The sequence below is a fragment of the Micromonospora avicenniae genome, from assembly GCF_900156065.1.
Lineage (GTDB): Bacteria > Actinomycetota > Actinomycetes > Mycobacteriales > Micromonosporaceae > Micromonospora > Micromonospora avicenniae.
Window position 1 is genome coordinate 172,002 of the sequence record NZ_FTNF01000004.1, and the last position, 57,671, is coordinate 229,672.

Below are 57,671 nucleotides of genomic sequence, written 5' to 3' on the forward strand. Positions count from 1 at the left end.
GCGCGCACGCTCTCGACGACGCCCGCGTCCGGGTCGTCAACGACGACATCGTGCGCTGGCTGGGCACGACCGACGAGGTCTTCGACGCCATCTGCCTGGACGTCGACAACGGTCCGGACTGGACGGTCTTCCAGCACAACGCCGCGCTCTACGACGATCATGGGCTCACGCTGCTGCGCGAACGGCTCACCGGCGATGGGGTGCTGGCCGCCTGGAGTGCCTCCGCGTCACCGGCGTACGCCACTCGCCTGGCGGCGGTGATCGGGCCGGTCACCACGCATCGTGTCGAGGTGCCGCGCGGCGAGCCGGACGTGGTCTACCTGGCCCGACGCGACGACCGGTGACCTTGGTGGGTCGGCTGCGACACTTCACCGGTCGACGGGGGCGTCGCGGGCGTTCTCGCCGCTGACCGCCGCCGCGGCGCGGGCACCACGCGGTCCGAACCGGTGGGCCGGGAACGAAGACCGGCCGGACAGGACTTTGATCCCGATGTTGGGAAATGCGGCAGTTTCGCGTCCTCCGCAAATATTTACATGATCCAAACTGACCGGTAGACGGTACGGTCCTTACTTACCGTGGTGTATACGCGTGTCGATGCGCGTCACGACCAGGAGGGGACACCGCGGCTGGAGGAGACGTATGACCCAGACCCATCGCAACACAGGCAGGAGACGCCGCGTCATCGGCGCCGCAGCCACCGCCGCTCTCCTCGTGGCTCTGCTGCCCGGCACCGCGTCGGGCCAGGAGTCCGAACCGGACCCGCGCATCGGGCTCGGCGCGGGCTGGCTGGACGCGCAGAGCGCGATCAGCGACCTCGATCTGCTGGCCCACCGCGACAAGCCGGCGGGCTTCGTGAACCCGGCCAACCCGGGCGACTTCGGCTACGTCGCATCGGATCTCGCCTTCGGCGGCAGCCACGCCTTCCAGGGCAACTACAACGGCTTCAACGTCTACGACATCTCGCAGCCGGCCAACCCGACGCTGGTCAGCAGCGTGGTGTGTCCGGGCGGGCAGGGCGACCTGTCGGTGTACGGCAACCTGCTCTTCATGTCGGTCGAGGAGACCCGCGGCCGGCTGGACTGCGGCACGGACGCCTCTGCCGGCACCCGCTTCCAGGGGGTACGCGTCTTCGACGTCAGCGACGTGGCCAACCCGGTACAGGTCGCCGCCGTGCAGACCTGCCGTGGCTCGCACACCCACACGGTCGTGACCGACCCGGACGACAGCGCGAACGTCTACGTGTACGTCTCCGGCACGGCGGGTGTCCGGCCGGCCAGCACGATGGCCGGCTGCAACAACACGCCCGCCTCCGGCGAGGATCCGGCACGCTGGCGCATCGACGTCATCAAGGTGCCGGTCGCGGCTCCGGAGCAGGCTGCCGTCGTCAACAACCCGCGCCTGTTCGCCGACCCGCAGACCGGCGCGGTCGACGGCCTGCAGAACACCCCGCCCACCACGAGCCACCCGTCGGGCAGCCCGTGGGGCCCGTCCCCGGTGACGGACGCGTGCCACGACATCACGGCGTACCCGGCGCTCGGGCTGGCCGCCGGTGCGTGCGAGGGCAACGGCATCCTGATCGACATCTCCGACCCGGCGAACCCGGTGCGGATCGACGAGGTGTCCGACCCGAACTTCGCGTACTGGCACTCGGCGACGATCAGCAACGACGGCAAGAAGGTCGTGTTCACCGACGAGTGGGGCGGTGGCACCGGCCCCCGCTGCCGGGACACCGACCAGCCGCAGTGGGGCGCGAACGCCATCTTCGACATCGTGGACCGGAAGCTGAAGTTCGCCAGCTACTACAAGCTGCCCGTCCCGCAGACGCTGCAGGAGAACTGCGTCGCGCACAACGGCTCGCTGATCCCCGTACCGGGTCGGGACATCCTCGTTCAGGCGTGGTACCAGGGTGGTATCTCCCTGATGGACTTCACCGACTCGGCCCACCCGCGGGAGATCGCCTACTTCGACCGCGGTCCGATCAGCCCCACCACCAGCGTGCTGGGTGGCTTCTGGTCGGCGTACTGGTACAACGGTGAGATCTACGGCAGCGAGATCGCCCGTGGCTTCGACGTACTCGGGCTGCGTCCCAGCGAGCACCTGACCGCGGCGGAGGTCGCCGCGGCCCGCGAGGTGCAGATGCCGCAGTTCAACGCCCAGAGCCAGACGAAGGTCGACTGGGCACCGAGCTTCGCCGTGGCCCGGGCCCGCTTCGACCAGCTGGCCAGGACGTGCACCACGACCATCGACGAGCGGCACAACGGGCCGCTGACCGTCTCGGGTGTCACCTGCCTGTCCGGCGCGACGGTCAACGGGCCGGTCACCGTGCGTCCGGGCGCCTCGCTGCTCGCGTTCGACTCGTCGATCTCGGGCCCGGTGTCGGCGTCGAACGCGGCCGCCGTGCACCTCTACGAGAGCACGGTCCGCGGCCCGGTCAGCATCACCGGTACCCGCGGCAGCACCGCGATCGTGAAGAGCGAGATCCACGGTCCGGCGGTGCTGACGGGCAACCGTACCGGTTCCGTCGAGCCGATCATCGCCGACAGCACGGTGCGCGGCCCGCTCGCGTGCACCGGCAACGCGCCGGCGCCGATCAACCTCGACGCCGCCAACCGGGTGTCGGGGCCGACCAGCGGTCAGTGCGCCAGCCTCGACTGACGTACCCCGGAGCGGTTCGATGAGGAGGCCGCGTCCTGCCAAGGCAGAACGCGGCCTTCCCCGTGTCGGGCTCCACCGCACGAGGCCGGCGGGGCGGCGCCGATCGTCGCGGTTCGGCGTACGGCCCGACCACCGAGCGCTCAGCGCACGCCGCACGTGACGTGGAAGATGCTGCGGGCCGGTGTCAGCCGGCGAGCCGGGCCTGCAGTTCGCGCATGCTGCGGATCTCGATGCCCTGATCGGCGTTGACCTCGCGGGCAAACCGGTCACTCGCCGGTTCGAGCCCGCCGCCTTCCGCGTAGAGCTGCTGCACCATGGTGAGCGCGCCCTCGTGGTGCCGGATCATGAAGTCGAGGAAGAGCCGGTCGAACTGCTCTCCCCGAGCCTCGACCAGCTGCGCCAACTGCTCCGGTGTGAGCATGCCGGGCATTACCGCGTCGTGCTCGGCATGGTGCTCGTGCGGCCCCGGGAGCTGCTCGCCCCGCTCGGTCAGCCACTGCTGCATCTGCGCGATCTCGTCGCGCTGCGACGTCTCGATCCGCTTGGCGATCAGCGACACATCCTTGCTGACGGAGCGGTCCGCGACGAGCGCGGTCATGTCCAGCGCCTGCACGTGGTGCGCGATCATCCGCTGCATGAACTGCGTGTCGGCCGCGGTGTGCTTCGGCGGCGCGGGCAGCTGGGACTGCTCGGCCGGTGAAAGGACGCGACCGCTCTGACCGGGCGCGCCGGGCTGGACGATCCGGGGCGCGGCGACCGGCCCCTCCCGCGCGTCGTCGGTGAGCTGGACGACGGCGAAGACCGACGCGCCGAGGACGACGGCGGCGGCCACGGCGGCGATGACGATGCGTCGACGAGACGAGAACACGATTCGATCACCGTAGCTGAATTCGGCCCGCCAGACGAGGGGCCGGACGGATGGCCCGCTCAGCGTCACTTGACGCTCCTGTCCGGAACGCTCCAAGATCAACGCAGCGGACCACGCCACCGGTGGGGCCGCCCGAGCTGGGTGTGGTGGACAGTGCTGAGCGCATTCGGTCTGACCGAACTGGAAGAGAAGATCTACCTGGCGCTGGTCGGCGGCCGCCCGAGCACCGTGACGGAGCTGGTGGAGCGCCTGGCCGCCGGCGCCGACGAGGTGGACGCGGCGCTCGGTTCGCTCACCCGCCACGGCCTCGTCCGCGTGGTCGGCGACCGGGCCGGCGCGGCGCCACCCGACCTGGCGATCGATTCCCTGCTGACCCAGCGCATCCGTGAGCTCCAGGAGGCGCGGATCGACCTACGGGAGTGGCTGCGGCAGCAGCACGCGCCGGAACCTGCGGATCCGGGCGTCCAGATGGTCGTGGGTGTGGCGGCGATCCTGCAGACGTTCGAGCAGTTCCTGCGCGGCGCCGAGGAGGAGGTGCTCGGTTTCGAACGCCCCCCGTACGCGGCCGACATCTCGGAGAATCCGGCGGAGCTGGAACTGCTGGGTCGGGGCGTACGCTTCCGCGTGGTCTACGACCGGCGCGGCCTGGAACGACCGGGCGCCTCGACCCACATCGGCCGGTTCATCGCCGCCGGCGAGCAGGCCCGCGTCGCGGCGGACGTACCCGCGAAGCTCGCCGTGGCCGACCGCCGGATGGGGCTGCTCTCCTTCCCCTCCCAGGGCGACATGGTCGAGCCCTGGGCGCTGGTGGTGCGCGGCGTCACCTGGGTCGAGGTACTCGTGGCGCTCTTCACCGAGGTCTGGGAGCGGGCCACGCCGCTGCGCCTCGCGCCAGCCACGACCGTGCTCGACGACGCCGACCGCTGGACCGTGCCGACGCCGACCGACCGACAGATCCTGTCGCTGCTGATGACCGGGCTACCGGACAAGGCGGTCGCCTCGCAGCTGGGCATCTCGCTGCGAACCGTGCAGCGGCGGCTACGGCAGCTCATGGACGTGACCGGCAGCGCCACCCGGATGCAGCTCGGCTGGTTCGTCGCGCGTAACCGGTGGCTCTGACACCCCGCCCCCGGTCCGTTCCGCCGGCACGCGGGCGGAACGGACCGCGACGGGTCCCGCCGGCCGGCTGACCGACCAGCGGGACCCGTTGATCACTCGGTGACCGTCACCGAGACGGTGACCGGGGTGGACGCCCCCTTGGCGCCGTTGTTGGTCACCAGCACCGTGGCGACGTACGTCCCCGGGGTCAGGCCGGTGGTGTCGACCGTTACGGTCAGCTCGGACCGCTCCCCCGGCGCCACCTCGCCGGAGGTTCCGGCCGACAGCCACGGCACGTCGCTGTACGCCGGCAGCGACCCGTCCACGTGGTAGACCTTGCTGCTGTACGGCTGGTTCCGGTAGGCCACCGTCCAGAGGTTGCCCTGCTCGTCGATGTCGAGCCCGGCGCCGCTGATCGGGTTCGGGTCCGGGTCGGGCACCGAGGCCAGCGCCCGGCAGGTGTCCGGTTCCATGGCCCAGATCGCCTCCTTGGCGTCCTGGTTGATGCCCCACAGCACGTTGTGCTCCTCGTTGAGGGCGAGTCCCGTAATCCACGGCACGGGCGGGGTGCACTCCCCCAGTACCGAGCCCGGCTGCGGGTGGGACAGCCCGGCGATGTGCCGGATGACCCCGTCGCCGCTGAGGTAGAACGTGTCGTCCGCGGCACGGTAGGCCAGCCCGTAGTAGAGCTTGCCGGCCCACGGCCCCGTGATCGTCTCCTTGACCTCCAGGGTGTCCGGGTCGAAGCAGACGATCGGCAGGTCCCCGACGATCCACATCTTCGGCGCGCACATGAGGTCACGCCCCGGCACGTACGCCATGTCCGAAGGCCAGCCGCCGATGTCGAGCACGCCCTTGGCGAGCGACGTGCCGTCGGGGGCGAAGCGCTGCACCTGTCCGAACAGGTACGAGTTGGAGACGATCAGCTCGCCGTTGCGGTAGCCGACACCGAACGCGTAGTAGAAGTCCTTCACCGCGAAGGAGCTCAGCACCTTGCCGGGCACACCGGCCGGCGGGGTGGCCGAGTCGATCTCGCGGGCCAGCCAGGTGGCCGGCAGGTCCCCCTTGTTGGTCAGGGTCACCGTCGCGGTCCGGGTCTGCCCGGCCCGCGCGCTCACCGACACCTTGTTCTTGTCGGCCACCAGCAACGGCGTACGCAACGCGACGTCGTGCTTGACCACCTTGGTCTCGGCCACGGTGACGCTGGCCGGCGGCAGGTCGTACCCGGGCTGCAACGCGGTCACGGTGACCGGCCCGGCCGGCGCCTCCAGCTGGTAGAAGCCGTCCGCGTCGGTGGTCGCCGTGATCGGTTGCCGCGCGTTCGGCGACTCGACCCGCACGGTCGCGCCCGCCACGGGCTGCCGGTCGTTCGCGTCGCTAACCGTGCCGCGCAGCAGGCCCCGGCCGGGCACCTTGAAGGTGATCGCGGTCGCCTCGTCGAGCACCGCCTCGTCCCCCGAGTACGTCAACGCCACGGTGCCGCTGGCGTCCTCGATGCCGACCGTCGCCGAGCCGCCGGCCGCCGCTGCGGCCTTACCGAGCTTGCGGTACCGGATGGTGACGGTGCCGTTCTCGCCGAGCCGCACCTGCACGTCGACGCGGGTCTTCGGGTCGCTCTTCAGCGCGGCCCGCGTCCAGCTCACCACCAGCTGCCGGTTCATCCCCGACCCGGTCGCCTTCGTCCGCACGGTCGAGGCGTGGTCGAGCACCAGGTCGTCCCAGAACGCGTAGACCGCCGGGGCCGACACCGCCGGGGCGGGCAGCGGGCCGTTGGCGCCGACTGAGGCGACGGCGTCCGCGCCGAAGGTCAGGTAACCGTCGGTGTGCACGGTGATGCGGTCGTACGTGGTGCCGTAGAAGGTCATCGGGAACGGCAGGTCGAGGCCCTTGCTCGCGGTGTCACCGGTGACTGCGAGCACCTTGCCGCCGTCCTCCCACTTGCCCGCGGCGACCCCGGCGGCGTAGCCGTACCGGTCGGTCTTGGCGGCGAGCGCCACGTCCACCGTCTCCGGCCCGTCCACCGTCAGCGCGACTGTCTTCGGGGCCAGCCACCGTCCGTAGTCGACCAGCAGGTCGTATTCGGCCTCGGGCAGCGTCCCGGAGTAGCGGCCCTCGGCGTCGGTGACGAAGCCGGGGAACGACTCGTCGGCGAGCGTCAACCGGGCGCCGGCGACCGGCTTGCCGTCCGGATCGGTGACCCGGCCGCTGACCGGCTGCCACGGGGCGGCCTCGGAGAGGTCCAGGGTCAGGTTAACGGTGCCGCTCTGCGACACGGTGATCGTCCGCCGCTGGGTCCGCTGCCCGAAGTAGGTCGCGGTGAGCGTGTACTCGCCGGCCGGGACGCGGCCCAGCTGGACCGTGCCGTGGGCGTCGGTGCGGGCGGTCCGGGTGACCAGGTTGGACGTCAGGGTGATCCGCGATCCGGCCAGCGGGTTGCCGTCCCGTTCCGCGTGCACCACGACGCCACCGAGCTGGGCGCTCGAGGCCTGGGTCACCAGGTCGTACGCGTCCAGCCGGCCTTCGCCGTAGACGTTGTTGTCGGCCGGCGTGCCACCGCACTGCTGGTCGTCGACGTCGTGCGCGGTGCGGTCCAGCAGCTCACGGGTGGTCACCACGTCCCGGCGCAGGTTCGGCACCGCGGACCAGGCCAGCGCGACCGCGCCCGCGACGTGCGGGGCGGCCATCGAGGTGCCGTCCATGTAGCCGTAGTCGCTGCCCGGCAGGGTGGAGAGGATCTGCTCACCGGGGGCGGTGATGTCCGGCCGCACCGCGCCGTCACGGCCGGGGCCGCGGCTGGAGAACTCGGTGATCACACCGTCCGGGCCGGTCGCGCCTACCGCGTACGTCTGCGGGTTGGTGGCGGGGTGTCCCGCCGAGCCGCACGGCTCCGGCGCCTGCTCCGCCTCGTTGCCGACCGCGAAGACCGGGAAGATGCCGGCCGCCACCCAGGAGTCGACGATGGCGTCGTACATCTGCGGGTCACCACCGGTGCCGCCCCACGAATTGTTCACGATGTCCGGCGACAGCTCCGGGCGCGGGTTCTCGCCGTTACGGTCGGTCGGCGCGAGCATCCACTGGCCGGCGGCCAGCAGCGACGCGTCGGTGCAGTAGGTGGATTCGCAGCCCTTCGCCGCGATCCAGGTCGCACCCGGGGCGACCCCGGTGATGTGGCCGGCGCCGTCGTCACCGACCATCGAGCCGACGGTGTGCGTGCCGTGCCCGGCGTTGTCGCAGGGCTCCTCGGACATGCAGAACCCGGTCGGGTCGTACCAGTTGTAGTCGTGGGTGAAGGTGCCGTCGTCGTTGTTGCCGCGGTACTGGCGCACCAGGGACGGGTGGTCGTACTGCACGCCGGTGTCGACGCTGCCGACGACGACGCCCTCGCCACGGGTGCCGTACTCGCGCCACACCTTGTCGGCGCCGATCGCGGTCAGGTTCCACAGCAGCGGAGTGTCGGCGTCCGCGCCGGCGGTGCGGACCGGCTCCTCCAGCGTCGTCACGCCGACGGTGGTGATCCGGGCGACGTCCGAACGGCCGGCCAGCTCGGTGAGCAGGTCCAGGTCGCCGGTCACCTCGATGACGTTCGCGATCCAGAACGGGGTGAAGTCGGCGTGCCGCTCCCGGAGCAGCTCACGCAGGCCGCGCTGGGTCTGCTCCGCGTGCGCGACCTTGGTCTGGTAGACCCGCGTGGTGCGGGCCACCCGTCCGGCCCGGCCCCCGGCGGCACGCTCGACACGGTCGAGTTCCGCACCGTCGAGCTGGGCCTCGTCCGCCAGGTCGACCATGAAGGTGGTGCTGGTGCCGCTGCGGGCCGCGGCGAGCACAGTGGGCTCCACCTTACGCAGCGGCTCCACCGCGCCGCTCGTTGCCGTCGGGGTCGGCGTCGCCGCGACGGCACCGGTCGGCAACGCGAGCAACGCCGCCAACGTCGCCGCGACCGCGGCTGTCGCGTGCCGCGCCCCGTATCTGGATCTGCGCATGAATTCCCTCCTCCGGGCGGCCGCCGGGAAACGCCGGCGGCGCCGTCGCAGATTCTGGGGCGACGGACGGCCCGGTGGAGGGCGTGATCACTGGCGGAGCCCGGACATGGCGGAACTCCGCCATCCCCGGTTGGCCACGGCGACACCAGCGCGTCACCTCGATACGCCCGGAGAGCCGGAGCGGCGACAGTTGGTGACGCGTCGGGTCAGGAGCAGCTCCGCTACGCCCGGCCGGTGTGCCCCGCTCCGGACACTGTCGAGCTGCCCCGGATCCGAGCCGCTCGACAGGCTGCCCGACCGGTGGCAGGTGCTGGCACCTCGCGGCGGCGCGGCCTTCAGCCGGCGTCCGGCAGCCATGGCGCCAGGACGGCCGGATCGGCAACCGCCTCGCGCACCTGGTCCCGCTCGGACGCGGTCAGCCGGATCGCCTGGAGTCGCGCGCCCCAGTCCGGCACCCGCTCGTGCTCCTCGAGAGCGGTCGCGAGCTCGATCAACGCGGCGAGCGCCAGCGCCTGCTCGACGGCCGCCGCCGCGTCGCCGTGCCGGCGCAGCCCGGAGTTGAGTGCCCGGAACGCCGCACGGTCGTCCGACTTGAACTCGCGCAGGATCCGCGCGTTGTCGAGGACCCGGGCCAACCCCACCAGGCGCTTGGACCCGCCGTACTCCAACTCCTGCGGCTCGTCGCGCCGAATGAAGATGATGGTGTTGCCGGAGGGATCGACGACACTGAACCTGGACGCGCCCGGCCGGTACCGGGTGATCCGCGGCCGGCCCTTGGCGAGCACCTTGCCGTACGCGCCACGCATCGCCTCGGTGAACGCAGCGTGGTACGGGGCGACGGCGTCGACCATCACCAGGCACCCTCCGGTCTGCTCGGCGGCCGGATCGACGCCGGCCGCCGCACCGCCGTAGTGCAGCTCGAATCCGCTCCACCGGAAGGCCAGATACAGGTATGGCCGGGTCTGCTGCCAGGTCACCGCGAAGCCGAGCGACCGCCAGAACGCCAGGGTCTCCTCGGCCGACACGCAGGGCAGCAACGGGACGACGGTCTCGGTCGGGCGGACGAGTTCCTCGGTCAACCTGGATCTCCCGGCTGGTGGCTCGGCGGTCCGGCAATTGTCCCACTGACCGGCCGTGTGCTGTGGGATCGACCACGATCGGCTGCCGACGGCCGCCTACCGACCGCAGGTCACCGCGGGTGGCCAGGCAGGTCTCGTCCATCCGGCGGCTCCCGCGCGGACACCTGCTACCCATATCCTCCGACGGTCTACTCCCTACGGAGGCCCGAGTTTGATGTACAGGCACGTGACCAGACGACCGCTGGCTGCGGTGGGCGTGCTGCTCGCCACCAGCGCACTGACCCTGGCGAGCAGCACGGCCGCCCTCGCCGCACCGGCGGAGGCGGCACCGTTCGTCAGTGAGATCCACTACGACAACGCCGGCACCGACACCGGCGAGGCGATCGAGATCCAGGCGCCGGTCGGCTACGACCTGACCGGCTGGCAGATCGTCCTCTACAACGGCGCCAACAACGCGGCGTACCAGACCCGCACCCTCAGCGGCACGGTGCCGGCCGCCGGCGTGGTCGTCGCGTCGTACCCGACCGACGGGATCCAGAACGGCTCGCCGGACGGCGTCGCGCTCGTCGCCCCGGACGGCGCGGTCGCCGAGTTCCTCACGTACGAGGGCACCATGACGGCGGCCGGTGGTCCGGCGAACGGGCTGACCGGCGTCGACATCGGCGTCGCGGAGACCTCGATCACCCCGGCCGGCCATTCCCTGCAGAAGATCGACGGGACGTGGCGGGACGCCGCGCCGAACAGCTTCGGAAGCCTGAACAGCGCCGGCGGCGGCGACGGGGACCCCGAGCCGCCGCTGGGGTGCACCGTCACCGTCGACCACACCATCGCCGAGGTCCAGGGCACCGGCAGCGCCACGCCGCTGGCGGGCACCCGGGTCACCGTCGAGGGCGTGGTCACCGCCGACCACCGCACCGGCGGCTACAACGGCGTCTACGTGCAGAGCGCCGGCACCGGCGGGGACCGCCCGGTCTCGGCCGGCACCGCCTCGGACGGCATCTTCGTCTACCTGACCACGAACACCGCCAACCACCCGGCGGTGGCGATCGGCGACCGGGTACGCGTGAGCGGCACCCCGAGCGAGTACAACGGCCTCACCCAGGTCACCATCGGCGTCAAGGCCGACGTGCAGGTGTGCGCGCACGACGCCCCGCTGCCCGCGCCCGTACCGGTGGGCCTGCCGCTGGCCGACGACGCCCGCGAGTCGGTCGAGTCGATGCTGGTGGCGCCGGTCGGCCAGTACACCGTCTCGGAGGTCTACAACACCAACCGGTACGGCGAGGTCGTGCTCGCCGCCGGTGACCGCCCCGCCGCGAACGTGACAGACGTGGCCCGCCCCGGCTCGGACGAGGCGCGCCAGGTGGCGACCGCGAACGAGCGTGGCCGGATCCTTCTCGACGACGGCCGGACCACCAACCTGTCCACCGGTGGTCTGCTGCCGCCGTATCTGTCGAAGGAGAACCCGCTGCGGGTCGGCGACTCGGTGGAGGCGTTCGGGCCGTCGGTGTTGTCGTACGGGTTCGACGAGTGGCGGCTGCAGCCGACGCTGCCGGTCGACGCGGGCACCGTCGCGCCCGCCCGGACCACCTTCAAGGCCACCAACCCCCGGACCGCCGCACCGGTGGACGTCGGCGGTGACGTCCGGGTGGCCAGCTTCAACGTGCTGAACTACTTCGTCCACTTCGGCGGGGACGCCCGGGGCGCGGCCGACGAGGCGGCGCTGGGCCGCCAAGAGGCGAAGATCGTCTCCGCGATCAGCGCGCTGGGCGCCGACGTGGTCGCCCTCGAGGAGATCGAGAACTCGGTCCGCTTCAACCCGGACGACCCGCAGCAGGCCCTGAAGCGCCTGGTCGCCGCGCTGAACGCCAAGGACGGCGCGGGCACCTGGGACTACGTCCGCAGCCCCGCCGAGCTGCCCGCACCGGCGCAGCAGGACTTCATCACCACGGCGATCATCTTCAAGCCGGCGAAGGTGCAGCCGAAGGGTCCGGCGCGCTCGGTCAACGACGAGACCGTCTGGTCCAACGCCCGCGAGCCGATCGCGCAGGCCTTCACCGCGGGCAAGGTCTCGTTCGTCGTGGTGGCCAACCACCTCAAGTCCAAGAGCGGCACCGGCACGGGCGACAACGCCGACACCGGCGACGGTCAGGGCTCCTGGAACGGCGACCGGGTCCGGCAGGCGCGCGCGCTGGCGACCTTCGTCGACCTGGTGAAGGCCGACAGCGGCACCGACGACGTCCTGCTGCTGGGCGACTTCAACGCGTACACCCAGGAGGACCCCATGCAGGTCCTCTACGAGAAGCAGTACCGCGACCTGAACGACACCGGCAAGGCCACGTACGTCTTCGGCGGCGAGTCCGGTTCCCTGGACCACGCCCTCGCCTCGCCGTCGCTGGCGGCCCGGGTCACCGGGGTCGACGTGTGGCAGATCAACGCGGTCGAGTCGTTCGCGTTCCAGTACGACGGGCTGCCCGCCTTCTACGAGCCGACCCCGTACCGGGCCAGTGACCACAACCCGCTCGTGGTGGGCATCAGCACCGGTGCGAAGCCGGTGGACCTGCAACTGCTGACCGTCAACGACTTCCACGGCCGGCTGGAGTCCCCGGCCACCGTGGACGGCCAGCCGGTCGGCGGCGCCGCCCAGCTCGCCGGCCTGGTGGGCCAGCTGCGTGCGCAGAACCCGAACACCGCGTTCGTGTCCGCGGGTGACAACATCGGCGCCTCCACGTTCATCTCGGCGATCGACGGGGACAACCCGACTATCGACGCGCTGAACCAGATGGACCTCGCCGCGTCCGCGGTGGGTAACCACGAGTTCGACATGGGCGTCGCCGACCTCACCGGCCGGGTGTCCGACCGCGCCGACTTCCCCTACCTGGGCGCCAACGTGTACCGCGGCGACGTCCGGGAGTTGCCGGCGTACTCGGTCAGCACGGTGGGCGGGGTCCGGGTCGGCTTCGTCGGTGTGGTGACCGAGCAGACCGCGTCGCTGGTCAGCCCGGACGGGATCGCCGGGCTCACCTTCCGTGACCCGGTCGCCGAGGCCAACCTGGTCGCCGGCCAGCTCAAGGACGGCAACCCGGACAACGGCGAGGCCGACGTGGTGGTGCTGCTCGCGCACGAGGGCGCCGCGACGGAGCACATCGACTCCGCCGAGGCGCTCGCCGCCGACCCGGTCTTCGGCCCGTTCACCCGGGTCGACGCCACCGTCGACGCGATCATCAGCGGTCACACCCACCAGCCGTACGCCTTCGAACTCCCGGTTCCCGGCACCGACCGGCTGCGCCCGGTGCTGCAGGCCGAGGACTACGGCAAGCGGCTGGGCAAGGTGACGCTGACGTACGACCCGGAGGCGGGTCAGGTCACCACCGCCGACGCTGCGCTGGTGGACGTGGTCGGGGCGCCGCAGGACCCGACGGTGGCCGGCATCGTGGCGGCCGCCAAGGAGAAGGCTGCCGAACTGGGCAAGGAGCAACTGGGGTCGATCACCGCGGACATCAAGCGGGCCTACACCGACGGGAACGAGGACCGGGGCAAGGAGTCCGCGCTCGGCAACTTCATCGCCGACGTCCAGCTCGCCGGCACGAAGGACGCCGGTCGGGGCGGTGCGCAGATCGCGTTCATGAACCCGGGCGGGCTCCGGGCCGACCTGCTCTACGGCACCGACGGCACGGTGACGTACGCCGACGCCTTCGCCGTCCAGCCGTTCGCGAACGACGTGGTCACCAAGAGCTACACCGGCGCCCAGATCAAGCAGGTGCTGGAGGAGCAGTGGCAGCCTGACGGCGCGTCGCGTCCGGTCCTGTGGCTGGGCGTCTCGAAGGGGTTCAGCTACACCTACAACCCCGAGGCGCCCAAGGGTTCCCGGATCACGTCGGTGAAGCTGAACGGAACGCCCCTCGACCCGTCGGGCACCTACCGCGTCACGGTGAACTCGTTCCTCGCCGCCGGCGGGGACAACTTCACCACTCTCGGCGACGGCACCGACCCGGCGACCACCGGTGACAACGACCTCACCATGCTGGTGGACTACTTCGCGGCGAACTCGCCGGTCACCGCGGACACCGAGCCGCGTTCGACGATCGGTCAGGCCGGCCCGCAGTGCACCACGACGATCACCGGCCGGTACACCAAGCCGCTGGTCGTCACCGCGGGCCTGACCTGCCTGGAGGACGCCACCATCACGGGGCCGATCACGGTCAACCCCGGTGCCTCGCTGGTGGTCACCGGCGGCACCGTCAACGGTCCGATCGCCGCCACCCGTCCGGTGCTGTTCGAGCTCTCCGGCGCGACCGTGGCCGGCCCGGTGACGGTGTCCGGCGCGACCGGTGGGCTGAAGATCGGCGAGGGCAAGGTGAACGGTCCGCTGTCGCTCACCGGTAACACCGGTGGCGTGCGGGTCGACTCGGTCGTGGTCGGTGGGCCGGTGACGGTGACCGGCAACACGGGCAGCCAGCCGGTGGTGGTCGCGGCGAACACCGTCGGCGGGCCGCTGAGCTGCTCCGGAAACAACCCGGTGCCGGTCAACGAGAGCCGGCCCAACACGGTGAAGGGCCCGGCGACGGGCCAGTGCGCCCGGCTCTGACCGGACGCTGATCCCCCGTCCGCGGCCGACTCCGGCCGCGGACGGGGGACCCACCGCGGAGGATGTCAGCCGAGGTGTGGCGGTGGGGAGCTACGCGAGACGGTCACTACCCGCGCTTCCTCCTCGGCGGCGTCCGGCAACTCCACCGCCTCGTCCGGACCGAGGCCGGCGACGGCGCTGACGGTTGGACCGAGGCTCTCGCACTCGCGTTGGCAACGGCCGCATTCCAGCAGGTGCGCCTCGAAGGCCACCACCGCGTCCGGGCGGAGCGCACCCAGGAGGTACGGCCCGCAGCCGTCACACGTGCAGCGGGTGCCGTCACCGTCGTCGGTCATCAGCGCGCCAGCTCTTCTCGGTGACCTGGCTACCGTCTTCGTGCGGGCCAGGGCGATTCTCGAACTCGCGACCACTGTATGACGTGTGCGCCCGTCCGGGTCAGCACTCGCGCACCTGACCTCGCCACGAATCGTCAATCACCATCGGTACGGCCGATCGCGGCCCGTAATGCCCGCAATGCGTAGTGCGCGCGCGACTTCACCGTCCCCTCGGGGATGCCGAGGCGGGCCGCCGCCTCGTCCGTCGATCGGCCGCGGTAGTACAGCTCGATCAGCACGGCCCGGTGCGCGGGCGTCAGCTTCGGCAGCGCGCGGCGCACCGTCTGCACGACCACCACGTCCTCGGTCACGTCGCCGCTCGCGGGGAGCCGGGTGAGGTCGTTCAGACCCACCTCGGTGGGCCGGGCCTGACGGGCCCGCGCCGCGTCGATGGCGATCCGCCGCGCGACGATGAACAGCCACCGGCGTACCGACTCGCTGCTGTCGGGGAGGCGGTCGAGGTGCCGCCACGCCTGCAACATCGTCTCCTGGAGCAGGTCCTCCGCGAGCTGCCGCTCGCCCCAGCTCAACCGCAGCAGGAAGCGGTAGAGCGGCTCGGCGTGTTCGGCGTGCACCTCGCGCATCCGGGCCTGCGCCCGTGCCTCGTCGTCCGGCCCTCCGTCACCGCCGCCGGTGCCGGAAGGGGCCGCGCCGACGAGCTTGGCCGGCACCAACAACAAGCTGCCTCCCCGGTAACCGTCGCGCCGCGCTCCCCCACGGGATCCGTCGGTCACAAGCGGATCCACGGTGGAGCTTCGGTGAAGCATACGGCCCGGGCTGCGCCGTTCAAGCGAAACATTCACGAAATCATTACAAACGCCGGCAGGCATGACACAAGGCTGAAAAGTGTTCATGTTGCTGCGACGTCCTCGGCCAGAAGCATCCTCAGCTGTTCCACGCTCGGGTCACGCAGCGTCCGGATACGGCCGGCCTGGCGCGTGATCGCCTCGTCGAGCACCTGCCGCGCGTACCGGCCGTTACCGAACGACCGGGTCCGCGGTACCCGCTCGAAGTGTCCACGCAGGGCCGCCAACGTCTCGCCCGGGCACTCGTAACCGCTCGCCGCGGCCAGGTTCTGGAAGATGGCGACCAGGTCGTTGGCGTCGTAGTTGGTGAAGTGGATCCGGCGCGAGAACCGGGACGCCAGACCCGCGTTGGCGGCGAGGAACTCCTCGATCTCCTCCTCGTACCCGGCGGCGATGACGACCACCTCGTCGCGGTGGTCCTCCATCAGCTTGACGAGCGTGTCGATGGCCTCCCGACCGAAGTCCTGGCGGGCGTCCGGCGGCGCCAACGTGTACGCCTCGTCGATGAAGAGCACCCCGCCCCGGGCCCGGTCGAACGCCTCCCGGGTGCGCTGAGCGGTGTGTCCGATGTACTCCCCCACCAGGTCGGCCCGGGCGACCTCGACCAGCTGGCCTCCGGCGAGCACGCCCAACGCGGTCAGCAGCTCGCCGTACAGCCGGGCCACCGTGGTCTTACCCGTTCCGGGCGGCCCGGAGAAGACCAGGTGCCGGGAGACCGACGGCGCCGGCAGCCCCGCCCTGACCCGGGTCCGGATGGTCGCGAGCAGGTCGATCATGTCGGCCACCTCACGCTTCACCCCGGCCAGCCCGATCATGGCGTTCAGCCGGCCGAGCAGCCGGTCGACCTCGTCGTCGCGAGCCACCCCGGCCTGCACCCCGGTCCCCGCCGGCGCACCCAGGTCCTGCGGCAGCAGCTGCGCCAGCTCGACGCCGGACGGATCACCGGCCTGGGAGAGCCGGAACGCCTGGCGTCCGATCATCTCCTCGAACACCTTCCGGGCCACCCGGGCGTTGCCGAAGTTCGCGTCCCGGCTCATCCCGTCGAAGAGGTTGGCCAGTGCCATCCGGGTGTCGTACTCCAGGGAGTAGTGGTGCGTGCTGCAGAGCCGCTCCACGATGGTGACCAGTTCCTCCGTCGAATAGCTCTCGAACTCGACGGTCTTGGAGAACCGGGAGGCCAGGCCCGGGTTGGCGTCCAGGAACTGGCGCATCTGCGCCGAGTAGCCGGCGACGATGACCACCACCTCGTCCCGGTGGTCCTCCATCAGTTTGACCAGGGTGTCGATCGCCTCCCGGCCGAAATCGTGACCGTTGCCGCCCTCGACTGGGGCGAGCGCGTACGCCTCGTCGACGAAGAGCACACCGCCGCGCGCCTCGTTGAACTTCTCGGTGGTCTTCACCGCCGTGCCACCGATGTGCTCGGCCACCAGGTCGGCCCGGGCGACCTCGACCAGTTGACCGGACTTCAGCACGCCGAGCGCGGCGAGGATGCGCCCGTACAACCGGGCCACAGTGGTCTTGCCGGTGCCGGGAGCACCGGCGAACACCATGTGCCGGGACATCGGCGGCGCCGGCAGGCCGGCGGCAGCCCGGCGCTGGCTGATCCGGTGCAGCCCGACCAGGGTCGCGACCTCGTGCTTCACCCCGGCGAGCCCGACGAGCGCGTCCAGCTCCGCCAGCAGCGGCGTGGCCGGGTCGGCCGGGGCGGCCGGGGCGGCCGGCTGCCCGGTGTTCGCGGCCACCGCGGGGGCGGCCGGGGTCGGGTCGCCGGTGGTGGCGGGTGACGCCGGCACGGGAGCGGACGGCCTGCCGGAGGTCTCCTCCGGGCGCGACGGTTCGCCGCCCGACGACGGCCGGGACGTGCGCGAATCGTCCACGTCGACCGTGCCCGGCACAGTCAGCCGGATCGGCTCACCGCCGTTGCCGACGATGGTGGTGGTACGCACCCGCACCGGCTCCAACGTCTCGACGAGCAGCCCGTCGCCGGCGTTCTCCAGCACCTCGCAGCCGTCGAGCTGACCGGAGGAACCGGCGCCGAACTGGATTCCCGGTCCGCCGCTGCCGCGCACGCGGGTACGAGCCAACGTCAGGGTGGCCTCCTGCTGCACCAGCACGCCCGCCTGCCGGGCCGCGCCGAACTCGCAGGCGGTGACCGTGGCGGCGGCACCGGCGGCGAGCAGCAGCGCGTTGGCGCCGGCGTTGACGGTGGTCTCCAGCATCCTGAGAATCGCACCGCGACCGACCTGGACGCCGCCGCCCTGGCATTCGTCGATACGTGCTCCGCGCACCGTCGGGCCGGCGCTGTCGGCCACCCGTACGCCGTACTGGCCGCAGCCGGTGATCGTGACGTTCTCGATCGCCGGGCGTGCCCGACCCTGCACCAGCAGACCGTCCTGTCCGCCCCGGACGGTCAGCCCGCGTACGGTGCCCGCCGACTCCGCGTCGAACAGCAGCGCGACGCCACCGTCACCGGACACCCGACCGCCCTCGATCCGCGGCGCCGCCGAACCGGCCACGGCCACGGCGGCGGATCCGGTGCCACTGATCTCCCCGTCGCTGAACACTCCGGTCGCCGTCTCCAACGCGTAGAGCCCGTGGCCGGCGCTGCCGCTGACCCGGCACCGGGTGAGCACCGGGTCGGCGGTGCCGGAGAGGACCACCCCGTGGCCGCCGACGTCGCGGAACTCGCACTCCTCGAACGTGGGGATGCCACCCGCGACGAAGACGCCCGCGCCGGAGGTGTCGTGCACGGTGGTACGCACCACCCGGACGGCACCGTTCTCCTCGACAGCCACCCCCGGCCCCTCGACGGCGCTGATGTCACACGCCTCGACACTGCCCCGACCGCCCCTGGTGACGAGCACGCCCGCGCCACGCACGTCGGCCAGGGTGCAGTCGCGGAACACCGGGTCGGCGCCGCCGCTGATCACGATCGCGGCGCTCTCCACGTCGCGCAGCGTGGTCCGCACGGCCTCGCCGGCGCCGCTGCCCTCGACCAGGAAACCCGCGCCGGCCGGGTTGCTGACCCGGCAGTCACGCAACTCGAACCGCCCGCCCGGAACGTGCACCGCCACGATGCCCTGCCCGACGACGTCGCAGTCGGTGAGGTGCAGGCGGCCCTGCCCCACCTGGACCGCGGGCAGGTCGGTGCCACCACCGCGCACGGTCAACCCGCGCAGCGTCGCAGTGCCCCGGGCGGCGAAGACCGCGACACCGTCGCCGCCGTCGATGGTGACCGTGCCCGGCCCATCCTCCGCGGTCACCACGACGTCCCGCGTCAGCCGCAACTGCTCGCGGTACGTGCCCGGCTGGACGACGACTGTCGCCCCCGGCGCGGCCGCCCGGACGGCCTCCTCGATGGTCGACAGGTATCCCGGATCCGTCTGGGACACCAGCAGCATGCCGTTGCTCACGCGCTCCCACCCTTGTTCACCACGGCAGCGCCGGCGAGTTCCGCCGGCCGCTGGAAGGGGCGGCCCTCGTCGTCCAGCCCTGGGGCGAAGCCCATCGTCCGGCTCGCACCGGTACGCGGCGCCGCCCGCAGCTGGGCCAGGATCCGCTCCGAGTCGTTGCGCCCCCCGCGGCGCGGCTCGGTGCCGTACGCGGCGCCGAGATCCTGCAGCATCACCCGCACCGGCGCGCCCTCGCCGGGCTGCTCCTCGACCGCGAGCACCAGGAACCGGCTGCCCGGCTGGAAGACGGCGCCGCCCGGGCCGGTGTCGGCGGCCAGCCCGCCGAGCCGATGGGCGCTGACCGACCAGATCGCGAACTCCACCCCAGACGGCGGGACCGGGCCGGCAGCCAGGTCCACGTCGACGAAAGCCGGCTCGGCGAGCACGTCACCGGGGCGGTACGCGCGCACGTGCGCGAAGTCGGCGGGACCGGGCCGGAAGACCGGGCCGAACACCGACGGGAGCCGGCGCAGCCCGTACGTGGCCCAGCGGGCCAGCAGTTCGACCCGCTCGGCCGCCTCATCGTCGCCGCCACCGCGCAGCATCTCGTTGACGTACTCACGTCCACCGTCGCAGTAAGCGCGCACCGCGACGAGCCCGGCCGCGAGGTCGGCGACCGCGCCCGCCGCGGCCCGCAGCCCCGGCGACTCGGCCAGGGTCCGGGTGACCACCCGGGCGTGGGCGTCGTAGCGGCCGCCGACCGCCTGGCGCAGCGCCGCACGGTTCGCGACCGTCAGCTCCGGATCGGCGCTCGGAAGCCAGCGTGCTCGCGGCACGGTCGTGGCGGGACCGGCGAGCCCTCCGGACGCGTTGGCCGGAGCGTCCGCGCCGCCGTCGGCCGCGTCGCTGCCGCGGAGGCGCGCCGCGGCGGTGGAGGACCCGGACACCCCGACGGAGGTCGCGTCGGCCCTCGACGCCACCACGCCCTCGGGCAGGCCGGGGACGCTCGCAGCTGCGCCGGGAAGGCTGATCCGCACCGGAGCGACCGGCTCGGGGCGGTCCACCGCGGCGGCCGCCGGAGCGCCGGGGACCGGCCCGGCCGTGACACCCGGAGGCGCCAGCGTGACAGGTCCGGCTCCGTCGCCGGGTGCCGTCGCCGCCCGCGACGTCGGCAGTTCGGCGGGAACCGCCGGTGCGGCGCCGGGCGACATCGCGGGCGGCGCGGCGGACGACGCCGCAGCCGGATCGGCGGAGGCCGGCGCGGGTTCCGCCGGTTCCGGCGGCACGGGAACCACCGTGATCGGGGGAACCGCCGACCGGGTGTGCCAGCGCCCCGGATCGAGCAGTGCGGCGAACGATGCGTCCACCGGCTCCGGCTCGGGATCGGGTTCGATGCCCGGGTCGCCGGCGGCGTCGACACCGGCCTGGGCGTCCGGCTGCCGTCCCGGCCCGCCGGGTGCCGGCACCGGCTCGACCGCCGGGCTCGGATCGGTGTGCGAAGCGCCGGCCGCCGGAACCGGCTCGACCGCGGGCTTCAGCTCGATGCGCGACTCGCCGGCCGCCGGGTCCAGGGCGGACGGCGGAACGGTCCGCGTCGTCTCGGCGCCCGGCAGACGGTCGGCGGGCACGACGCGACGGCCGGCCGTGCCCGGCAGCGGCGGTAGCACCTGGCCGACCACCCTGATCTGGCGCGCCGGTCGCCCCTCGCCCGGTCGGCCGCGCCGGGGGCTCCAGCGGCGGAAGACGCCAGTGGTCCGCAGCAGTCCGCTGCTGGTCTGCTGCACCTCCCCGTCGGCGGCGTAGACATGGACGGCCAGCGCGTCGGCCAGGCCGCCGTAGAGCAGGTCGGCCGCCGACCCGGAGGCGGTCGCGCCCCGGGGCACGAGCACGACAGGTTGGCGCGCGTCCGGGCGGCAAGCCGCGACCAGCTTCGCGAACGCTCGCGGTGGGGTCGGACGGCCGCCGACCCGGAACCCGGTCGCGCCGACGGTGACCTCCACGACGAAGCCGGCGAGCGCCGGAGTCGGCGGGTCGCCGATTGGTTCGTCCACGAAGGACCAGCCAGCCCGGGTACGTACGCCGGGCAGGTCGGGCGGCGGGGTGGCGGCTCTGCTCCGTGCGGGTGCGGTGGGCGCGGGGCGGGGCGGCAGCCAGACGAGGGGCGGACGCTCGCGCGGCACCGCGACCACACCGTCACCCCGGGACACCAGCCACCAGGGTCCCCCGTCGGGCCACTCGCGGCGTACCGGTCGGGGTGGCGCCTCGGGCGACGCCGGTGCGGGCGACAACTCCACGCACCCGGACGCGGGTGACGAAGTCGTGGACGGCGCCGACGGCACAGCCGCGGACGCGGGCAGTGGGGGCGGCGCGGGAGGCGCGGGAGGCGCGGGAGGCGCGGGAGGCGCGGGAGGCGCGGGAGGCGCGGGAGGCGCGGGAGGCGCGGGAGGCGCGGGAGGCGCGGGAGCTGGTGACGAAGGTGCGGATGGCGCCGGAGGCGGTACGGGCTCGGCCTGTGCCGGGGCCGGCGGTGGCCAGGCGGCCGCCGGGCGGGGCGGCCCGTCGGGCGAGCACGTAACCCAGATCGAGCCGAGCGCGTCGGCCGGCAGGAGATGCCCTCCATCGGGCGCCACCACCAGCCCGACGACCGGCACGAGCACGTCCTGGCCGACCCACTCGGCCAGCTTCCGCGCCGCGGGAACCGCCTGGACCGAGGGGGCGTACGCGCCCGTCGCGACGACCCGGACCGCCCCGGCGCTGCCGCCGAGGTGCTCGATCAGCAGGTCCGGAAGGAGCTCGAAGAAGTCGGTACGGCCCGTCACCGTCGGCGCGCTCACCACCGCGGTCTGCCCGGCCTCGACGGGCAGCGCCAAAGCCAGCGCGACGAACGGTTCCCGGGCGTCCGCCTCGGTACGCAGCACCAGCACGTCACCGGCGGTCTCCACGATGACGCCGGTCGCCGACGGCGGATCGGTCCAGCCCGGGGACATGGGGCGGATCACCTCGCTTTCGACGGACGGATTGACGGAGTGGGCGGATCTCGAGGGTCAGCCCGCCTTCGCCGTTCCCGTCTGCCAGAGCGTCCGGCCGTTCTGCGAGATCGTGACGTTGCCGTCGTTCTGCAGTACGAGGATCGCCCCGTTGTGACCGTCGGTGCGCGTGCTCCAGATCGTCGCCATGCCGCGCGTGTAGAGCACCAGGTTCCCGTCCGCCTGGAAGACCAACTGGTCCGCGCCCTTGCCGGAGGTCTGCGCGCTCCACACCCGGCGCCCCTGGTCGTAGAGGACGACGTTGCCGTCGGAGGTGAGAGCGAGGGTCAGCCGGTTGGTGCGCCACGAGCCGCCGGGGCGTAGCACCGAGGTGCCGTTGACCACCCGGGTCTGCCAGTCCGGCTGCTTCGGCGGCTTGCTGGTGGTCGCCGACCGGGTGGGCGACGGCCGGGTGGTCGCACCGCTGCCCGGCCTGGTGGCGTGGGGCCGGGGACTCTGCGGTGTCCGGGTGGCGGTCGGCGTGCGGGACGGCTGCGCCGGCGGTTTGCCGGCGAGTCGCGCGTCGGCCCCGTAGTAGCCGGCGTACGTCGAGACCAGGTTCAGGTAGTCGCGTACGGCCGGGTTGTCCGGCACTCCGCCGGCTTGGCGTACCGCCTCGGGACCGGCCCGGAACGCGGCCAGCGCCGTGCGGTACGGGTCCTTGCCCACTCCGGCGAACTCGCTGACGAGGGAGCACATGGTGTGGGCGAGCGCCGGGACGGCCGCGCCCGGATCCCAGGGCGAGGCGGCGGCGGCGAAGGGCGCGTACCGGGCCCAGCGTTCCGGCGTGAACTGGGCGATGCCCTGTCCACCATCGACGCCGAGCAGGTTCGGATTGAACCCGGAGGCGGCCATCAGCTGGGCGGCCACCCGGGCGGGCGAGAGCGCGGGGCAGCGCCCACCGGCCGCGCGTACGGCCGCCAGGTAGTCCTCGGGCACCGGCCGCGCCGGGGTGTCCCGGCTGGGCGCCACTCCGACCGTTCCAATCGCCGTGGTCGGGGTGGCGATGCCGGACAGCGGCTGGCGGGCGTACCAGGCGGCGTATCCGGCGACCGTGTCGACGTACTCGCGGGCCGGGGCGGGAACGCCTCCGGCCTCGCGTACGGCCGCGATCCCCGAGTGGTACGCACCCAGCGCGAGCAGCCACGCGTCGCCCTCGATGCCGGCCTGCCGGACCTGCCCGACGAGGTCGCAGGTGAGGTGGGCGAGGGCGGTGATGTTGGCGGCGTCGTCGGTCCGGTGTGCGGCGACCGTGGGCTTCCACCGCTCCCAGGACGCGTCCGACAGTCCGGCCAGGCCACTGCCGGCGGAAGTCCGCGCGTCGGCGTCGAACCCGGACGCGGCCATCAACTGCCCGGCGAGCCGGGCCGGGGTCAGCGCCGGGCAGGAGAGCGCCGCCGCGGCGACCATCCGCGCCTCGCCGGCCGGCACCGGCAGACCGACGAGCTGCGGGGCCTGCCCTGCCGTGGCGCGGCCGAAGCCGGAACTGGCCACGACACCGGCCGCCCCGGCCAGCACGAGCAGGAGCAGTGCGGCCGTCCAGCGCCGGGCGGGGCTGCCGAACGGGCGACGGGGTACGTTGAGCCCGCGCAGCGTGTGCCGCAGCCGGGACCGGCCACCGCCACCGGAAGCCATGGACACTGTTCGATCCCCCTCAGCAAGGTGCTCGACAGTACGACGGAGATCATCCCTGGTCGGTTCAAACCGACTTCGCCGTGGCGGCCCCATCCGTGTCACCGCCGCCGACCGGCTCGTCGACGTCGTCGGGCACATCGGACTCCTCGACGGCGTCGACGCCGCCCGCGGCCGAGGCGTAGAGGACCGACAGCGCCCGGTGCAGCGCCACGGCGTCGACCTCCGGTGACCGGTACGCGTTCTGCCGGATCTCAGCGAGGAGCGCGGGATCGGGCGCCAGGCCGTAGCCGCGCAGGTAGTAGCTGACCGCGTCGCTCCAGATCCACCGCCCGTCGGTCCGGAACGCGGTCGGCACCGCCGGCTCGCGGGTTGGGTCGACCACGTCCGGGGCGAGGTCCGGGGTGATCAGCAGCGGCACCCCCTCGTCGAGGTAGCGCGCCACCTGGTCGACCTCGGGCTCGTCGAGTTCGGGGTGGTCCGGTTCGAAGCCCGGGCCGACGCCGGGCTCGAAGGTGTCGAAGACCCGCGCCACGGCCGGCCTCTCCCCCGGCTCCGCGGTCCACAGCAGCGCGGAGAAGCCGAGCGCGGTCCGCTGGTAGGCAGGAAGTCCGTCGGCGTCCACGAACGCCTCCACCTGCGGGTTGTCCTCGCCCGCCACGGCCAGCGCGTCCTGCAGCCCGGCGGCCAGTGCGGGCAGGGTCGCCTCGTGGTCGGCCTGCAGCAGGTAGACCCGCCGTGGCGGCGGCCACTGGGTGCCCATCGCCGGGAACCTCCAGGTACGCCAGAGCGCCCGGGCGGACGCGTCCGCGGCGAGCGACGGCATCGCCGCCACGGCGGCCGCGTCGATCTCGTCCAGCCCGCCCGGCCCCTCGTACGGTTGGGTCAGGTCGACGGCGTACGGCACCGCGTCGCCGTGTTCGGCGAGCACCCCCGGGCTGACCGGGGCCACGCCGTACAACGGCTGCGGGTCGGCCTCGGAGCGTTCCAGGTCGGCCAGCGCCTCGACGTCCTCGCCGGCGGCGGCGAGGGTGTCGGCCAGCAGCGCCGCCTCCGTCTCGGTCACCGCGACCCGCGCGGCGAGCGCGGCGAAGACCACCGCCTGCGCGATCTCCACGAGTTCGTCCGCGACCAGCCAGCGCCGGGCCTCGGCGATCAGCTCGTCCGGCAGCCGACCGGCCATCCGCAGCAGCAGCTGGTGGAAGGCGGCCTGTTCCTGCCGCACCTCGCCGATCTGCGTCATCAACCCTGCTCCCTCCGCGCCGTTGCGGTCGGCCCGAGCGGAGCACCCGGCCCGGCCACCCACGACGGTCGACGGTCGACGGGGCGCTTCGGTTCAATCCGGCCAGCCGGGCTTGGACGGCACCAACTGATCAGGTCGTGAGCAGCACGCCGGCGTACGACACGCCGGCGACGACCGCCCACGCGCTCACCCCGAGCGCCGCGGCGCGCCCTCCGGTGCGGGCGAGCGTGGGCAGGTGCACCGCGCTGCCGAGGCCGAACAGGGCCGCGGTGAGCAGGACCTCCTGCGCCAGGGACGCGCCGTCGAGCACGCCCGCGGGCAGCCAGCCGGTGCTGCGTACCGCGATCATGACCAGGAATCCGACGACGAACAGCGGCACCAGGGTCGGCTTCGCCGTGCGCTCGCCGCCGGCCCGCTCCGCCCGCTGGGCGCGCGCCCGCCGACGCAGTCCGATCGCCACCAGGGCGACCAGCGGGGCGAGCAGAGCCACCCGCATGAGCTTCACCAGGACGGCGTCGCCGAGGGCCGCCGGGCCAGCGGTCTGTGCGGTGGCGACGACCTGTCCCACGTCGTGCACACTCGCGCCGACCCAACGCCCGAACTCGGGGTCGGAGAGCCCCAGCGGATGCTGCAACAGCGGAAGCACGGCGATGGCGAGCGTGCCGCAGAGCGTCACCAGGGCGACCGAGGCGGCCGCGTCCTCCTCGTCGCTGCGGGTCGCCGCGCTGACCGCCCCGATCGCCGAGGCGCCACAGATCGCGTAGCCGGCGGCGATCAGCAGTGGTTGGTCACCGGGCAGCCCGATCCGGCGGCCCAGCCACCACGTGCCGGCGAACGTCGCGGCCACCACGGCGATCACCATCACCAGGCTCGGCCACCCGAGTTCGCGTACGTCCTGCACGCTCAGCTTCAACCCGAGCAGCACGATGCCCAGCCGCATGAGCCGCTTACCCGCGACGCTGAGGCCGGGGCGAGCCGCGCCGCGTACCCGGTCGCGGATGACGGGCAGGTGGGCGGCGGCGATGCCCAGCACCACGGCGGCGGTAAGCGCCGGCACGGCGGGCACCAGCCAGTGCACCGCCCAGGCGGCGGCGGCACCGAGAGCCGCGGCGATCAGGCCGGGGAGGACCTTTCGGCCCCCCGCGCGCTTCGCGGCGCCCGTACGGTCGGCGCGGGCCGCACCGCCGTGCCCCGTACGCGCCGACCCGACCGGGTCGGTTTCGTGCTCGGTAGTGCCGGTCAGCGCCATGCCGGCACCCCTGTCCCGTTCACTGCTCGTCGGTCGGATTCTCGTACACGCGACGGACACTCGACCCGAGGCGGGAGATGTCGGCGCCGTAGATGTGCAGGGAGATCGCCTTGCCGTCGCCGCCGTTCCAGACCCGGTGGATGTCCCCGGGCGGCGCGAAGCCGCACACCTCGCCCTGCCGGTTCACGACGTCCTGGGTGGCGACGAGCCGGGCGGCGAGCCCGTCGGAGACGAGGCGGTACCGCCGCTCGTGCTCCTCGCCCTGGTGGACCCCCGTGACGCACCAGGCCACGTGATCGTGGATCGAGGTTCGCTGCCCGGGCAGCCAGACGAGGGCGACGATCGAGAATCCGCCGTCACGCTCCGCATGCAGGATGTGCTGACGGTAACGCTCCGGATCACCCTCACGCTGCGCCGGGGTGAGCAGGTCGGAGGTGCCAAGGTGCGGGGCGAGCCGCTCCCCCACCAGGTACGCGGTCAGGTCTGGCGGCAAGCCGCGGTCGACCACGGCCCGAACCTCCTCGACCAGCCGGGCGAGGCGGGCGGTGGTGGTGACAGTGGCGGTCGGCGTGGTCATGACAACCAGCGTGACTGAGAGTGACCCATCACGTCCAACTACAGTTTCTTAGCGGATCCAAAGAATCTCTTATGACTCGCGCTCCGTGGGATCGGCGCGGCGTCCCGCCACCGTCGCGAGCGCCTCCAGCAGCCGGGCCGTCGCGGGAATGCGCAGGTGCTCGCGCAGGACGTACGCCGACACCTGCCGCCGCGAGGCGGGCGCCAGCGGTCGCCACCGGACCTTGTCCCGGCGGAGGAAGGAGAGGGTGAGGCCGGGCATCATCGCGACGCCGAGCCCCTGCGCGACGAGCGCCTGGACGGCGAGATTGTCGTCGGTGGTGAAGACGATGTCGGGCGTGAACCCGAGCTGGGCGCACTCGTGCACGAAGTTGGTGCGACAGCGCAGGCAGCCGGCGATCCAACGCTCCTGCGCGAGGTCGCCGAGCTGGACCGCGCGGCGCCGGGCCATCGGATGCCCGACCGGCAGCAGGACGGTGAGCTGGTCCTCCAGCAGCGGGATCTCCACCAGCTCCCCGGGCACCTCCTCGCGAAGGCCCGGGTACGTGAACGCGAGCGTCACGTCGCTCTCGCCCTGCACCACCCGTCGCAGCGAATCAGGTGGCTCGTCCTCGAGCAGCTCCACCCGGATGCCGGGGTGTTCGACGGCGAGCAGAGCCATCGCCTCGGGCACCAGGGTCGCGTTGGCGCTGGGGAACGCGCACACCCGTACCAGGCCAGTGCGCAACCGCGCGATCGCGGCCATCTGCTCCCGGGCGACCGACATGCTGCCGAGGATGGTCTGGGTGTGGCGAGCCAGTGTCTCCCCCGCCTCGGTGAGCCGCAACCGCCGCCCCACCCGGGTGAACAGCGGGGTGCCGACCTCGCGCTCAAGGGCCTTCATCTGCTGGCTGATCGCGGGCTGCGTGTAGCCGAGGGCCTGCGCCGCCGCCGAGTACGACCGCGTCCGGACCACCTCGTGGAACGTCCGGATGTGGCGCGAGTCGAACACCGTCGAATCATAGGTCGACCGCCCGCCCCCCGCCCACGCTCGGTGAGCAGCACCACCGGACCGGCCCGGGACGTCGCCGCCCCGGACCGGCCCAGGTCAGCGCGCCTACCGCAGCCCGAAGGCCCGGACGACGGTCTGGGTGACCGCGTTGCCCACCGCGTCCCGGGCGGTCACGCGGAGTGAGGCGAACCGCGCGGACTTCGGGGCGGCCAGGTCGAGCCGCCAGCCGCCGTGCTCGGCCCGCAGCCCCGTCGCCCGCCGCCAGGTGCGGCCGTCGTCGTACGACAACTCCACCTCGACGGTCCGGATCGCGCCGGCGTGCCAGGCCCGCTCAAGGTGGCTCGCCGAGACGGTCAGCCGGCTGTTACGCCCGGCGCGACCGGCGGGATCGGTCTGCACGCCGTAGTCGAGCTGGATCAGCGGAAGCTGACGCACCGACTCCGGGTCCGCGTCGGGGAACTCGACGCCCCACTCGGTCACGGTCCTGGTCGAGTACGGCGAGACGCCGTCCTGGGCCGCCTCGACGACCAGCCGCACCGGCCGGCCCGGCTCGACCGAGGCCCCGATCCCGCCACCCGGGGCCGAAGCGATCAGGTCCTCGCCCTGGTGGACGCTGGTCGTCTGGGCGACCTCGGCCCCCCAGGTCATCCCGTGGTGGCGCGGATCCGCGTCACCCCAGCTCGGCAGCCCGTACGTGGACAGCTCGGTGCCGACCAGCACCGGCGTGCCGGACAGCACCGAGCGCTGCGGCACCCGCGGCCGCGCCACCGGCGCGAACCAGCTCTGCTCCGTGCGGCGCCCGGCCGGATACGAGACCGGCTCGGAGGCCAGCACGAGCGGCGTGAGGTTGGCCATCTCGATCCACTCGTTGCCGTCCTCGGCGGAGAGCCAGTCGGTGCGCTCGCCCTGCGCCGGGAAGGGCACCGGCAGAGCGTTCAGCGCGGTCGTGGGCTCGTCCGGCGAGACGTCGGACCGCGTCCAGGTGCCCACACCCGGGGCCGGGTTGCGGAACGACACCTCGACCCGGGCGAGGTCGCCGCTGCGGGGGCGGTAGGTCAGGTTTTCCGGTACCGCGCCGGAGTGCCGGTCCACCAGGTCGTAGAGGTACGCCGGGGTGGCGTGTGCCTCGACGGTGAGGCGCACGTCGCCCCGCCGGATCCGCTTGATCAGCTCCTCACCCTGGTCGCGGCCGAGCGAGGCGACCGGCAACGGGGTCTCCGGGTCCGGCACGTCCGTCCAGGCGTCCAGCCGCCCGTACCCGTCGTTGACCACGATCATCAAGGCTGCCCCGGCCGCAGCCGCCGCATCGGCCTGCGCCAGCGCGGTGGCGGTATCGGTGTGGCGGACCACCACGACCTTCCCACCCACCCGGGCCTTGGCGACGTCGGCCGGCGTGGTGCCGGCGACGAAGACGGCGTCGAGTTCGTGCCGCCCCTCTCGGCCGGTCCCCGAGCCGCTCTGCATCCGCAGGTCGTCGTACTCCCCGCCCTTGCCCTGCACGGTGAGCGGCGGCTGGATCAGGGACCACCGGATGCCGAGGGTGAAGGAACCCTGCTCGACAGGCTCACCCGTCGGCGTGGCCCAGAGGCTGTCGTAACGGGGGTCGAGGAGGTAGCTGTCGGAGAGCCGGTACCGGTCGGGGTAGGAGCGGAAGTAGTGCACGCCGAGGCCGGCGAGGCTGGTCCGCTGCGGGGTGACGGCGGTGACCTGCCGCAGGGTACCGGCGTCCAACGTGACGGTGCGGTCGTCGTCGCCGACGACGATCTCAGGGGCGACCAGCACCGCCCGGCCCACCGAATGCGCGCCGTGCACACCAGGCACTTCGGCGTGCATGAGGATGCTGTACGTGCCGGGTCGCACCTGCAGGTCGAGCCGGCCGCTCTCGTCGACCTCGTAGAGCTGCGGCACCACGTCCCGGGTGATGTCCTTGAGCAGGACCTGCCCGGCCAGCCCGGTGCCGTCCCGGTCCTTCGTGGTGACGGTCAGCCCGACGCGCTGCCCCTTCTTGTCGAGCCCGACCAGGGTGTGCAGGCGGGGGGTGCCGGCCGGTCCGGCGCCGACCACCATGGCGTACGCGTAGCTGTCCTCGTCGGCCATCCGATCCAGGTTGGCGTGCACGGTGACGCTGCTCGTGCCGTGCGCGGGCACGGTGACCCGGTCGGCGGTGAGGGTGAAGAGGCCGGCCGGCGCGGTGGGCGCCTCGACGGTCAGGTCGAGGGTCACCGATGCGTCGCCCGTGTTGGTGTAGGTGACCTCGTGCTCGGTCTGCTGCCCGGGCTCGTAGGGCCAGTGCAACGCGGTGAAGTCGACGCCGGTGGCGAAGACGGTCGCCGAGACGGCGACGTCGACCCGGCCCGCACCTCCCCGGTAGGCGTCGTACTGCCGGGTCACCTTGCTGGTGCTCATCAGGGCGTCCTTGAGCTGCTGCCCCGTCCACTGCGGATGGGCGGCCGCGAGCAGCGCGGCCGCGCCGGCGACGTGCGGTGTCGCCATCGAGGTGCCGCTCATGGTCTGGTACGGCCCCGCACCCTCCGGCGCGTACTGCGAGCGCGCGGCGAGCACGTCGACCCCGGGCGCGGTGATGTCGGGCTTCATCGCGTTGTCGCCCCGGCGCGGCCCCCGGCTGGAGAAGACGGCGAGCCGGTCGAGGCCGTCCACGGCGCCCACGGTGAGGGCCGCGTCCGCGCTGCCCGGCGCGCCCACGGTCTGCATGTCCGGGCCGGAGTTGCCGGCCGCGATGGTGAAGAGGGCTCCGGTCTCCGCGCTGAGCTGGTTGACCGACCGGCTCAGCAGGTCGGTGCCGTCGCTGGGCGCGCCGCCGAGGCTCATGCTGATGACCCTCGCCTTCGCCTCCCGGGCGGCCCACTCCATGCCGCTGACGATCCACGAGTCCTGTCCCTCGCCGGCGTCGCTGAGTACCTTGCCGACGTGCAGCTCGACGCCGGGAGCGACCCCACGCTCCCTGCCGTCGGAGGCGGCGCCGGTGCCGGCGATCGTCGAGGCGACGTGCGTCCCGTGGCCGTTGCGGTCGGTCACCTCCTCGCCCGGTACGAAGCTTCGGGCCTCGGTGACCTGGCCGGCCAGGTCCGGGTGCTCGGCGTCGACGCCGGTGTCGAGGACGGCGACCGGTACGCCGGCGCCGGTGTTGCCGCCGGCCCACACCTGCGGCGCGCCGATCTGCGCCGTGGTGTCGGCCAGGGCGGCGCGCACCTTGCCGTCCAGCCACACCTTTGTCACGCCGCCGGCGAACCGCACCGGTCCGGCATGGGACTGCTTCGCGGCCGGGGCCCCGGAGGCCGCACCGGTGAGGAAGCTCCAGAAGCGATCCGCCTGGTGGCGGTCGGCCTCGACCGCCGCGCCCTGCACGCTGGGCAGGTCGCGGACGCGGGTCGCGCCGGTCGGCGTGGTCTTGGCCCGCGCGGTCGCGTCCGTGTAGCTGAGGATGAGCGGCAGCCGGTCGCGGTGTGCGTCGTCGTAGCCGTCCTCGATCAGCTGGGTGACGTTGAAGAGCCGCTGGTCCAGCAGCCCCGACGCGAGGTACCGGGAGATCGAGTCGGGATAGACGTAGGTGTCCTTCCCGTACGTGACGACCTGGGCGCCGACCGGTTGGCCGGCCGGCCCGCGCACGTCGGTCGTGACGCCGCCGGAAGTGGGGGTGAGCGTGACCCGGTCGCCGTTCACCAGGGTGATCCTGTGCGGCACGCCGGCGAGGGCCGGCTCGGGACCGGCCACGGAGGACCCGGCGAGGGTGCTGTTCGGCGGCGCGGCCGTCGCGGGTGTGCCGACGCCGAGGGCGAGAGCGAGGACGGCGGCGAGCGCCACCTCGCGTCGGCGGATTGGAGGGAGGTTCAAGGACGCGGCTCCGTTCGTCGGGGGCGGAACGTTGCCGAGCATGATCGCAATCGATCATCGCGCCGGGACGGTCGGGGCATCCACAGCGGACATCGGTGCAGGACGGCCCTCGGTGCGTGCCGCCGCCGTGCGGCCCGGCGGCCGGCGACGCCGCCGGTCGTCGCCCGGGTCGGCGCGGCCGCGCGAGGGCCCGGCGGCGGACGTCAGGGCGTGCGTCGAAGTCTTCAGTCGAGCTGGGCGCGCCGCAGGCCGGCCAGGGACGTCGACAAACGCCCTAGGCGCCGTCGGGGGTGAGCAGGCCGCGCAGCAGGCTGCGCAGCGCACGCTCGAAGAGGTCCGTGGCCGGCGGCGCGCTGACCGGTTCACTGAACGCGGCGAGCAGGTACGGGTACGGCGTGACGTCGAGGCCGACGAACGTGAGGGACTCGCCGGCGGTGCGTTTGCGGGCGAACAGGATCGCCACTCCGTTCATCATGCCGATCGCCTCGAACTTGGCGGCGAAGGGCGCCTCCACCGGTGCCATCACCTTCAGACAGGCGTCGAAGAAGGCCAGCGCCTCGGGGCCGATGGCGGAGGCCCGCTGGCTCAGCTCGAACAGCCACGGGTGGCGCTCGTGCACCGCCCGCTGCGCGCGAGCCATCCGCACCAACGTGTCGAGCCAGTCGCCGTCGGGCTCCGGGTACGGGCGCAACTCGGCGGCCACCCGGTCGGCCATCAGGTCCAGCAGGTCGTCCCGGGAGGACAGGTAGCGGTAGAGCGAGGCGGCTCCGGTCTCCAGCCGGGCGGCGACCGCCCGCATCGACACCGCCGCCAGCCCGCTGGCGTCCGCGATCGCGATCGCCGCCGTCACGAGTTCGTCCCGGCTGTGTGCGGGCGCCGGCCCGCGCGTTCCGCGTGCCGGTCGTCGAAAGATCGATTCTCGCTGGGTGTGGCCGGATTTCGGGGTCGCATCGTTCACTGATCTACTGTAAACTGCAAACATCGTTCGCAGTTGCGGGAAGGATGGGCGCTCATGGAACGGGTCATCGCACCTGATGGCGAGAAGATCGTGCTCCACTCGACCGGCACCGGCCCGGACGTGGTCGTCGTACACGGCGGTGGGGTGACCATCGAGCCGTACCGGAGGCTCGCGGACGCCCTCGCCGACCGCCACACCGTGCACCTCTACAACCGGCGGGGCCGGGCGGACGCACCGGCCCGGCGCGAGCCCTACTCGGTGCAGCAGGAGATCGAGGACCTGGCCGCCGTACTCGCGCACACCGGAGCGCGTACGGTCCTCGGGCACAGCTCCGGCGGCTTCATCGCGCTGCGCGCCGCACTCACGCTGCCCATCGCACGGCTCGCGCTCTACGACCCGGCCGTCGCCGTCAACGGCATCCTCAAGGGCGACTTCATCCCGGCGGCTCGGGCGGCGCTGCGCGCCGGCAAGACGGCCCGCGCGCTCGCGATCGTCGGTGCCGCGGGCAACCCGCAGTCGCCCGCGTCCCGGCTGCCGCTGGCCGTGCAGACCGTCCTCACCGGGCTGCTCCTGCGCCACCCCGTCGGGCGGCAGATGGGGGAACTGCTCGACATGACGCTCTACGAGACCGCCGAGATCGCGGCGCACGACGGCCCACCCGAGCAGTACGCGGACGTCACCGCCGAGGTGCTCTTCGCGTACGGGCAGGCGGGCCCTCCGCACTACCCGAAGCTCGCCGCGGCGCTGGCACCCGTCCTGCCGCGGATGCGGGTGCTGCCGATCCCACGCTCCGGTCACGACGGCATCAACCGGGCGCCGGCGCACCTGGTCGAGCCACTCTCCGCGTTCCTGTCCGCAGCCTGACCGGCCCGGTCCCACCGGGCCGCAGCCCGATCACGAGGCGCGGTGAAGCCAGGGCCCGAGGAGCTTCGTAGTGAGCCGGTGCAGGTCCTCCCGGAACGTCGCGTCCCGGACCTGCCCGGCCGGCTCGGCGACCTGCCGCTCGTCCAGATAGGCGCCGCTGGGGACGTCCGCTCGCAGCGCGGCGGCCACGACGTTCTCGCCGCCGCGGGACGCGGGCTCCCCGCGGACGGCGAACATCGCGTGCAACAGGGAGGTCGCCACGACACCGGGGTGGACGCTGACGATCCCCGGCCGGATGTGGGCTGCCTCCCGCACGGCGTGGGCGACGAGCGCGAGCTTCGACCGGGCGTACGCGGTGGTCGGCTCGTACCGGCGCCGCAGCTGCGGGTCGTCCAGATCGAACGTGGTCGACAGGTGCGTCGCGGACGCCACGTGCACCACCCGTCCCGTCCCGGGCACGAGCGGCAGCAGGCGCTCGGTGAGCAGGACCGCCGCCAGATAGTTGGTCTGCAGCGTCGCCTCGTACCCGTCGCTGCTGCACCGGCGCTGCGGCGCGCCGGGCCGCCCCGCGTTGTTGATCAGAACGTCGACCTGATCGGTGGTACCCGTGACGTGGTCGGCCAGGGCCACGACGTCGTCGAGGCGGTCGAAGTCGGCCGGCACGTAGACGACCTCCGCCTGGCCGGCGGAGCGCAGCCGGTCGAGCAGCGGCCGCACGGCCGAGGCCGGTTCGGGACCGTGCACGATCAGTCGTCGGGCCGACCCGGCAAGGAGCTGTGCCGCCGCCGCGCCGATCCCGCTGGTCGCCCCGGTCAGCACCACGGTCGCGGGGTTCTGGTCGGTCATCGCTTGTCGCTTCCACTCGGCCCGTCCACTCGGTCCCATCATCGCCGGGCCGTACGTCGGCCCGACGCGGTTCGCCCGGGGAGAACCGCGTCGCGTACGGTCTGGGCCGAACCTGCGGGGTGAGCGTTCGCGAGGGATGGTGCGGAGTGGGCAGGTGGGTCAGGAACGGGTTGCTCCTCGGTCTCGCGATGAGCCTCGCCCCGATGATCACGCCAGTCGCGGCGCCGGCCGCCCCGGTCCCGGCACATGCGGCCGAGTCGGCGTCGGCCGGTTCCCCGGCGCCCCCGGGCGAGACCCGGTACTACGTGGTCGGGCCGCCCCGCGACGGCCAGCGCGAGTACCTGTACCAGATCGCGGTGCAGACCCTCGGTGACGGCAACCGGTACCGAGAGATCTTCGAGCTCAACCGCGACCGCCGGCAGCCGGACGGCGGCACCCTGACGGACCCACTCACGGCGCTGCGACCCGGCTGGATCCTCGAACTGCCGCCCGACGCCAAGGGCGCGGCGGTACGCGTCGGCCCGCTGCCGTCCCCATCGGACACGCGGCCTGGCGGGCCGGCCGCCGCCGCGGAGGAGGGCACGAACGCCACCCCGTACCTGGTCGGCGCCGCCGGGCTGATCGTGATGGCGGCGCTGCTCGCCGTCGTGCTGCGGCTGGCGCGAGGCGGCCGCCGGCCACGGCCCGCCGACCCGGAAACCGTCGCGCCGGAGACCGTCGAATCGACGGTGCCGGAGGCCGCCGACCCGGCCGAGCCCGCGGAGAGCACCGAGCCGGCGGAGGCCGCCCGGCCGGCCGAGCCCACCGAAGCCGAACCCGACAACGCGGAGCTCCGCCCTGTCCCCCGCCCCGAGGTCGCCACCAACGCCGACGCCACCGGATCCCCCGAGGCCGCCGCCACCACCGTCGTCGAGCGTCCCGTGTCGCTGCTGGCGGCATCGGGGCGGGTGGTGGTGCAACTCGAGTCCCTCGTGGATGCCCCGGACCGGCTCGACGTACGGCTGCTCGGCAGCGCACCCGACGGCATCGCGGAGACGCCCTGCGCCTGGGTCGGTGACGGCCGGCTGCCGGACGCCACCCTGCCCGTCGTCCTCGGCCGGCAGGGCGAGCGGCGGCTCTTCGTCGACCTCGCCGCCGCACCCGACGTCTTCACCATCACCGGCGTGCCGTCGGCGGCCCGCCGGCAGGCGCGCGCCGTCGCCGAGCAGCTCCGTACGGCGGGCGCGACGGTGATCGTCGTAGGCGACGCGCTCGGCCCCGACCTTCCCGCCGAGTACCAGCGGCTGGAGATGTTCCCCGACGCCGACAGCGCGGCACCGGCCGGACCGGCCGTGGTGTTCAGTGGCGGCCTGCGTGGGGCGGAACTGACCACGGCGCGCGCCCTGGCCGCCCGGACCGGCCACCAGGCGGTGCCGGTGCTGGTCGGCGAGGTGGTGCGGTCCCGCTGGTCGGTACGGGTCACCGAGTCCACTCGCTGACGCGAACCGGCGGCGCGACGGGACTGTCACGTTGCTCGACCTCACGGATCGGAATTTGAACCGGTGGGCCTGGCGCAGCGTCGTCGGTGAGGGCGACCGCGCGGTTCCACCACGGGTCGTTCACATGCACACGGCGAGGCGAAGGAGGCCGGCGGTGACGGCGAAGGTGCGGGCCTGGCCCATCCTGCTCGGCAGCGTGGCCCTGGTGGCCGCCCTGCCGCAGGTGGCCGGGCCGGATCAGACATCGGACGCGACCGTCCCGGCGCCGGTGTCCGTCACGGTGTCGGCAACGCCCACCCCGTCCGCGGCCAACGCGGACTCGGACAGTGGCGCGTACGTCAAGTACTACACCGTGGCGTCGGGCCCGGACGGCGCGGAGAGCCTGGCGGCGATCGCCGGACGGTTGCTCGGCGCCGCCAACCGGGCCGAGGAGATCTACCGGCTCAACGTGGGCCGGAAGCAGGCCGACGGTCAGGCCCTGGCGGACTCCCGGCAACTGCGCGCGGGCTGGGCCCTCATCCTGCCCTGGGACGCCGTCGGGGACGGCGTACGCATCGGCCCGTTGCCCACACAACCGTCGTCCGGACCGGACCAGGCGCCGGCCGTACCGCCGGTGAACCCGCCCCGGCCGCCGAAGCCCGGCAAGGGCACCCGCCCGCCGACGTCGTCCCGGTGCGCCAGCTCCGTGCCGTCCCGCCCCGACTCCGGCTGGGCCCAGGAGCGGGTGGCCCCGGACCAGGCCTGGGGCCGTACGCGTGGTGCGGGGGTGCTCGTCGCGGTCGTCGACTCCGGGGTGGACGGCAGCCTTCCGGAGCTCGGCGGGCGGGTCGCGGTCGGCGCGGACATCCCGTCCGGCACCGGCCGCGGCGACGTCGACTGTCTCGGCTCGGGCACCGCGATGGCGAGCATCATCGGCGCCCGCCCCGCCGATGCGGCGGCACCAGCCGGAACCGGCCGGACGCAGCCGGCGACGGTCGCCGGAATCGCGCCGGAGACCACGATCCTGCCGTTGCGGGTGGTCGGCGACGTACCCCAGTCCAAGCCGGCCGACGCCGCGACCGCCATCGAGGTCGCGGTCTCGGCAGGCGCCCGCGTGGTCGCGCTCGGCGCCTTCGTCGACCTCGCCGACCCGGCGGTGGCGGAGGCGATCGGCCGGGCGTCCGAACATGACGTCGTGGTGGTGGCTCCCGCGCCGACCGGCACCGACGCCTCGCCGTCGCCCGCCCCGAAGACCGGGCCGGACGCGTTGCTGCGCGTCGGTGGAGTCGGCCCGGAGGGGCAACCGGCGGCGAACTACCGGCCCTCCGGAGCCGACGTGATCGCGCCGGGCATCGACGTGGCCAGCCTCGGCGCCGGCGGTACGGGGATACGTGCCAGCAGTGGCTCGCAGTACGCCGTCGCCTTCGTGGCCGGCACGGCGGCCCTGGTCCGGTCCGCGTTCCCGAACCTGAGCGCCGCGCAGGTCGTACACCGGATCATGACCACGGCCGACCGGGGCGGACGACCCGACGCGGACCCGGCGACCGGCTGGGGCATGATCGACCCGAACTCGGCTGTCGTCACGACCCTCGCCGAGGAGGCGCCACCCGCGTCCGACGACGGCGGTGGCTCCGGACCGGTGCGGATCCTCATCATCGCCCTGCTGGCCGTGGCTGGGATCGCCGCGATCGCGGTGCTGGCCAGGCGTCCCTCCACCGCCGGTGACCCGGTCGAGGAGACCACCGACGACGCCGACGACACCTCGGGAGACGGGCCCGGGGACGCGGACGCCCCCGGGGACAGGGACGCTGCCGGGGAGGCCGCTGTCCCCGTGACCGCCGCCGGAACGCCGGGAACCGGCGCGGCCGGCGCACGCGAGTGACACGGCCGGGTCGGGCCCGCGCGGTCGTCGCGGCGCTGCTGCTCACCGGAGTCGTCGGCGCGGTGCCGGTGGTACCGGCGCAGGCCCGCGCGGCCGCTGCGGATCCGCCCGCGTTGCCCCAGGTCACCGAGGGCTGCGTGGGCGAGTCACCGGCGGTGGTCGACAGCCCGCCGTGGGCCCTGCGTCGGATGCTTCCGTCGGCGGTGTGGCCGTTGACGCGCGGCGAGGGCGTCGTCGTGGCGGTGGTCGACACCGGGGTGAGCGCCACCGCCACGGCCTTGCGCGGTGCGGTGCGCGCCGGCACCGACGTGGTCGGCTCCGGCGCCGCGGACCGGGACTGCTACGGCCGGGGCACCGCGCTCGCGGGCATCGTGGCGGCCCGCCCCGTGACCGGTAGCGGCTTCGTCGGGATGGCGCCGGAGGCGACGATCCTGCCGATCCGCATCGTCGACGCGAAGGGCAAGGTCGCCCCGGGCGCGATCGCCGCCGGCATCCGGGCAGCGACCGCCGCGAAGGCCGACGTCATCCTGCTCGGTGTCGGCACCACCAGCCCTGACGCGGAGCTTCGTGCCGCGATACGCGAGGCGGTCGGTCGGGACATCGTGCTCGTCGCCGCCGTCTCCGACGAGACGAAACCGACGGGCAGCACCCAGCGGGCGGCTCCGTGGTTTCCGGCCGCCCACCCCGACGTCGTCGCTGTCGGCGGGATCGACGCCAAGGGCGTACCGACCGAGAAGTCCCCGCCCGAGGCCGGCGTCGACCTGTTGGCTCCCGCCGCCGGCGCGGTCAGCGTCGCACCGCGCGGCAATGGGCACTACTCCGTCGCCGGCCCGGCGGTGGCCGCCGCGTACGCGGCCGGAGCGGCCGCGCTGATTCGCGCCCACTACCCGAAGCTGTCCCAGGCCGACGTCCGCCGCCGACTAGAGCTGAGCGCCGAGCACCCGCTCGGCACCTGGCCCGCGCCCGGCGTCGGGTACGGCACCCTCGACCTGTACAACGCGCTCAACGCGCTGGAGCTGGACCGGACCCCGCTGCCGTCCCAGCCCCAGGTCCTGCGGCCGTTGCCGGCGGCCGCGCCGGCCGAGCCGACGAAGCTGATCGCCGGTTCCGTGGCCGCCGGAATGGTTGGCCTGGCCGGGCTCGCGTACCTGTCGGCGATGACCGTGAAGTGGGGCCGGCGCCGCCGCTGGCGCGCCTGACCGGGTCCCCGGGCACCTGGGTCGGGCCGGCCCGCCGCTGACGTCCGCTCAGCCGGCATCCTCCGCCGCTGGCGTGGCAGACCGGCGCGACGCGCCGGCAGATGACGTCAGCCGGTGTCGATCGCGCCGAGCCGCACCACCTCCCGGGCCACCACGTCGGTGGGTGCCGGCGCTGTCGAGCTGCCCCATTTCTGGGGCAGCTCGACAGCGTCCGAAGACCGCTACCCGAGCGCGGCCGCCCGGCGGCAGCACGTCGGCCGGTCACCGGCCGTCAGCCGATGGGCTGCTCCGCCTCCAACGGGCTCCACGCCGTCTGGATCAGTCGCGCGCCTCGCCGGGTGCAGAGCAGCGCCCGTCCGGGAGGCAGGTGACGCGGCTTGGTGTTGCCGAGCAGCGGACCCTCGGTGGGCGGGCAGGAGAGTGCCACGTCCGGGCTGTTGGTCTCCTGCATCCGGCGCAGCAGCGGATCCATCGACATCCGCAGGACGTTGGCCGCACCCCGCGTCAGTACCAGGTGAAACCCGATGTCCGCGCCCTGCGCCAGGTACGGCAGCAGCGGCATCAGTGGACTGTCGTGCCCGGCCAGCAGGTCGTAGTCGTCGACCAGGACGAACAGCTGCGGACCGGTCCACCAGTCGCGGCGGCGCAGCTGCTCCGGGGTGACGTCGGCGCCGGGCATGCGCGGCCCCAGCCCGGCGACGGCGTCCGCCACGGTCTCCCGGGTGGAGTCGGTGGAGACGGAGTACCCCAGGCGGTACTCCTGCGCCACCGAGTCGAACAACTGCCGGCGGTAGTCGACGATCATGATGCGGGCCTCGGCCGGGGTGTACCGGGCCATCACCGCCCGGGCCAGGTGGCGCAGCATGTTCGTCTTGCCGCTCTCGGTGTCGCCCAGCACCGTCAGGTGCGGCACGTCGCCGAAGTCGTGCCAGACCGGCTGCATCCCGGCCTCGTCGAGGCCGAGCGCGATGCGCACGTCGCCCTCCGGCGCGGGCAGCGAGTCGGCGGGAAGCAGCGCGGGCAGGGTGCGCACCGGAGGGGCGGGCGGGCCGTCCCAGAAGTCACCGACCATGGCGGTCAGGCCGCGTACGCCCTCGGTCACGCTGGACGCGTCGGCGAGCCCGTCGATGCGGGGCAGCGCGGCGAGGAAGTGCAGCTTCTCCGGCGTGAGACCGCGGCCGGGCAGCTGCGGCACCGTCGCCGCCAGGCGCAGGTCGATCGTGGAGTCGACCGGGTCACCGAGACGCAGTTCGAGCCGGGTGCCGATCTGGTCTCGCATCGCGTGATGCACTTCCGACCAGCGCGACGCGGTCAGCACCAGGTGGACACCGAAGTTGAGCCCCTGGGCGGCGATCTGCCGCACCGCGCTCTCCAGCGTCTCGAAGTCCTGCCGGAGCGTGAACCAGCCGTCCACGACCAGGAACACGTCGCCGTGCCGATCCTCGGTGACCTGCCCCTCCGCGCGCAGCTTCCGGTAGCTCGCCATGCCGTCCACGCCGAGCTCACCGAAGCGGCGTTCCCGCTCCACGATGAGCCCGGTCACCTCGGCGACGGTACGGCTGACCCGGTCGGTGTCGAGACGTCCGGCGACGCTGCCGACGTGTGGCAGGTCGGCCAGCGCGCCGAGGCCACCACCGCCGAAGTCGAGGCAGTAGAACTGCACCTCGCGCGGGCTGTGGGTCAGGGCCAGGCTGCTGATCAGCGTACGGAGCAGCGTGCTCTTGCCGCTGCGCGGTCCACCGGCGATGCCGACGTGCCCGCCGTTGGCGGAAAGGTCGACGAGGAGCAGGTCCCGCACCTGTTCGAACGGCTTGTCGACGAAGCCCACCGGCGCGACCAGCAACCCGTTGCCGGGCCACTCGACGGCGGTGAGCCCGCGTTCGGGGTCGGGTGCGAGGGTCGGCAGCAGCTGGTCCAGCGTCGGCGAGGCGTCCAGCGGCGGAAGCCACACCTGGTGCGCCGGCGGCCCCTGGTCGACCAGCTGCTCCACCACGACGCTGAGCACGCTGCGTTCGGTGACGGTCTCGTCGCCGTCCACCGCCTCCTCGGCCGCCTGCTCGACCTGCGCCGGCTCCGGCGCGCGGAACGGCACATGGTCGAGCGAGTACGGCACCACCTGCTGCTGCACGATCTCCTGCCGCACCCGGGCGGTCGTGGCCCGGTACGGCCCCGAGACGTACCCGGCCTTGAACCGGATCAGGGTCGACACGTCGGTACGCAGGTACCCGTTGCCCGGGGCGGGCGGCAGCTCGTACGCGTCGGGAACCCCGATGACCGAGCGCGACTCCATCGCGGAGAAGGTCCGCAACCCGATCCGGTACGACAGGTGGGACTCCAGCTGGGCGATCCGCCCGTCGTCGACGCGCTGGCTGGCCAGCAGCAGGTGCACGGCGAGCGACCGGCCGAGCCGCCCGATCATCACGAACAGGTCGATGAAGTCGCGGTGCGTGGCGAGCAGCTCGCTGAACTCGTCGACCACCACGAAGAGGGTGGGCAGCGGGTCCAGCGGAGCACCCTGGGCCCGGGCCCGTTCGTAGTCCAGCACCGAGCTGAACCCGCCGGCCTGCCGCAGCAGCTCCTGCCGGCGGACCATCTCGCCGTGCAGCGCGTCCCGCATCCGGCCGACCAGCGCGGCCTCGTCGGCCAGGTTCGTGATCACCGCCGAGGTGTGCGGGAGCCGGTCGAGGCCGAGGAACGTGGCGCCGCCCTTGAAGTCGACGAGGACGAAGTTCAGCGTCTCCGAGGAGTGTGTGGTGGCCAGCGCGAGCACCAGCGTACGCAGCAGCTCGCTCTTGCCGGAGCCGGTGGCGCCGATGAGCATGCCGTGCGGCCCCATCCCGCCCAGCGCCGACTCCTTGAGGTCGAGCGCGATCGGTTGGCCCCCGGCGTCGATGCCGATGGGCACGCGCAGCCGCTCCCCTGCCGTGCGGGGCGCCCAGAGCCGGGTGAGGTCCAGCTGCCGCACGTCGGGGATCTGCAGCATCGTGCCGAGGTCGAAGTCGGTCTTCAAGGTGTCCGCCGGCGTCTCGGTGACCACACCCAGCCGGTACGGCGACAGCGTCCGGGCCACCACGGCAGCCCGTGCCGTGGTGAGCCGGTCGGGAGTGGCGAGCCGGGTACGCACCTCGCTGCCGACCCGGTCCTGCCGGACCATGCTCAGGTCGTCACCGTCCACCTCCAGGCAGAGCGCGCCCTTCCCGGCGGCCGGCGTCGGGTCGTCCAGGTCGATGAGGACAGCGTTGCGGTAGCCGGCGGTCGCCATCCGGCTGCCGTTGCCCAACCGTCCGCCGTCGCGGATCACGACGACGTAGGGCTCGTCCCGGCTCGGGGCCGCGCCCGGCTCGTAACGGGGCCGGGCCGTGAAGTCCTCGCCGAGCCGCTGCTCCACCTCCTCCACCGTGCTGCCGACCAGCCGCACGGCGCCGGCCGCGTCCTGATCGGTGGGGTGCTGCAGGTGCGGCAGCCACTTGGTCCACTCCCACTCGGCCACCGTGTCGTCGGCCACGCACAGCGCGAGCCTGACCTCCTCGGGAGCGTGGAAGCTCACGAGCTGCACCAGCAGCGCCCGGACGAACGCGCGGGTCTGCTCCTTGTCCCCCGCCGTCCGGATCTGCGCGAAGCCGCGCAGGAACAAGGCGATCGGCTGGTCCTCGATGGTGGTGTAGGCGCGGATGAACCGGCGCAGCGACTTGGCCGCCAACGGTTCCAGGTCCTCGATCGGCTTGGTCTGCATCGGCGTGATCCGCACCGCCAGGCGCTGCTCGCCGGTGCCGACCCGGATCTCCAGGAAGTCCGGGTGGGTGGGGCGCCGCTCCCAGCGCCGCGACGTCATGGCCAGCGACCACAGGGAGTGCGGGTCGGGGTGCTGCCAGTCGCTCGCCTCGCGCTGGCGCAGCACGTGCTGCCGTACCCGCTTGCGATTCTGGGCCAGGTAGCGCAGGTAGTCACGGCGGTCACCGCCGAGACGGGACTTGCGTTCCATCCCGCCGACGGCGATCTGGCCGACCACCAGACCGCCGAGCGCGACGGCCATCAGCGCCAGGATGATCCAGGTGAACGCCCCACCGCTGCGGCTGATGAACAGCAGCACCATGACGCCGGACATCAGCGCCATGGGCAGCATCAGGAACGCCTGCCGCAGCCCGTTGCGTTGCGGCTCGGGCAGGGCCGGTGGCTCCTGGAGACTGATCTCGCCGGACGGCATCTCCGGGCCGTTGCGGCGTGCGGGGCGGCGGAACAGCACCGTACTCAAGGGGCAGAGCCTTCCACGTCACGGGCGTCGCCCGCTTCCTGCGCTCACGTCGGCCCGCGTGGGCCGCCGGCCGACACCTGTATGACGGAGCCGGAGCCGAATCGGGTCAACGCCGTCGCCAACAGTTCGCGGGGAAGTTTGAACCGGCGGCGTCTCCCGGCCGTCGTGAGGGCATGAGCGTCACCGCCCCCGCGGAGATGTGCCGCCTCGTCGTGTCCGGTCCAGGGCGGCAGATCGAGGTGGCCGTACCGGCCAACGTGCTGGTCGCGGACCTGCTTCCCGCTTTGCTCCACCACCTCGGTGACAACCTGGCCGACGCCGGTCTGGCGCACGGCGGTTGGGTGCTGCAACGGCTGGGCGGCCCGCCCCTGGACGAGGAGAGCACCGTCGCGCTGCTCGGCCTGCAGGACGGCGAGACCGTCTACCTGCGTCCCCGCGCCGACCAGTTGCCGCCGGTGGACTTCGACGACCTGGCCGACGGTATCGCCACCGGCGTTCGCAGCCGATCCGGGCTGTGGCGTCCGGAGATGATCCGCTGGACGGCGCTCGGCGCCTTCGTGCTCGTGTCCGGACTCGGCGCCGTGACGCTGGCCCTGCCCGGTCCACCGTTGGCCCGAGCGTTGTGCGCCGCCGCCGTCGCGGTGCTCGCGCTGGCCGGCGCGTTCGGGCTCACCCGGGCCGGCGCCGATCGGCCGTTCGGCCTCGCGTCGGCGGTCACCGCGATCGGGTTCGGCGCGCTGGCCGGGATGATCGCCCCCGACCTGTCCCGCGACAGCTCCCCGCTGGTCGTGGGCAGTCCCGAGGTCTTCACCGCCTCGGTGTCGGCGTTGGTGGTGGCGCCGCTGGCGGCGGTCCTGATCGGCTGGGCGGGACCGCTCTTCGCCGCGGTCGTCGCCTGCGCGCTCTTCGCCGCCGTCGGCTCCGCGCTGTCCGCCTTCGTCGGTCTGGACGCGGGCCAGGCCGCGGCGGTGGTCGCGGTGGCGGCCACCGTGGCGACGGTACGCATCCCGCTGATCGCCTTCCGCCTCGCCCGCATCCACCTGGCGCCGCTGCCCACCGAGCCGGAGCACCTCCAGGAGGACATCGACCCCGAGCCGAGCGAGCGGCTGCTGGAACGTACGGCCGTGGCCGACCGTTACATGACCGGGCTGTACGCCGGAGCGGCGGCCGTGGCCGCTGTCTGCCTGCTTCTCGTCGCCTTCGCCGGTGGTTGGGCCGCCTGGACCCTGCTCGGGCTGGTCGTGCTCGTCCGGCTGCTGGCGCTGCGCCCGATGACCAGCGCGTGGCACCGGCTCGCGCACGCCCTGCCGGCGGTGGCGGGGCTCGCCGCGCTGACCGTGATCAGCCTGGCGCAGGCACCGTCGCTGCTCCGGCTGCTGGCGCCGGTGACGCTGCTGCCGCTGGCCGGCGCGCTGCTCTTCCTGCTGGGACGGCTCCTGCCCAACCGCCGGCTGATGCCCTACTGGGCACGGATCGGCGACGTGGTCCAGCTCACCGCGACCATCGCCATGCTGCCGGCGCTGCTCGCCGTGCTCGGCGCGTACGCGGCCGCCCGGGCCCTGGCGGGCTGAGCCGTGCAGTCCCGCCGTGACCAGGTGCAGGCCCAGACGTACGTGCTGGGCCGGCTGACCGGCGCGTTGGTCGCCGCCGAGCCGGACGGCCTGGAGAACCCGAACCGCCGCATGGTGGTCGGCACGATCGCCGGCGTACTCGTGGCCGCGGTGGTCTTCGTCGGTTTCGTGATCTTCGGATTCTTCTATCCCGGCGGGGCCACCAAGTGGCGGCAGTCGGGCGTCCTCGTGGTCGAGAAGGAGACCGGCAGCCGGTACGTCTACGACGACGGCCTGCTGCGTCCCGTCCTCAACTACAGCTCGGCGCGGCTGCTCTTCGGCGGCGAACCCAAGGTCGTCACGGTCTCTCGGAAGTCGTTGAAGGACGTGGCGCACGGGCAGCCGCTCGGCATCGCCGGCGCACCCGACGCATTGCCGACCGCCACCACCGTCGACCGTCAGGTGTGGACGGTCTGCGCGCTGGCCATGCCGGACGACGCGGGCACGACCTTCACGGCGACCACCGTGCGCATCGAGCAGCCGACCGGCGGCGCGCGCCGGGACCGGCCGCTCGACCCGGACCAGGCGATCCTGGTCACCGCGAACGACCAGAGCTTCCTCGTCTGGCGGGGGCGGCGGCACCGGCTGACCGAACCCTGGTTGGCCCGGGTGCTCGGTTACGACCGCAACGCACTCCCGGTGGAGGCCGGCTGGCTGGAGTCCGTACCGGTTGGGGCCGACATCGCGCCGCCCGACCTGCCCGGACGGGGCAGCGCGGGGCGTACGGTCGACGGTCGGCGCGGCGTCGTCGGTGAACTCTTCACGGCCCGCACCCCGGACGGTGCGGAGCGGCGCTACCTGCTCCAGCAGAACGGCCTGGCCGAGCTGAGCCCGATGGCGTACGCCATGGTGGCCGCCGACCCCGCGACCGCACGGGTGTACGACGGGCAGCCGGTGCGGCCGCGCGAATTGAGCCCTGCCGCCCTGGCCTCGTTGCCGGTCGCCCCGCAGCCGGACTGGATGGCGGCGCTGCCGGCGACCCCGCCCAGCCTGGCGAAGACGCCGGAGCACGGCACGTGGTGCGTACGCCACTCGATGGCGGACGGCGCGGTGGAGGTCACCGTGGACGCGCCCGCCCCCGCGGCCACGACCCTCGCCGACGGGGTCGGCGTCACCCGTACCTCCGCCAGCGCCGAAGCGGTCGCGGTGCAGCCAGGAGTCGGTGGCCTCGTGCTGGCGGGCCGGGCGGACCAGGCCGCCGGGTCGGGCTTCTACCTGGTGACCGACGCCGGAATCAAGTATCCGGTGGGTTCGGGCGAGGTGGCGACCCAGCTCGGCTTCCCTCCGGCGACGGCCCGCCCGGTGCCCCGGCAGCTCCTGGAGATGCTGCCCACCGGCCCCCTGCTGGAATCCGCCACGGGCGGGAGGTGATCGCCGTCCCAGCACCGCCGGTGCGCGCCGGCACCCGATCACTCGCCGGTCGCGACACGACCGGCGAGCGCAAGACACAGGCGCGGTGACGACTCCGCGCGGAGTCGCCACCGAAGACAGCAGACGAGAGGAGCAAGGCCGTGCCAGCTAGTTGGACTCAGCAAAAATCCGACGACGAGACCAGAGCCAGTGTCATCTACGCCTTTCAGCGGATGGTGGACGAGCTGGAGCAGGCGGAGCGGACGGTGATCAACAGTTCCTCGGAGCTCGGTGCCCGCTGGCTGGGCCAGGCGTCCATGCGCTACCAGCAGGGGCTCCAGGAGATCTCGCAGGGGATCGTGGAGATCCGGTCCGGGCTCAGCGACATCAGAGGGGCCATGCAACGGTTCGCCTCGATCACGGACTCCACCGAGGACGACAACATCGCGGCGGCCGCCAGCATCGCGCTGCAGACGGACACCTTCACCCCCAAGGCGAGCTGGACCAACTGATCCTCCGTACGACACCTCAGGCAGGAAGGAAGCGAGCAATGGCCACTTACACCGTCGACCTCTCCGACGTCGACGCCGCGGCGAGCCAGCTGGAGAGCGTCGCCCAGCGGCTGAGCCAGGCCCTGGAGGAACTGAAGTCCCAGGTGCAGGTCTTCGTGAGCAGCAACGCGGGCCAGACGATCACCAACTACGACGATGTCCAGAAGAAGTGGGACGGCGGCATGACGAAGGTGAACAGCGGCACTGCGAAGGCCGTCGCCGAGCTGCGCAAGATCGGCGAGAACTACCACGCCGGTGACCGCCAGGGAGCGACGCTGTTCGTCGCCTGACCGGGGGTCACCCCCGGCACAGGCTGAGCCGGTCGGGCGGCACGGGAGCTCCTGAGCCGCCCGACCGGGACCTGTCCGCAGCGAAAGATCAAGGGAAGGAACCCAGGCGGTGCCGAAAGAGATCAAGATCGACGAGGCGTACCTGCGCGGCGTGGTCCAGAAGCTGAAGGGGATCAGGAACCAGGTCACCACGGTCCGGGCCGGCGCGAATCCCAACGACATGGCCCATCCGCACGGCGGCCACCTGAACAGCCTCGTGGTCCGCACCGGTTCGGACAACTTCGCCGCCGGCAAGGACCTGCGCGAGCGGGTCCGGACCGTGGGCGGCCAGGTCGACCAGCGACTCGCCGCCTACGACCAGAAGCTGTCGAGCTACGGCCAGAACCTCGAGCGCATCATCGCGTCGAGCGACGACATCGAGAACGCCAACACCTCGTACGCCTCGTCGACCGGGCTCGGCAACAACGGTCCGACCGGCACGGGCAGCAACAAGGCCTGATCAGCCCCGATCCAAACCCTCACGACCGTCCTCTCCGCGGTGATCGAAGGTCCCGATGACTCAGCCAAATCCGCTGACCAACAACCTGCCGCCCTGGGAACAGGGCCTGCGGGAAGTGCTCAGCGCGTCCGACATGGACAGTCGGCAGTTCACCCAGCCGCCCTGGATCAGCCTGTCGGCCGCCGGCACCTACGTGGACTCGAAGGCGAAGCCTTGGGAAGACCCGATGGGCACGCCGGCGAACAACGAGTTCACGATCTACCGCCGGACGGCGCAGGAGTTCTACTTCGACGGTGACGGGCACATCGGCAAGTCCCACGCCGCGTACTACATCATCAAGGGAAAGGTGAACTGGTTCGAGAAGTCGGGCGACTACTCGCCCGACGACTACTGGAATCAGTTCCACAAGAGCTCCAGCGACGCGCTGTTCCGTCCGCCACTGCCGCCGCCGCTCGACTCGGCCACCCTGCACGAGTCCGCGGAGAGCTTCTACAACCTCGCGATGTGGCTCGACACGGCGTCCCAGCAGCTCAAGACGGAGGTCGACAATCTCGGCGACGGGTTCAAGGGCGCGGCGGCGGAAGGGCTTCGCGAGTCGCTGACGAACCTCCGGGACGAGATGCTGCTGCTGCGGGAGGACCTCCGGACCGCTGACGACTGGGTCGCGATGCTGCACCGCAACGGTGACGCGGTACAGACCTTCCTGTCGGAGATCGCGAAGGCGTGGGAGGCGTTCGACAAGCATCCGGGACGGAGCCCGAGGGCGATGGTCGAGGCCGCGATGCGGGACATCGAGCGGGCCATCGACCAGTTGGGCAAGGAAACCGACGACTGGAACGGCCAAGCCTGGGACGAGCACAAGCTCGTGGTCTGGGACGAGCTCAAGACCTGGCCCATCACGATCGACATCGGCAACGGCGCGAAGACGTACGACTTCATCAACCCCGGTCAGGCACTCTCCGACCTGAACAACAACATGCACGCGTTTTTCGCCGAGGCGGCGAAGGTACTCAACGACGCGATGACGACGCAGTACCGCAACCTGCACGACAGTTTCGAGACGACCTACCGGAACCTGGTCGACCCGAGGACGTACACGCCCCCGCCGCCGTCGAAGGACGACCTCGGCAACGACGGCGAGAACGGTGGCCTCGACCTGGACGACATCCTCAACAAGGGTGGCGGCGGAGGCGGAGGCGGCCTCGACCTCGACGACATCCTCAACAAAGGCGGAGGCGGAGGCGGAGGCGGCCTCGACCTCGACGACATCCTCAACAAAGGCGGAGGCGGAGGCGGGGGCGGAGGCGGGGGCGGCTTCGACGCGAACAGCCTGCTCGGCGGCGGCGGAGGCGGCGGTGGCTTCGACGCGAACAGCCTGCTGAGCGGCGGCGGGGGTGGCGGTGGCGACCTCAGCCTGGACGACGTGCTCAACGGCTCCGGCGGCGGTGGCACCGGCGGCTTGAACACGAGCGGCCTCAACGGCAACGGCAGCGGCGGCGGGTTGGGGCTGGACGGTCTGACCGGGTCGGGATCCGGCACGGGCGGGGGTGCCGGCTTCGGAGGCAACCTGGGTCTCGGTGGTCTGCCCGGACTCACCGGCGGCGGCCTGAACGGTCCACGCGGCAACGATGACAAGCCCCCGCCGCAGAACGGACCGACCACCGGTGGCGACTTCGACGAGGGGCCGTCGTCCATCGGCGATCTCCCGGATCTCGGCGGTTCCGGCGCCGGCGGAAACTTCCCCGGCCTCGGCGGCACCGGCTCCGGCGGCTCCAACTCGGGCATCACCGTTCCCGGTCTCGGCGGCTCCGACGGCCCCGGCGCGGGCGGGAACTTCCCCGGCCTGGACGGTCCGGGTGCCGGCGGCGACCTTCCGGGGTTGGGCGGCTCGGGCAGCGGTGGCATCGGTGGCAACGACTTCTTCGGCGGGGCCCCCGGCTCGCATTCCGACTTCGACGGCTTCGGTGGCGCCGGCTTCGGCAACGGCGGCACCGGCTCGGGCTGGGGCTCCAACAGCCCCTCACCCAACGGAATGATGCTCGGTCCGCTGGGTCCGGCACCGGCCAGCGGCGGCGGGACCGGCTTCGACCTGGTCCCCGGCGTCGGCGGTCAGCCGGGGCCGAACGGCGCGGCCGGCGCGTTCGGGCCCGCCGGGGGTTACCCACCCATGATGCCGCCGATGGGCGGTATGGGGGCGGGCAACCCCCAGCAGGAGAAGGAGCGCGAACGCACCACCTGGTTGGCCGAGGAGGAGGAGGTCTGGGGCACCGACCCGGACGTCGCGCCCGCGGTCATCGGCCGGGACGACGTCACCGAACCGTCGAGCGGGCAGCGCACCCCCTGGTCGCCGGCCGCGCCACAGACGCCCGGATCCCCGTACGGACCGGGTCGGGGCAGCGGCCAGCAGGTCCGTCGCGGCAACTGAGAGGAAGAACCGGATGACCAGTCCGCTGTACGACCGGATCGAGCAGGCGTACGCCGAGTTCGAGGAGAAGAAGGCCGCGATCAGCGGTGTCGAGCAGCAGATGTCGGGGGCGCAGACGACGGTGACGGCCAAGAACCGGGCCGTCAGCATCACCGTGGACGGCCGGGGTGATCTGGTCGAGGTGAAGTTTCCGACGAACGCGTACCGCACGATGGCGCCGGCGGAGCTCGCCGGTCTCCTGGTGGAGACGGTCAAGTCGGCGCGGGAGGAGGCGCGGGAGAAGGCGATGAAGCTCTTCGAGTCGATCCTGCCGCCCGGACTGCCGTTGGCCGGTCTGCTGCGCGGCTCGAAGACCGCCGACCAGATGTTCGACGAGGCGATGCAGTCGATCAACGAGTCGTTCGGCGGCGCGAAGCCGCCGACCGGCGGAGACCCGGAGGTGAACCGTGGTTAATGTCGGAGCCAACACCGACCTGCTGCGCGGCGGCAAGCTCGAACCGGCGCACCGCGAAATGCTCGCGGTGAACAAGAACTTCGCCTCGGTGGTCGAGCTGAACAACCCGCCCGGCGGAGTGCGGGCAAAGGTGGACAAGCAGATCCACGACGGGCTCAAGACCCAGGTCGAGCTGGTCACGTCGATCATGGACGGCCTCGTCCGCCTCTCCCGGGGAGACGGCACGAAGGTGGATTCGCTGCGCTCGCTACTGACCCGCGTGGAGGAGACCAATGTGGACCTCGCGACGCCGTCCGGTGACGGTATCGTTCGGCACTGAGTTTCGGGCCGCCGTCGGCCCGCAGTGAGTTTCCCGGGGGGTCACACCGCGCAGCGCGGTGTGACCCCTCCCTCAGCGACGAGGAGGTGTGACGGCCGTGGACATCGAGATGTCGGACGAGGCCGCCGCCTTCCTCAAGTGGCTCTCCGGCGAGGAGTTCCCGGCCACCAACCCCGACAAGGTGCGCGCGATCGCCGAGGCGTTCGGTGACACCGCCGACGGCATCGAACGTGTCGTACCCCTCCTCATCACCGGGGTGAACAACATCCGTGAGGGGGTGATGGGCGAGTCCGAGCAGGCCTTCGTCGAGTCGATGGAGGACTTCCTCTCGGAGGACGGCTTCCTGGGCATCGCGTCGCGCTATGTCCGGCGGATGGGCGACGAGCTGGGCAAGACGGCGAACCAGGTCGAGTACGCCAAGCTGATGATCTTCCTTTCGGTCATCCAGCTGATGGTCGAGGTCGCCATCGCGCTCGCGATCGCGTGGCTCGTTCCCGGAGTCCTCGAGAAGCTCGCCATGCGCCTGCTGGTCGAGAAACTGATGATCGCCAGATGGTTGGCCCAGCTCATCTACGCGGTGGCGATGAGCCAGGCGATGGGTGTCGGCCTCCAGGTCCTCATGGACATCATCGCGCAGAGCATCATGATCTCCGAGGGCAACCAGAAGGGCTGGAACTGGGACCAGACCGGGAAGGCCGCCGAGATCGGCGCCTGGATCGGCGTGGTCGGCATGGTCCTCGGCGCCGGCGGCGGCGCGATCTTCAACAAGCTCTTCGGCAAGGGCAACGTGCCGGTGCCGCCTCCGGGGAAGGGGGCCGCGGACGACCTGCCCACCCCTGCCCCGGTCAAGGACGACGGCCCGCTCCCACCCCCGGTCAAGGATCCCGTCATCAACACCGTGGTGAAGGAGTCCGACAACGGGCCGACGTACTCTGGCTCGAAGGACACCGACGCCCCGCCGCCGTACACGAAGCACGACCCCGACGCCCCGCCGCCGTACCGCAGGCACGACCCGGCAGCCGGGCATCATTCGCTCGCCGGGGAGACCCTGCACGAGGGCGCCACCGAGGTCGTCGGCGAGGGCACCTACGGTGCGATGACGGGCGAGGGCTGGGAGTGGAGCAGCACCCCGGCCACCTTCGTCTCCGGAGCTCTCTCCGGCCTGCTCAGCGGGCTCGGCACGGCGGCGGGAACCCGCCTGCGGCTGGAGACCCACGGACCGGGCGGCACCGGCGACCTGTCCACGAGCGCTGGGCCACCCGCCGGCGGCTCGCCGGCACCGGTGGATCCACCGCCGTCCTACCAGGAGGCGACGGCGCCGCCCCCGGCCACGCCCGGGTCGGCGGGTGGCGCCGGAGCCGGCTCGAACGGCGCGGGCTCGAACGGCCCGGCCTCGAACGGCCCGGCCTCGAACGGCCCGGGCTCGACGGGTGGGAACACTTCCGGCGCCGACGCCGGTGCGGGCGGCACGGAGAGTGGCACGCGACCCGGTGACGACGCCGGCGACGAGGGCCCGACACGGGCCACGCCCCCGCCGTACGCCGACACGCCGAACGGGCCGAACTCCCGGGCCGATGAGGTCTCCGGCGCCAACGGTGCGACGAGTTCCGGTGACTCCACCCCAGACGGGGACGACCTCTACATACCGCCGCCGATAACCGTGGTGCCCGTCGAGTTCGCGCCCGTCGACGTGGTCGACACCACCGACACGACCGGCGTGCCCGACACGACCGGCCAGGGCGACGGCACCTGGGTCGGCGACGGCCCGCCGGCCACGGGCGGCTCCTGGAGCGGAACGCCCGCCACCGGACCGGCGTCACCGACACCCGCCGGGGGGCCTGGCACGACCGCCACCACTACCGGACCCGGGTCGACCTCCGCCGGAAGTGGTACGGGCGCCAACGGCCCCGCCAGCACCACGACCGGACCTGCCAGCAGCACGACCGGACCCAGCACCACGACCGGACCCGCCAGCAGCACGACCGGACCCAGCACCACGACCGGCCCTGGGTCGACCTCCGCCGGAAGCGGCACGGGCAACAACGGCTCCGCCGCGTCGACCGGGGCGGCGACGCAGCCCACACCGATCCGGGAGACCGGTACCGGCGGTCCGCCGAACGGGCCCGGCGCCGGGAACGGAGTGAGCGCGGCGGGCGACCCGTTCCGGACGTCCGCGGAGGTTCCCACGCCGACGGACGGCGACCAGACCGGAACGAACAACCCGTTCCGGCTCGCCGCCGAGGTGCCGGCACCCGCAGCCAGCGACGGACCCGCAGCCAACAACCCGTTCCGGGACGGCACGGACGTACCCGCGCCGAACGGTGACCGGGCCGGCACGAACGATCCGTTCCGGCCCCCAGCCGAGGTGCCGGCACCCGCGTCCACCGACGGACCCGCAGCCAACAACCCGTTCCGGCCCGCCGCCGAGGTGCCGCCGCCCGCGCCGAGCGGGCCGGCGAGCCTGACGCCGGGTACGAGTGTCGACGAGGCCGGCGGGCGGCGGCCGGAGAGCGCCGGCACGCGACGGGACACCCTGCCGGGATCCGACCGCGACGGGCCGCAGCGGGTGCCGTCGCAGGTTCCGCCCTTCGGGGATCAGCCGGCCGTCCGGCTCGACCGCGACGGCGTCGAGCAGGTGGTCGACGAGGTCGCCGATCGGGTACGCCCGCAGTCCGGAAACCCGGATACGCAGCCCGATCCGGAGCTCTGCGTCGACCAGCTGATCGCGATCCGGCAAGCGGTCTTCAAGAAGCGGGCACCGGTCGCCCGAGCAGGTCGGACCACCGACGATCTGAGGGTCGGCACCGGGCACGTGGCGGACCGGCTCGGCGGCGGCGCGGCGTGGCACCCGATCTCGTCCTGGGCGGACGTCGAGCGGGCCGTCACCCAGGCCGGACCGGGCAGCATGGCGCTCGTCCTGTGGCAGCAGCCGAGCGGCATCGGCCACGCCTTCGCGCTCTACCACACCACCGACCTCTTCGAACCGCTGCAGTGGCTGGAGCCGCAGCAGCCGAAGGGGAGCCGGCTCGTCACCCGTGACGACCTGGGCTCCGCCGTCGCCGCGCGGGTGCTGATCCTCGATTCGACGGGGCGCGAGGTCCCCCTCGCCGAGCAGCCGTCGCCCGGCGGACCCGACGCCGGCAAGCCGACCCCGGTGGTGCTCCCGACCGGACCGGAGTCCGAGTCCGTCGCGCGCGCGATCGTCGACGCGCCGACCGACCACCGCTACGGTGCCCTGCTCAGGCGGGGGCGGCGGTCCCCCACTCCGCCGGAGACGCCGTCCGTGCCGGGGACCTCGGCGAGCGGGACGCCGGACTCGTCCGGCCGGCACGAGAACGGCGCCGAGAACCCGTCCGAGGAGGGCGCGCCGACGCCTCCGGTTCCGCCGGCGCCGGGACGAGGCCCGGAGCCGACCGACCCACTCTCCGGCCCGGAGAGCGAGGACGTCCAGCTGACCCCGCCCGGCCTGCGGCCGGGGGTGCGCTTCGTCGTCGATCTGCCGGTCGAGCCCGCGAACCCGCTCGTGCGGGACGGGCTCGACCAGGAGGTCGTCGACGAGCTGACGGAACGCGCCCGCCGGGCCGTGAAGGTCGGCCCGGAGAACCCGACCACCGAGCCGCCCGCCGCACCACCGGCCGCACCGCCCGGGACGACCGGGCCACCAGCCGGTCCCCCGTCGACGGCCGAGGCCGCCACCGACGTCACCGATCCGCCCGCCGGCCCGGGGTCGGTCGTCGACACCCGCACGGACGTCACCGAGCCGCCCGCGGATCCGGGGGCGCCCGCCGAGCCGGCGTCGGACCCGGTGGATCCGCCGGAGGACGTCCCGCAGCCGCCCTGGTACATCGAGCACGGCGCGACGGGCGCGATGAGCATCCAGTCGGCCGGGTACGCGGACCCGGGCCGGGTCGCCGGGCAGATCGTCGCGGCGCTGCCGCCCGGCGCGCCGAATGCCACCGACGCCGAGTCGGAGAACCTGCGCAACGGCGTACGCGCCCGGCTCACCACACTCCTCGGCGTCGACGGCCACACCACGGCCGCCGCGGACCGGCCGGACAGGTCCGCCGCCGACGCGGCGGCACTTGTCGACCTGGCCTCCGCCGACGCGAACACCGACCGGTGGGACAAGCTGCTGCGCGAGGGCTGGACGGGGGTGATCGACGGCCGGCTGGTCTGGATCAAGCCTCGGCTGCACGCGGCGAAGCCCGTGCCGGCGCGCCCGGCACAGGGAACCAGGTTCGAGGTCGCCTTCAACTCGACCGCGTCCAGCAAGGCACGGGACCAGACGAAGCCGGGCGAGGTGTCCACGGGACCGGACCTGATCGTCAAGTTGCCCAGCAAGTTCCAGTTCATGCCGATCGGGCTTCCGCTCGAGGGCGAGTACGCCACTTCGCACTCCGTCAGCTCGTCGGACCGGGTGATCTCGGGGCGGAAACTCTTCTTCAACGGCGGGCCCAGCTACGCCAGCGGGCTGGCGGTCGACGTGTTCGTTGACGGACGGCAGTGGGGCGACACCCATCGGCTCGACTCCGACGACGGATTGCTCGTGGTGAAGTTCCCGGAGCAGTACGTCGGGCGGGACCAGCGCCCGCGGGGCAACGTCACGGTCGACGCGGACGGGCGGGCGCGGCCGGGACCGGCGACGGCCCACGACGTGCTGACCGCGATCGACTTCACACCGACCGTCGCGGCGCTGCACCGGCAGCTACGCGACCACGATCTGCCCGCGGACGCCGCGGCGACTGTCTCGCAGCACGTCACCCAGCAGTTGCTCAACGAACGGACCGCGCGCGGACGCAGCCGGTGGCTGCTCAACGGCGGGGACATGTCCGAGCAGCTGACGGTGCCGATCGGCGTGGGCAGGGAGTTCCGGGGTTACGTAACCGTCGACCTCGCCATACGTCGACTGCAGCGGCTGGGCAAAGTCGACGGCGTGACCGTCCGCGACGACCTGGGGGCCGCGCAGGGGGACTCCGAGACCCGGTCCGGCTCCTACTCCTTCGGGCTCGCGCTCCGGGCCGTCCCGAGCGGGTTGACCGCGAGCGCCTCCGGTGCCGACCGAGGTGGGATCGGGCCGAACGCCGGCCTGGAGTGGGGCAGGTCGGCGGCGCAGGACGTCGGCGGCGGAGCGATGAACCACACGGTCCTCGTCCGCTCCGCCGAGCACACCCGGTACGCGGCCGACGTGTCGGTCAACGTCAAGGTGGACTCGAGCACACACCGGATCCCGTGGTTCGACGCACGGGTCATGGCCGAGTTCGGCGTGCCGACGACCGACGCGGAGGCGTTCGAGCGGACACACCACGGCAGTCCCCTGCCGGCGGCGGAACCGCTCTGGTACAGGGCTGCCGTACCGACGGTGACGCCGACGGCACCGGTCAGCGCCGAGGGCGTCACGAATCGGCTCGGCGCGCCACGCCGCGACGCACCTCAGGTCCGTGCGCCGTTCCGGCCCGACCGGGCGGCCGACCGGGAGCCGCTGCTCATGGCGGCGCGGCGCGGCGAAGGTCCCGGCACCACCCACCACCTGCCGGGTGGCAACCGGGTCATGCCCCAGGTGCTGACCGCGCTACGACACACCGTCGGTCAGGTCCGAGCGCTACGCGGCCAGCTCGAGACGGGCGGCGCCGGCTCCGTCACGGAGTCGGGATCCTGGGCGGAGGTGCAGCGACTCGCCGCCATCCGGTACGGACTGCCGGCGCTGGAGGCCGATCCGGCGCGGGTGCGGGCGGGCATCTTCACCACGTTCGAGATCGACGGTGAGCGGTACAAGGTGCTGGTGACCGCACACCCCCGGGAGTGGATCGGGAGCAGCAGCTACGCGATGCCGGTCAACAACCGGGCCATGTCGACGGCGAAGGTGAGCGCCGGTGTCACCAACAAGCAGCGGCTGCACGGCGGAGTCTCGGCCAACGCCGTCTTCGGGTACGGCCGGAGCATCCGGGGACAGTTGCCTGGGCTGCACGTCGACGGGTCGTACGAGCGAAGCACGGAACGCGGTCACTCGCGGACGCTGAAGAGCTACCGACGTACGGAGACCACGAAGGACGTCGTCCAGCACGACTACAACCTGGTGTACGAGGTCACCGTGTGGCCCGACGACGGGGCGCCGACGAGATGGCTGATCGACGGCCCGGACGTCCAGCAGCACGTGGTCGTACCGGTCGAGCATCTGCCGGCCACGACGCCGACCGCCGAGGAGATCGGCGAGGTCGGCGTCACGGTGCGGATGTACGGGAACAGCCCGCCGCCGCCGCTGCCCGGGGCGGTGCCGTTCCACCGGGAGGGCGTCGCCGGGGTGTATCCCCGCTTCGCGGAGCTGCCCGAGCTTCCGGCCACGGTGGCCCGCCTCTACGGGCAGGCGCACGGCGAGGCCGCCGGCTGGCACCTCGACCCGTCGAAGTGGCCCGCGCAGCTGTGGGACGCCGAACTCGCGGTACCCACCAAACTGAGCGCCAACCTGCCGGCCCTGACCAGTACCGAGCAGCGCTGGACGATCCCGCTCGGCACGCGCGACGGCATGACCGTCGAGGCCGAGATCACGGCCTCGGTGCATGATGCGCCCCACGTCGGCACCAGCGACGGGGTGGAGATCGAGCAGTACGCCCAGGCAGCATCCCAGTTCGACGTCGCGGAGGAGACCGAGCAGTCGTTCTCGATCGGCGCGGGCGGTGGGGCGTACTACTCCGGCGGCGGTCGGACGGGCGACGACTCGGCGGCGTCGAACATCGGCGGAGGTTACCTCTCCGGGCACGCCTCCCTGGAGTCCGGCCGCTCCGCGGCCAGCGGATCCGGCAGCATCGACATCACCCGCGCCACCTACAAGGGGCCGGTGCACAGCTACCGCCCGAAGCTGGTCCGGTTCACGGTGACGGTCAAGGGCTGGCGTGGCTCGGACCCGGCCGTGGTGCAGCGCTGGGCGACGGTCGACGTCCACAACGGCATGGAGTTCCAGGTGCCGAACCGGATGGCCCACGAACTCGGGCTGCCCGGCACCGTCCCCCTCGCCGATTCGCCGGCCCCCCGGCGGGAGCTGGACCCCCAGCTCGGCCGGGCCGCGAGCCACGTCGAACGGCTGCAGACCGACGATCCGCCGCTGCAGATGATCCTCGACACGCTGACCGAGCGGGGTGTCCTGCCGCCGGCGGACAGCGGGCCGCCGCCGATGCTGCGCAAGGCGCTGACCAAGACGTTCTCGCTGGACGCGCTGGAGGTCGAGGCGTTCGAGCTGTTCGGCGGCGGCGTGCAGGAGTGGTTCGTCGTGCCCGGCACGCTGCTGGGCACGGGTTACCTCTTCGTACGGGTCAGC

32 protein-coding genes and 1 pseudogene (2 of these 33 cut by a window edge) are annotated in these 57,671 nt (G+C 72.9%); 17 read left to right on the forward strand and 16 right to left on the reverse strand.

All coding sequences use genetic code 11. From position 1 onward, the window contains the following. Positions 1-344, forward strand: partial view of a spermine/spermidine synthase domain-containing protein gene (locus tag BXA10_RS08755; protein WP_076469578.1) — the 3' portion only. It extends 316 nt beyond the left edge of the window; only the last 344 of its 660 coding nucleotides appear in the window; its start codon lies off the left edge, out of view; it ends in the stop codon at positions 342-344. A 295-nt stretch (positions 345-639) separates the two neighbouring features. After that, positions 640-2,166, forward strand: a pseudogene (locus tag BXA10_RS08760) (LVIVD repeat-containing protein); the annotation flags it as partial. Positions 2,167-2,839: 673 nt separating this feature from the next. On the opposite strand, the gene BXA10_RS08765 reads toward BXA10_RS08760, so the two are convergent. Further along, complete coding sequence (locus BXA10_RS08765; RefSeq protein ID WP_076469952.1) at positions 2,840-3,523, reverse strand: DUF305 domain-containing protein; 684 nt, start codon at positions 3,521-3,523, stop codon at positions 2,840-2,842. Positions 3,524-3,676: 153 nt separating this feature from the next. On the opposite strand from BXA10_RS08765, the gene BXA10_RS08770 reads away from it, so the two are divergent. Continuing rightward, a complete protein-coding gene (locus tag BXA10_RS08770) occupies positions 3,677-4,642 on the forward strand; it encodes a helix-turn-helix transcriptional regulator (RefSeq protein WP_076469581.1) in 966 nt (321 codons plus the stop codon). A gap of 92 nt (positions 4,643-4,734) precedes the next feature. Here the strand turns inward: BXA10_RS08770 and BXA10_RS08775 are convergent, their stop codons facing one another. Beyond that, entirely contained in the window at positions 4,735-8,601 is a 3,867-nt protein-coding gene (locus BXA10_RS08775; RefSeq protein ID WP_076469583.1) for a S8 family serine peptidase, read from the reverse strand. A gap of 335 nt (positions 8,602-8,936) precedes the next feature. Next, on the reverse strand, positions 8,937-9,680 hold the full coding sequence (locus BXA10_RS08780; RefSeq protein ID WP_076469585.1) for a VOC family protein: 744 nt from the start codon (positions 9,678-9,680) through the stop codon (positions 8,937-8,939). Positions 9,681-9,906: 226 nt separating this feature from the next. On the opposite strand from BXA10_RS08780, the gene BXA10_RS08785 reads away from it, so the two are divergent. Then, positions 9,907-14,265: an ExeM/NucH family extracellular endonuclease gene (locus BXA10_RS08785; RefSeq protein ID WP_245828179.1), complete on the forward strand. Its 4,359-nt coding sequence runs from the start codon at positions 9,907-9,909 to the stop codon at positions 14,263-14,265. Positions 14,266-14,330: 65 nt separating this feature from the next. Here BXA10_RS08785 and BXA10_RS08790 read toward each other — a convergent pair whose 3' ends face one another. From BXA10_RS08790 to BXA10_RS08840, 11 genes are all read right to left on the reverse strand, one after another. Beyond that, positions 14,331-14,600 carry a zf-HC2 domain-containing protein gene (locus BXA10_RS08790; RefSeq protein WP_076469587.1) on the reverse strand — a complete coding sequence of 90 codons (270 nt, stop codon included), beginning with the start codon at positions 14,598-14,600 and terminating at the stop codon, positions 14,331-14,333. 134 nt (positions 14,601-14,734) lie between these two features. Further along, positions 14,735-15,223, reverse strand: coding sequence for a sigma-70 family RNA polymerase sigma factor (locus BXA10_RS08795; RefSeq protein WP_076469953.1), 489 nt, complete (start codon positions 15,221-15,223; stop codon positions 14,735-14,737). 266 nt (positions 15,224-15,489) lie between these two features. Beyond that, entirely contained in the window at positions 15,490-18,858 is a 3,369-nt protein-coding gene (locus BXA10_RS08800; protein WP_084752402.1) for a right-handed parallel beta-helix repeat-containing protein, read from the reverse strand. After that, positions 18,855-21,824: a hypothetical protein gene (locus BXA10_RS31845; protein WP_217696742.1), complete on the reverse strand. Its 2,970-nt coding sequence runs from the start codon at positions 21,822-21,824 to the stop codon at positions 18,855-18,857. Before BXA10_RS31845 ends, BXA10_RS08800 begins: the two co-directional genes overlap by 4 nt. 57 nt (positions 21,825-21,881) lie before the next feature. Then, positions 21,882-23,504: a hypothetical protein gene (locus BXA10_RS08810; protein WP_139337925.1), complete on the reverse strand. Its 1,623-nt coding sequence runs from the start codon at positions 23,502-23,504 to the stop codon at positions 21,882-21,884. Between the two features lie 58 nt (positions 23,505-23,562). Further along, a complete protein-coding gene (locus tag BXA10_RS08815) occupies positions 23,563-24,738 on the reverse strand; it encodes a hypothetical protein (RefSeq protein WP_076469593.1) in 1,176 nt (391 codons plus the stop codon). Between the two features lie 130 nt (positions 24,739-24,868). Then, positions 24,869-25,987, reverse strand: coding sequence for a YeiH family protein (locus BXA10_RS08820; RefSeq protein ID WP_076469596.1), 1,119 nt, complete (start codon positions 25,985-25,987; stop codon positions 24,869-24,871). 19 nt (positions 25,988-26,006) lie between these two features. Further along, on the reverse strand, positions 26,007-26,564 hold the full coding sequence (locus BXA10_RS08825) for a cysteine dioxygenase family protein (protein WP_076469598.1): 558 nt from the start codon (positions 26,562-26,564) through the stop codon (positions 26,007-26,009). 69 nt (positions 26,565-26,633) lie between these two features. Beyond that, positions 26,634-27,554 (reverse strand): LysR family transcriptional regulator, encoded by a 921-nt coding sequence (locus tag BXA10_RS08830; RefSeq protein WP_076469601.1) that lies wholly within the window; start codon positions 27,552-27,554, stop codon positions 26,634-26,636. Positions 27,555-27,659: 105 nt separating this feature from the next. Continuing rightward, the gene (locus BXA10_RS08835) at positions 27,660-31,406 is read right to left on the reverse strand and encodes a S8 family serine peptidase (protein ID WP_076469955.1); all 3,747 of its coding nucleotides are present in this window, start codon (positions 31,404-31,406) and stop codon (positions 27,660-27,662) included. A 274-nt stretch (positions 31,407-31,680) separates the two neighbouring features. Continuing rightward, a complete protein-coding gene (locus tag BXA10_RS08840) occupies positions 31,681-32,256 on the reverse strand; it encodes a TetR/AcrR family transcriptional regulator (protein WP_245828180.1) in 576 nt (191 codons plus the stop codon). A 162-nt stretch (positions 32,257-32,418) separates the two neighbouring features. Here BXA10_RS08840 and BXA10_RS08845 point away from each other — a divergent pair, with 162 nt between their 5' ends. Then, the gene (locus BXA10_RS08845) at positions 32,419-33,228 is read left to right on the forward strand and encodes an alpha/beta fold hydrolase (protein ID WP_139337926.1); all 810 of its coding nucleotides are present in this window, start codon (positions 32,419-32,421) and stop codon (positions 33,226-33,228) included. Between the two features lie 30 nt (positions 33,229-33,258). Here the strand turns inward: BXA10_RS08845 and BXA10_RS08850 are convergent, their stop codons facing one another. Then, positions 33,259-34,074 carry an SDR family NAD(P)-dependent oxidoreductase gene (locus tag BXA10_RS08850; protein WP_076469610.1) on the reverse strand — a complete coding sequence of 272 codons (816 nt, stop codon included), beginning with the start codon at positions 34,072-34,074 and terminating at the stop codon, positions 33,259-33,261. A gap of 203 nt (positions 34,075-34,277) precedes the next feature. On the opposite strand from BXA10_RS08850, the gene BXA10_RS08855 reads away from it, so the two are divergent. The 3 genes from BXA10_RS08855 to BXA10_RS08865 all read left to right on the forward strand — a co-directional run bounded on the left by BXA10_RS08855 (position 34,278) and on the right by BXA10_RS08865 (position 38,612). Continuing rightward, entirely contained in the window at positions 34,278-35,552 is a 1,275-nt protein-coding gene (locus BXA10_RS08855) for a LysM peptidoglycan-binding domain-containing protein (protein ID WP_139337927.1), read from the forward strand. 154 nt (positions 35,553-35,706) lie between these two features. Then, positions 35,707-37,413 carry a S8 family serine peptidase gene (locus tag BXA10_RS08860; RefSeq protein WP_076469614.1) on the forward strand — a complete coding sequence of 569 codons (1,707 nt, stop codon included), beginning with the start codon at positions 35,707-35,709 and terminating at the stop codon, positions 37,411-37,413. Further along, positions 37,410-38,612, forward strand: coding sequence for a S8 family serine peptidase (locus BXA10_RS08865; RefSeq protein ID WP_076469616.1), 1,203 nt, complete (start codon positions 37,410-37,412; stop codon positions 38,610-38,612). Before BXA10_RS08860 ends, BXA10_RS08865 begins: the two co-directional genes overlap by 4 nt. Before the next feature lie 271 nt (positions 38,613-38,883). On the opposite strand, the gene eccCa is transcribed toward BXA10_RS08865, so the two are convergent. Then, the gene (gene eccCa / locus BXA10_RS08870) at positions 38,884-42,816 is read right to left on the reverse strand and encodes a type VII secretion protein EccCa (protein WP_217696749.1); all 3,933 of its coding nucleotides are present in this window, start codon (positions 42,814-42,816) and stop codon (positions 38,884-38,886) included. Between the two features lie 221 nt (positions 42,817-43,037). On the opposite strand from eccCa, the gene eccD reads away from it, so the two are divergent. From eccD to BXA10_RS08915, 9 genes are all read left to right on the forward strand, one after another. Then, complete coding sequence (gene eccD / locus BXA10_RS08875) at positions 43,038-44,435, forward strand: type VII secretion integral membrane protein EccD (RefSeq protein ID WP_076469620.1); 1,398 nt, start codon at positions 43,038-43,040, stop codon at positions 44,433-44,435. A 3-nt stretch (positions 44,436-44,438) separates the two neighbouring features. Further along, on the forward strand, positions 44,439-45,845 hold the full coding sequence (gene eccB / locus BXA10_RS08880) for a type VII secretion protein EccB (RefSeq protein WP_076469622.1): 1,407 nt from the start codon (positions 44,439-44,441) through the stop codon (positions 45,843-45,845). 140 nt (positions 45,846-45,985) lie between these two features. Continuing rightward, positions 45,986-46,336, forward strand: coding sequence for a WXG100 family type VII secretion target (locus BXA10_RS08885; RefSeq protein ID WP_139337929.1), 351 nt, complete (start codon positions 45,986-45,988; stop codon positions 46,334-46,336). A 38-nt stretch (positions 46,337-46,374) separates the two neighbouring features. Then, positions 46,375-46,665 carry a WXG100 family type VII secretion target gene (locus BXA10_RS08890; protein ID WP_076469627.1) on the forward strand — a complete coding sequence of 97 codons (291 nt, stop codon included), beginning with the start codon at positions 46,375-46,377 and terminating at the stop codon, positions 46,663-46,665. Positions 46,666-46,774: 109 nt separating this feature from the next. Further along, on the forward strand, positions 46,775-47,164 hold the full coding sequence (locus tag BXA10_RS08895) for a hypothetical protein (protein ID WP_076469630.1): 390 nt from the start codon (positions 46,775-46,777) through the stop codon (positions 47,162-47,164). Between the two features lie 55 nt (positions 47,165-47,219). Next, positions 47,220-49,589, forward strand: a complete 2,370-nt coding sequence (locus BXA10_RS32400) for a WXG100 family type VII secretion target (RefSeq protein ID WP_076469633.1) — start codon at positions 47,220-47,222, stop codon at positions 49,587-49,589. Between the two features lie 13 nt (positions 49,590-49,602). Further along, positions 49,603-50,043, forward strand: coding sequence for a YbaB/EbfC family nucleoid-associated protein (locus tag BXA10_RS08905; protein WP_076469636.1), 441 nt, complete (start codon positions 49,603-49,605; stop codon positions 50,041-50,043). Then, the gene (locus BXA10_RS08910) at positions 50,036-50,362 is read left to right on the forward strand and encodes a hypothetical protein (RefSeq protein WP_076469639.1); all 327 of its coding nucleotides are present in this window, start codon (positions 50,036-50,038) and stop codon (positions 50,360-50,362) included. The genes BXA10_RS08905 and BXA10_RS08910 overlap by 8 nt, the downstream gene beginning before the upstream one ends. 97 nt (positions 50,363-50,459) lie before the next feature. Then, positions 50,460-57,671, forward strand: partial view of a toxin glutamine deamidase domain-containing protein gene (locus tag BXA10_RS08915; protein WP_139337930.1) — the beginning only. It continues 22,941 nt past the right edge of the window; only the first 7,212 of its 30,153 coding nucleotides appear in the window; it begins with the start codon at positions 50,460-50,462; its stop codon lies beyond the right edge, outside the window.

What these genes read in the sequence shown, in the direction of transcription:
- BXA10_RS08775 (WP_076469583.1), bottom strand. Translation starts at nt 8,601, where the DNA reads ATGCGCAGATCCAGATACGGGGCGCGGCACGCGACAGCCGCGGTCGCG.
- BXA10_RS08790 (WP_076469587.1), bottom strand. Translation starts at nt 14,600, where the DNA reads ATGACCGACGACGGTGACGGCACCCGCTGCACGTGTGACGGCTGCGGG.
- BXA10_RS08795 (WP_076469953.1), bottom strand. Translation starts at nt 15,223, where the DNA reads ATGCGCGAGGTGCACGCCGAACACGCCGAGCCGCTCTACCGCTTCCTG.
- BXA10_RS31845 (WP_217696742.1), bottom strand. Translation starts at nt 21,824, where the DNA reads ATGTCCCCGGGCTGGACCGATCCGCCGTCGGCGACCGGCGTCATCGTG.
- BXA10_RS08815 (WP_076469593.1), bottom strand. Translation starts at nt 24,738, where the DNA reads ATGACGCAGATCGGCGAGGTGCGGCAGGAACAGGCCGCCTTCCACCAG.
- BXA10_RS08820 (WP_076469596.1), bottom strand. Translation starts at nt 25,987, where the DNA reads ATGGCGCTGACCGGCACTACCGAGCACGAAACCGACCCGGTCGGGTCG.
- BXA10_RS08825 (WP_076469598.1), bottom strand. Translation starts at nt 26,564, where the DNA reads ATGACCACGCCGACCGCCACTGTCACCACCACCGCCCGCCTCGCCCGG.
- BXA10_RS08845 (WP_139337926.1), top strand. Translation starts at nt 32,419, where the DNA reads ATGGAACGGGTCATCGCACCTGATGGCGAGAAGATCGTGCTCCACTCG.
- BXA10_RS08850 (WP_076469610.1), bottom strand. Translation starts at nt 34,074, where the DNA reads ATGACCGACCAGAACCCCGCGACCGTGGTGCTGACCGGGGCGACCAGC.
- BXA10_RS08855 (WP_139337927.1), top strand. Translation starts at nt 34,278, where the DNA reads ATGATCACGCCAGTCGCGGCGCCGGCCGCCCCGGTCCCGGCACATGCG.
- eccCa (WP_217696749.1), bottom strand. Translation starts at nt 42,816, where the DNA reads ATGCCGTCCGGCGAGATCAGTCTCCAGGAGCCACCGGCCCTGCCCGAG.
- eccD (WP_076469620.1), top strand. Translation starts at nt 43,038, where the DNA reads ATGAGCGTCACCGCCCCCGCGGAGATGTGCCGCCTCGTCGTGTCCGGT.
- BXA10_RS08890 (WP_076469627.1), top strand. Translation starts at nt 46,375, where the DNA reads ATGGCCACTTACACCGTCGACCTCTCCGACGTCGACGCCGCGGCGAGC.
- BXA10_RS32400 (WP_076469633.1), top strand. Translation starts at nt 47,220, where the DNA reads ATGACTCAGCCAAATCCGCTGACCAACAACCTGCCGCCCTGGGAACAG.
- BXA10_RS08905 (WP_076469636.1), top strand. Translation starts at nt 49,603, where the DNA reads ATGACCAGTCCGCTGTACGACCGGATCGAGCAGGCGTACGCCGAGTTC.